The 57671-nt window shown below is 40.0% G+C and carries 55 protein-coding genes and 1 pseudogene (1 of these 56 running past the window's edge); 36 read left to right on the top strand and 20 right to left on the bottom strand.

Annotated features, from left to right (window positions below; all coding sequences use genetic code 11):
* Positions 1–22 precede the first annotated feature (22 nt).
* Positions 23–130, top strand: coding sequence for a hypothetical protein (locus ABYD77_RS02145; RefSeq protein ID WP_372766656.1), 108 nt, complete (start codon positions 23–25; stop codon positions 128–130).
* 128 nt (positions 131–258) lie between these two features.
* Positions 259–1413, top strand: coding sequence for an IS30 family transposase (locus tag ABYD77_RS02150; protein ID WP_372766555.1), 1155 nt, complete (start codon positions 259–261; stop codon positions 1411–1413).
* A gap of 335 nt (positions 1414–1748) precedes the next feature.
* On the opposite strand, the gene ABYD77_RS02155 is transcribed toward ABYD77_RS02150, so the two are convergent.
* From ABYD77_RS02155 to ABYD77_RS02165, 3 genes are all read right to left on the bottom strand, one after another.
* Positions 1749–2009, bottom strand: coding sequence for a hypothetical protein (locus tag ABYD77_RS02155; RefSeq protein ID WP_372766557.1), 261 nt, complete (start codon positions 2007–2009; stop codon positions 1749–1751).
* Positions 2010–2069: 60 nt separating this feature from the next.
* Positions 2070–2828: an ankyrin repeat domain-containing protein gene (locus ABYD77_RS02160; protein ID WP_372766559.1), complete on the bottom strand. Its 759-nt coding sequence runs from the start codon at positions 2826–2828 to the stop codon at positions 2070–2072.
* A gap of 560 nt (positions 2829–3388) precedes the next feature.
* Positions 3389–3643, bottom strand: a complete 255-nt coding sequence (locus ABYD77_RS02165) for a hypothetical protein (protein WP_038638681.1) — start codon at positions 3641–3643, stop codon at positions 3389–3391.
* A 448-nt stretch (positions 3644–4091) separates the two neighbouring features.
* Between ABYD77_RS02165 and mioC the strand changes: the two genes are divergently transcribed.
* The 19 genes from mioC to nadE all read left to right on the top strand — a co-directional run bounded on the left by mioC (position 4092) and on the right by nadE (position 22451).
* On the top strand, positions 4092–4529 hold the full coding sequence (mioC, locus tag ABYD77_RS02170) for an FMN-binding protein MioC (RefSeq protein ID WP_372766561.1): 438 nt from the start codon (positions 4092–4094) through the stop codon (positions 4527–4529).
* A 425-nt stretch (positions 4530–4954) separates the two neighbouring features.
* Positions 4955–6844: a tRNA uridine-5-carboxymethylaminomethyl(34) synthesis enzyme MnmG gene (gene mnmG / locus ABYD77_RS02175; protein ID WP_372766563.1), complete on the top strand. Its 1890-nt coding sequence runs from the start codon at positions 4955–4957 to the stop codon at positions 6842–6844.
* 30 nt (positions 6845–6874) lie between these two features.
* On the top strand, positions 6875–7495 hold the full coding sequence (gene rsmG, locus ABYD77_RS02180) for a 16S rRNA (guanine(527)-N(7))-methyltransferase RsmG (protein ID WP_372766565.1): 621 nt from the start codon (positions 6875–6877) through the stop codon (positions 7493–7495).
* A 16-nt stretch (positions 7496–7511) separates the two neighbouring features.
* Positions 7512–8297: a ParA family protein gene (locus ABYD77_RS02185; RefSeq protein ID WP_372766567.1), complete on the top strand. Its 786-nt coding sequence runs from the start codon at positions 7512–7514 to the stop codon at positions 8295–8297.
* Positions 8298–8313: 16 nt separating this feature from the next.
* Positions 8314–9222 (top strand): ParB/RepB/Spo0J family partition protein, encoded by a 909-nt coding sequence (locus ABYD77_RS02190; RefSeq protein WP_372766569.1) that lies wholly within the window; start codon positions 8314–8316, stop codon positions 9220–9222.
* Between the two features lie 218 nt (positions 9223–9440).
* Positions 9441–9818: an ATP synthase subunit I gene (locus ABYD77_RS02195; protein ID WP_372766571.1), complete on the top strand. Its 378-nt coding sequence runs from the start codon at positions 9441–9443 to the stop codon at positions 9816–9818.
* A gap of 15 nt (positions 9819–9833) precedes the next feature.
* The gene (gene atpB / locus ABYD77_RS02200) at positions 9834–10688 is read left to right on the top strand and encodes a F0F1 ATP synthase subunit A (RefSeq protein WP_100914453.1); all 855 of its coding nucleotides are present in this window, start codon (positions 9834–9836) and stop codon (positions 10686–10688) included.
* 49 nt (positions 10689–10737) lie between these two features.
* Positions 10738–10971 (top strand): F0F1 ATP synthase subunit C, encoded by a 234-nt coding sequence (atpE, locus tag ABYD77_RS02205; RefSeq protein ID WP_004335261.1) that lies wholly within the window; start codon positions 10738–10740, stop codon positions 10969–10971.
* Between the two features lie 44 nt (positions 10972–11015).
* A complete protein-coding gene (gene atpF / locus ABYD77_RS02210) occupies positions 11016–11486 on the top strand; it encodes a F0F1 ATP synthase subunit B (RefSeq protein WP_372766575.1) in 471 nt (156 codons plus the stop codon).
* A 16-nt stretch (positions 11487–11502) separates the two neighbouring features.
* Positions 11503–12036 carry a F0F1 ATP synthase subunit delta gene (gene atpH, locus ABYD77_RS02215; protein ID WP_372766577.1) on the top strand — a complete coding sequence of 178 codons (534 nt, stop codon included), beginning with the start codon at positions 11503–11505 and terminating at the stop codon, positions 12034–12036.
* Positions 12037–12050: 14 nt separating this feature from the next.
* A complete protein-coding gene (gene atpA / locus ABYD77_RS02220; protein ID WP_372766579.1) occupies positions 12051–13592 on the top strand; it encodes a F0F1 ATP synthase subunit alpha in 1542 nt (513 codons plus the stop codon).
* A 44-nt stretch (positions 13593–13636) separates the two neighbouring features.
* Positions 13637–14497: a F0F1 ATP synthase subunit gamma gene (atpG, locus tag ABYD77_RS02225; protein WP_372766581.1), complete on the top strand. Its 861-nt coding sequence runs from the start codon at positions 13637–13639 to the stop codon at positions 14495–14497.
* Between the two features lie 31 nt (positions 14498–14528).
* A complete protein-coding gene (gene atpD, locus ABYD77_RS02230; protein WP_372766583.1) occupies positions 14529–15914 on the top strand; it encodes a F0F1 ATP synthase subunit beta in 1386 nt (461 codons plus the stop codon).
* A 13-nt stretch (positions 15915–15927) separates the two neighbouring features.
* Positions 15928–16347 carry a F0F1 ATP synthase subunit epsilon gene (locus ABYD77_RS02235; RefSeq protein WP_372766585.1) on the top strand — a complete coding sequence of 140 codons (420 nt, stop codon included), beginning with the start codon at positions 15928–15930 and terminating at the stop codon, positions 16345–16347.
* A gap of 341 nt (positions 16348–16688) precedes the next feature.
* Positions 16689–17345 (top strand): ABC transporter ATP-binding protein, encoded by a 657-nt coding sequence (locus tag ABYD77_RS02240; RefSeq protein WP_372766587.1) that lies wholly within the window; start codon positions 16689–16691, stop codon positions 17343–17345.
* A gap of 4 nt (positions 17346–17349) precedes the next feature.
* Positions 17350–19746, top strand: a complete 2397-nt coding sequence (locus ABYD77_RS02245) for an FtsX-like permease family protein (protein ID WP_372766589.1) — start codon at positions 17350–17352, stop codon at positions 19744–19746.
* A 2-nt stretch (positions 19747–19748) separates the two neighbouring features.
* A complete protein-coding gene (locus ABYD77_RS02250; RefSeq protein ID WP_372766590.1) occupies positions 19749–20804 on the top strand; it encodes a lipocalin-like domain-containing protein in 1056 nt (351 codons plus the stop codon).
* Between the two features lie 153 nt (positions 20805–20957).
* Positions 20958–21605: a YceH family protein gene (locus tag ABYD77_RS02255; RefSeq protein WP_372766592.1), complete on the top strand. Its 648-nt coding sequence runs from the start codon at positions 20958–20960 to the stop codon at positions 21603–21605.
* 15 nt (positions 21606–21620) lie between these two features.
* Complete coding sequence (gene nadE, locus ABYD77_RS02260; RefSeq protein WP_372766594.1) at positions 21621–22451, top strand: ammonia-dependent NAD(+) synthetase; 831 nt, start codon at positions 21621–21623, stop codon at positions 22449–22451.
* Between the two features lie 63 nt (positions 22452–22514).
* Here nadE and ABYD77_RS02265 read toward each other — a convergent pair whose 3' ends face one another.
* Both ABYD77_RS02265 and ABYD77_RS02270 read right to left on the bottom strand, forming a co-directional pair.
* Positions 22515–22916, bottom strand: a complete 402-nt coding sequence (locus tag ABYD77_RS02265; RefSeq protein ID WP_372766596.1) for a hypothetical protein — start codon at positions 22914–22916, stop codon at positions 22515–22517.
* A 124-nt stretch (positions 22917–23040) separates the two neighbouring features.
* Positions 23041–25557, bottom strand: a complete 2517-nt coding sequence (locus ABYD77_RS02270; RefSeq protein WP_372766598.1) for a zinc-dependent metalloprotease — start codon at positions 25555–25557, stop codon at positions 23041–23043.
* A gap of 170 nt (positions 25558–25727) precedes the next feature.
* On the opposite strand from ABYD77_RS02270, the gene ABYD77_RS02275 reads away from it, so the two are divergent.
* Together ABYD77_RS02275 and ABYD77_RS02280 are read left to right on the top strand one after the other, a co-directional pair.
* Positions 25728–27803: a S9 family peptidase gene (locus tag ABYD77_RS02275; RefSeq protein ID WP_372766600.1), complete on the top strand. Its 2076-nt coding sequence runs from the start codon at positions 25728–25730 to the stop codon at positions 27801–27803.
* Between the two features lies 1 nt (position 27804).
* A complete protein-coding gene (locus ABYD77_RS02280; RefSeq protein WP_372766602.1) occupies positions 27805–28395 on the top strand; it encodes a DUF938 domain-containing protein in 591 nt (196 codons plus the stop codon).
* On the opposite strand, the gene ABYD77_RS02285 is transcribed toward ABYD77_RS02280, so the two are convergent.
* Positions 28369–29511 (bottom strand): GNAT family N-acetyltransferase, encoded by a 1143-nt coding sequence (locus ABYD77_RS02285; RefSeq protein ID WP_372766604.1) that lies wholly within the window; start codon positions 29509–29511, stop codon positions 28369–28371. The two genes, ABYD77_RS02280 and ABYD77_RS02285, sit on opposite strands and share 27 nt — an antisense overlap.
* A 73-nt stretch (positions 29512–29584) precedes the next feature.
* Between ABYD77_RS02285 and ABYD77_RS02290 the strand changes: the two genes are divergently transcribed.
* Together ABYD77_RS02290 and ABYD77_RS02295 are read left to right on the top strand one after the other, a co-directional pair.
* Positions 29585–30892 carry an alpha/beta hydrolase gene (locus ABYD77_RS02290; protein ID WP_372766606.1) on the top strand — a complete coding sequence of 436 codons (1308 nt, stop codon included), beginning with the start codon at positions 29585–29587 and terminating at the stop codon, positions 30890–30892.
* 127 nt (positions 30893–31019) lie between these two features.
* A complete protein-coding gene (locus ABYD77_RS02295; protein WP_372766608.1) occupies positions 31020–32105 on the top strand; it encodes a GGDEF domain-containing protein in 1086 nt (361 codons plus the stop codon).
* Between the two features lie 25 nt (positions 32106–32130).
* On the opposite strand, the gene ABYD77_RS02300 is transcribed toward ABYD77_RS02295, so the two are convergent.
* From ABYD77_RS02300 to ABYD77_RS02320, 5 genes are all read right to left on the bottom strand, one after another.
* Positions 32131–32625: a YcxB family protein gene (locus ABYD77_RS02300; RefSeq protein WP_372766610.1), complete on the bottom strand. Its 495-nt coding sequence runs from the start codon at positions 32623–32625 to the stop codon at positions 32131–32133.
* Positions 32626–32631: 6 nt separating this feature from the next.
* Positions 32632–33531: a prenyltransferase gene (locus ABYD77_RS02305; protein ID WP_372766612.1), complete on the bottom strand. Its 900-nt coding sequence runs from the start codon at positions 33529–33531 to the stop codon at positions 32632–32634.
* A gap of 148 nt (positions 33532–33679) precedes the next feature.
* Positions 33680–34951: a hypothetical protein gene (locus tag ABYD77_RS02310; RefSeq protein ID WP_372766614.1), complete on the bottom strand. Its 1272-nt coding sequence runs from the start codon at positions 34949–34951 to the stop codon at positions 33680–33682.
* Complete coding sequence (locus ABYD77_RS02315) at positions 34938–35825, bottom strand: ABC transporter ATP-binding protein (RefSeq protein WP_372766616.1); 888 nt, start codon at positions 35823–35825, stop codon at positions 34938–34940. The genes ABYD77_RS02310 and ABYD77_RS02315 overlap by 14 nt, the downstream gene beginning before the upstream one ends.
* A gap of 2 nt (positions 35826–35827) precedes the next feature.
* On the bottom strand, positions 35828–36226 hold the full coding sequence (locus ABYD77_RS02320) for a GntR family transcriptional regulator (RefSeq protein ID WP_372766618.1): 399 nt from the start codon (positions 36224–36226) through the stop codon (positions 35828–35830).
* A gap of 66 nt (positions 36227–36292) precedes the next feature.
* Between ABYD77_RS02320 and ABYD77_RS02325 the strand changes: the two genes are divergently transcribed.
* Positions 36293–36613: a DUF4144 family protein gene (locus ABYD77_RS02325; protein WP_372766620.1), complete on the top strand. Its 321-nt coding sequence runs from the start codon at positions 36293–36295 to the stop codon at positions 36611–36613.
* Here ABYD77_RS02325 and ABYD77_RS02330 read toward each other — a convergent pair.
* Positions 36610–38601, bottom strand: coding sequence for a transcriptional regulator (locus tag ABYD77_RS02330; RefSeq protein WP_372766622.1), 1992 nt, complete (start codon positions 38599–38601; stop codon positions 36610–36612). The two genes, ABYD77_RS02325 and ABYD77_RS02330, sit on opposite strands and share 4 nt — an antisense overlap.
* 163 nt (positions 38602–38764) lie before the next feature.
* On the opposite strand from ABYD77_RS02330, the gene ABYD77_RS02335 reads away from it, so the two are divergent.
* A complete protein-coding gene (locus ABYD77_RS02335) occupies positions 38765–40999 on the top strand; it encodes a DUF5916 domain-containing protein (protein ID WP_372766624.1) in 2235 nt (744 codons plus the stop codon).
* Positions 41000–41040: 41 nt separating this feature from the next.
* Here ABYD77_RS02335 and ABYD77_RS02340 read toward each other — a convergent pair whose 3' ends face one another.
* The 4 genes from ABYD77_RS02340 to ABYD77_RS02355 all read right to left on the bottom strand — a co-directional run bounded on the left by ABYD77_RS02340 (position 41041) and on the right by ABYD77_RS02355 (position 44418).
* Entirely contained in the window at positions 41041–41214 is a 174-nt protein-coding gene (locus ABYD77_RS02340) for a hypothetical protein (protein ID WP_010561356.1), read from the bottom strand.
* Positions 41215–41223: 9 nt separating this feature from the next.
* Positions 41224–41487 carry a hypothetical protein gene (locus tag ABYD77_RS02345; protein ID WP_372766626.1) on the bottom strand — a complete coding sequence of 88 codons (264 nt, stop codon included), beginning with the start codon at positions 41485–41487 and terminating at the stop codon, positions 41224–41226.
* A gap of 94 nt (positions 41488–41581) precedes the next feature.
* Positions 41582–43465, bottom strand: a complete 1884-nt coding sequence (locus ABYD77_RS02350) for an ATP-binding protein (protein WP_372766628.1) — start codon at positions 43463–43465, stop codon at positions 41582–41584.
* The gene (locus tag ABYD77_RS02355) at positions 43462–44418 is read right to left on the bottom strand and encodes an ABC transporter substrate-binding protein (protein WP_372766630.1); all 957 of its coding nucleotides are present in this window, start codon (positions 44416–44418) and stop codon (positions 43462–43464) included. The genes ABYD77_RS02350 and ABYD77_RS02355 overlap by 4 nt, the downstream gene beginning before the upstream one ends.
* 249 nt (positions 44419–44667) lie before the next feature.
* Between ABYD77_RS02355 and ABYD77_RS02360 the strand changes: the two are divergent.
* Positions 44668–45282 (top strand): annotated as a pseudogene (locus ABYD77_RS02360) (helix-turn-helix domain-containing protein); the annotation flags it as partial.
* Between the two features lie 389 nt (positions 45283–45671).
* Here ABYD77_RS02360 and ABYD77_RS02365 read toward each other — a convergent pair.
* On the bottom strand, positions 45672–46091 hold the full coding sequence (locus ABYD77_RS02365; RefSeq protein ID WP_372766632.1) for an MAPEG family protein: 420 nt from the start codon (positions 46089–46091) through the stop codon (positions 45672–45674).
* A 94-nt stretch (positions 46092–46185) separates the two neighbouring features.
* Here ABYD77_RS02365 and ABYD77_RS02370 point away from each other — a divergent pair, with 94 nt between their 5' ends.
* Entirely contained in the window at positions 46186–47178 is a 993-nt protein-coding gene (locus ABYD77_RS02370) for a GlxA family transcriptional regulator (RefSeq protein ID WP_372766634.1), read from the top strand.
* 342 nt (positions 47179–47520) lie between these two features.
* Here the strand turns inward: ABYD77_RS02370 and ABYD77_RS02375 are convergent, their stop codons facing one another.
* Positions 47521–48795 (bottom strand): amidohydrolase family protein, encoded by a 1275-nt coding sequence (locus tag ABYD77_RS02375; protein WP_372766636.1) that lies wholly within the window; start codon positions 48793–48795, stop codon positions 47521–47523.
* Positions 48796–48983: 188 nt separating this feature from the next.
* Between ABYD77_RS02375 and ABYD77_RS02380 the strand changes: the two genes are divergently transcribed.
* The 4 genes from ABYD77_RS02380 (at position 48984) to ABYD77_RS02395 (ending at position 54726) form a co-directional block, all read left to right on the top strand.
* Positions 48984–50132, top strand: a complete 1149-nt coding sequence (locus tag ABYD77_RS02380; RefSeq protein ID WP_372766638.1) for an efflux RND transporter periplasmic adaptor subunit — start codon at positions 48984–48986, stop codon at positions 50130–50132.
* Positions 50133–50141: 9 nt separating this feature from the next.
* Positions 50142–53273, top strand: a complete 3132-nt coding sequence (locus tag ABYD77_RS02385; RefSeq protein ID WP_372766640.1) for an efflux RND transporter permease subunit — start codon at positions 50142–50144, stop codon at positions 53271–53273.
* Positions 53274–53493: 220 nt separating this feature from the next.
* The gene (locus ABYD77_RS02390) at positions 53494–54525 is read left to right on the top strand and encodes a diguanylate cyclase domain-containing protein (protein ID WP_372766642.1); all 1032 of its coding nucleotides are present in this window, start codon (positions 53494–53496) and stop codon (positions 54523–54525) included.
* Positions 54526–54534: 9 nt separating this feature from the next.
* On the top strand, positions 54535–54726 hold the full coding sequence (locus tag ABYD77_RS02395; protein ID WP_372766644.1) for a hypothetical protein: 192 nt from the start codon (positions 54535–54537) through the stop codon (positions 54724–54726).
* Positions 54727–54771: 45 nt separating this feature from the next.
* Here the strand turns inward: ABYD77_RS02395 and ABYD77_RS02400 are convergent, their stop codons facing one another.
* Positions 54772–55662, bottom strand: coding sequence for a sulfite exporter TauE/SafE family protein (locus tag ABYD77_RS02400; protein WP_372766646.1), 891 nt, complete (start codon positions 55660–55662; stop codon positions 54772–54774).
* 320 nt (positions 55663–55982) lie between these two features.
* Between ABYD77_RS02400 and folM the strand changes: the two genes are divergently transcribed.
* Genes folM through folX form a run of 3 tightly spaced genes read left to right on the top strand, consistent with a single transcriptional unit; the run spans position 55983 to position 57619 of the window.
* Entirely contained in the window at positions 55983–56690 is a 708-nt protein-coding gene (gene folM / locus ABYD77_RS02405) for a dihydromonapterin reductase (protein WP_372766648.1), read from the top strand.
* A 9-nt stretch (positions 56691–56699) separates the two neighbouring features.
* Positions 56700–57254 carry a GTP cyclohydrolase I FolE gene (gene folE, locus ABYD77_RS02410; RefSeq protein WP_372766650.1) on the top strand — a complete coding sequence of 185 codons (555 nt, stop codon included), beginning with the start codon at positions 56700–56702 and terminating at the stop codon, positions 57252–57254.
* A gap of 2 nt (positions 57255–57256) precedes the next feature.
* Positions 57257–57619, top strand: coding sequence for a dihydroneopterin triphosphate 2'-epimerase (gene folX, locus ABYD77_RS02415; RefSeq protein WP_274762757.1), 363 nt, complete (start codon positions 57257–57259; stop codon positions 57617–57619).
* Here the strand turns inward: folX and ABYD77_RS02420 are convergent.
* Positions 57616–57671, bottom strand: partial view of a YqaA family protein gene (locus ABYD77_RS02420; RefSeq protein ID WP_372766652.1) — the final stretch only. Its footprint extends 367 nt past the window's final position; only the last 56 of its 423 coding nucleotides appear in the window; its start codon lies beyond the right edge, outside the window — the gene reads right to left on this strand; it ends in the stop codon at positions 57616–57618. The two genes, folX and ABYD77_RS02420, sit on opposite strands and share 4 nt — an antisense overlap.

Here is a 57671-nt window from a genome sequence, read left to right on the forward strand (position 1 = left end):
ACAAATTGAAGATTTAATTGAAATTGTTAAAACTAACCCGAATATCACTCAGCAGCAGCTGATCAGCCAAACTGATTGCACGCTGGTGGAAGCAAGAAAGGCTTTTGATATGGTTGAGTGGGAAGAGTGATCATTCTTAACTCTGCCTCCATGCAAATATCTTACGCCATCCATGGCGCACTCGTTCATTCTTTTTAAACGTGTAGATTCAATTAATCAGTGCAACACTTTATTTATTCATAAAAGTGGAGCCAGTTAATGAGTAATAGTTCAGCTGTTCGTTTTACCGATAAAGAAAAAGATGAAGTTTGGCGAAGATGGAAGTCTGGTGAATCTTTGAGTGCTATCGGCAATATATTGGGACGCAAAGCGCCTTCAATTTACCATGTTTTATCTAAATATGGTGGTGTAAAACGCTTTAAACGAAAACGCTCTAAGAATCATCTGTCTTTAAATGAGCGAGAAGAAATATCACGAGGTATAGCTCAAAATAAGTCTTTTAGGGTAATTGCTAAAGAACTCAAACGAGCGCCTTCGTCTATAAGTAGAGAAGTATCACGTAACGGCGGTATTCATAAATACAGGGCTTGTACCGCTGACGATAAAGCTTGGAAACGTGCTAAAAGACCTAAACTTTGTAAACTAAAATTAAATCAAGAACTCGCATTATTAATAGCTGATAAGTTAAAAAATTTGTGGTCACCTGAACAAATAGCTGGTTGGCTAAAGTTACAATACCCAAATGATAAGAGTTGGCACGTGTCTCACGAAACAATCTATAAAAGCTTATATATCCAAACTAGGGGAGTATTGAAAAAAGAGTTACTTAAATGCCTTCGCTCAAAGCCAAGAATAAGAGGAACTAGAACTAAAGAAAAAAACCAAAGAGGTCATATTCAAGAGCTAGTTTCAATTAGTGAACGCCCTGCTTCGATTGAAGATAGGGCTATACCAGGTCATTGGGAAGGTGACCTTATTGAAGGCAGTCAAAAAAGCTATATAGCAACATTAGTTGAAAGGCAAACTAGGTATGTATGTCTTGTTAAAGTAAAAAATAAAAGCACACATAATGTCATTCCTCAACTAATAAAGCATGCTCAAAAATTACCTAGTAGTTTATATAAATCGTTGACTTGGGATCGAGATACAGAGCTCAAAGGTCATAAAACGTTTTCAGAACAAACAAATATTGATGTGTACTTTTGCGATCCTCAAAGTCCTTGGCAGCGAGGCTCAAATGAGAATACAAATAGATTGTTAAGACAATACTTCCCGAAGGGTACAAATTTATCAATATATTCTCAGGAAGAATTAGATGATGTAGCACAAGCACTTAATAGTCGACCGAGAAAAACTCTTGGATTTTGTACACCGTTAGACAAATTTAGAGAGTGTGTTGCATTGACTGATTGATCACACACGCCAAAAAGAACGAACCAAGAAAAAGCCGCCCCCAACATCAAACTGATCTTCAAACGTTATTTAAATATGAACATAAACGCCATGAAGCGGCATCCATGCCTAAGCATGGCTTACTCGACACGCTACGCTCCCTGTCTCGCATTATTCATTTAAATCCCTTTTTCAGGTTTGATAGAAGGGGTATCTAAAGACCGATGAAACTATACTTCAGAGACTAATAATTCAGATCAGAGTTTCTTTATATTAAGTAACTTTCAAAACCTATGTCTTAAAAGGAATTTGATTAAGTATAAAACTTAAATCAACTCCGCTTGCCAAATTGAAGATTATTGAAAATCAAAGTTAATAATTTTAGAGACCCAAAAACTAGGATCCTTGATGAACTTAGACCAAGAGCATAAAAAATGAACTTCTTCATGCTCATAATCTACAAACGCTAATTTTCGTTCATTTTTAAACCAAACTAAAAAACCTTCTTCCCAATAGTTGTCAACAGAAGAAATTAAATCGATAAAACTATGCCCATTCCAAGAAACTTCTTTGATGTTCGTTATATAGTTAAATTCAATAGAGTTACAATCTGACAAGGGTATATCCAACACTCTAAAATCGCTAGTCAAGAACTCTATCATCGATTCAGGAACGTTTTAGGCTCGAAGTTTAGTTATATAACCCGCTTCGTCATGCCATTCTTGCGGCTCCAAGTTCTTAAAGAATTCTGCCATTTCATAATTTTTGTTCTTCACAGCTATAAGATAAGGTCTGTCACCATATGCATCAGGTAATGTAATGTCAGCTCCTTTAGAAACTAAGGTTTTTACCAAGTCAAAATCATTGTTTGAAGCAGCCACAGAAACAGCTGTAGGATTATATGGCATTACCATATCTGGCGTTCTTATATTAGGATCGATTCCATTATTCAGAAAAAAGTGGATGGCTTCTAATTGCCTCTTATATACAGCTTGTCGAAATGACTTACCTTTATCATTCTCAATCGAGAGTCCATTAACTAGAAAAAAGTTAAGAAGATCATATCGTTCAGAATATAAAGCCGCACTGTAAGCATTTTTCCCAACACTATCAGACAGATCTATTTTGGAATCATGCTTAAGCAGGTTTAGTATAGTGTCTTCACTACAATTTCTTGCAGCAGTAACAATTGCTGGAGAATCAGGATGATTTAATTCACATCCGTTTAGAAGAAAGTAATCTATAACTTTTAATTTGTTTTCAATAAGAGCAAGGTTGATTGGATACTCTTCAACAAACTCACATACTTCAATTTTTTGGTTAAGCTCCCACTCTTTACCTAAAGTCTCTTCAAGTCCCGCAATATTTTCATCCATGATGTATTGAGCAGTCTGAGATAACTTTGTATTCTCTCCAAATAATTTATAAATTTTCACAACAAGTTCCATTTTATTAAAAGCTTCCCTATGTTAACTACATTCTTCTTTTAGTAAATTATTACGTTAACAAAAATCTATGCGTAACTATTCATTGAACCGCTTTAATCAAACTTGAAAATAAAATTGATGAGCAATTACCAGCATGAATGCTGGTGGAAGCATACCTGATATATGGGTGAATAGCGTCTAGAGACGAACGTAGTTCGACTAGCTATGAACGCGAGAAAAGGATTTCGAGCTGGAAAGCGTACAGGGATGTTTGCGCATCGATTGTATGCTGTTTGCGTTCATTTCAATTTTTATTTGAGGATCAGTTTGATTTCGCGGTCGCCTTTCTTTTGGTTACTTTATCTATGGCGAAGCACTAATTTGTCTGCAACAAATTAGAATGCCGTAGGCAGTCTTTAGATGAAAAGAGGGACCTTGTAATAAAGAAAAGTGACATTAAGCCCATGGATGGGCTTTATCACAATACAGGGAAGTAAGAATATAAAGTTTCGAACAATCCTAAAACCTACCCCTCAACATCCAAAATTATGCAATAAAAAGCCAACTTCTTATAAGTTTCTAACCTGAAAACTGCCCTGCCCGAGCTTTTTTAATAGCATTGCAAGGCGATCTAAACGCCATGATCGTAGCTCATCTACCCTAGCTTGGCGGATTGTATAGCCCTTTCCAGTTTGCGTATTTATGGCAAATAAGTGATACTTATTGGGCTCTAAGTTCGATTCTTGAGCAATAAAGTCTGTCATAGACCCTGTTTCTACTAGTCTTACAAACTCACCTTCTTTGATCCGATAAAAATCAATCACAACAATTCACCAAAACAATCATTACATATTGCCATTTTGTCATATTACGATCCAAAAAACAGATCTGATATTGGCTAGCTAAGTGAAAAGATCGCCTATTTTTAGAATATTTGGATCTTAAAAACAACTTATTAGATCTAATAAAAAACCTGATCTTGAAACCAAATGAATAGATCTATCCACAAGCAGATAAACCTCCCTGTAAAAGGCACCTTTTTACAGACTTTTTTCCCTTGTATTTAGATTTCATAAATAGCTTAACAACGTGTTGTGCACAGTTAGATCGCAAATATATTAAAAATATAATTAAATTTAAAACATTAAATAACAAACACTTAAATAAACAACGATGATAAAACAATCAGATTTAAACTATCCACTGTGAATAAGATCTTTAAACTATGTAGTTTATACCTTAAGATCGGCAAAAATACCTGATCAACTCATCATGAAAAACCTAAGTATTATCGTTGGTAGCCAAATGGGCTCGGCAGAATATGTTGCAGAGCAACTACAAGACGCCTTAGCTGAAGAAGGCCTAAGCGTTACAGTACACGAACAACCTGTATTAGCTGATATTACAAATACAGATTGGCTTATTTGTACATCGACACATGGTGCTGGCGAATTACCTGATAACATTCAAGCTTTTGCTGCAGAACTTGCTGAAGGTGAAGCGTTAAATGATATTAACTACGCGGTGATTGGTTTAGGTGACTCTAGTTATGATCAGTTTAATCAAGCAGCTAAGCAGATTGATCATCTTCTGTTGGATAAAGGCGCAAATAAGTTATTAGATCGCCTTGAAATCGACGCGCAGTCAGAAGAATTGCCTGAAGATATAGCTTTAGCTTGGTTACCACAGTTAATTAAAGTACTTTGCTAATTAATTAGCGATAACGATCATATGAAAAGGTTATTCACAATTTTTGTATTTTTTAGATCGGAATGTGGATAACCCTTGATCTAACCTTGTATTTATAGATGATTATGCATTGGATAGAATTTTAGCTTGATCGCATTGTTGATAACTAGGCTAGTTGATCAAAGGTTTTAAAGCTGTTGATCCGATCATATCAACATCAAGTGATCTAACTTAACTTAATGATTTTATTATCGAATTGAGACTTATCAACAGAAATGGGCGTTCTATATAATATAAATAACAAGATCTTTCTAAAGATCATTTAATTTATATTAGATCAACTCTTTAGATCGTGTTCAATATTTAATCGTTTCACTTCTTAGAATTTCTAGGTAGAATACGCATCCTTTCAAAATCTAACTCGGATATTACGCAGGATCCTTTACATGCTATTTCATGAACAATTTGACGTTATTGTTGTTGGTGGTGGACATGCTGGTACAGAAGCAGCATTAGCTTCGTCGCGCATGGGAATGAAAACATTACTGTTGACTCATAATATTGATACTTTAGGTCAAATGTCATGTAACCCTGCGATCGGTGGGATCGGTAAAGGCCACTTAGTAAAAGAAATCGACGCTTTAGGTGGTGCTATGGCACAGGCGATCGATAAAGGTGGTATTCAATTTAGAACACTGAATTCTTCTAAAGGCCCAGCGGTACGAGCTACTCGTGCTCAAGCAGATAGAAAGCTTTACAAAGAAGCAATTCAGCAAATATTGCAAAACCAAGAAAACTTAACGATTTTCCAACAGTCGTGTGATGATCTTATTGTTGATGGCGACATTGTAAAAGGTGTTGTAACGCAAATGGGCTTAAAGTTTGAAGCGCGTACTGTGGTATTAACGGTAGGTACTTTCTTAGGTGGCCAAATCCATATTGGTATGGAAAACTTTAGTGGTGGTCGCGCAGGTGATCCACCGTCAATTGCATTAGCAAAACGTTTGCGTGAACTACCGTTCCGTGTGGATCGCTTAAAAACAGGTACTCCGCCGCGTATTGACGCGCGCACTGTTGATTTTTCAGTAATGCAGGCACAACCTGGCGATACACCAACACCTGTGTTCTCGTTTATGGGTAAGCAAGAAGATCACCCAACGCAGATCCCGTGTTACATCACTTATACTAACGAAAAAACCCACGATGTAATTCGCAATAACCTTGATCGTTCACCTATGTATGCTGGTGTTATTGAAGGTATTGGTCCGCGTTACTGCCCGTCTATTGAAGATAAGATCATGCGTTTTGCTGATAAAGACAAACATCAGATCTTCGTAGAGCCGGAAGGCCTTACAACACATGAACTTTACCCAAATGGTATTTCAACAAGTTTACCGTTTGATGTGCAAATGCAGATCGTAAGATCAATCAAGGGCTTTGAAAATGCCCATATTTGCCGCCCTGGTTATGCTATTGAATATGATTTTTTTGATCCGCGCGATCTAAAACAGTCACTAGAAACTAAATTTATCAATGGTTTATTCTTTGCTGGCCAAATTAATGGTACTACAGGTTATGAAGAAGCGGGTGCACAAGGCTTAATTGCAGGTATGAACGCTGCATTACAAGCACAAGGCAAAGAGGCGTGGACTCCTCGTCGTGACGAAGCCTACACAGGTGTATTAATTGACGATTTAGCAACGCTTGGTACAAAAGAACCGTATCGCATGTTCACTAGCCGTGCTGAATACCGTTTATTACTGCGTGAAGATAATGCAGATCTTCGTTTAACAGCAAAAGGCCGTGAGTTAGGTTTAGTTGATGATGCGCGTTGGCAAGCATTTAACGAAAAGATTGAAGTAATGGAACTTGAATCTCAACGTTTAAAGGATACCTGGATCCATAAAGATCACCCTGCCCTAGAAAATGTGAATGCATTACTAAAAATGCCACTCGCTCGTGAGGCAAGCCTTGCTGATTTGGTAAAACGCCCTGAAGTAAATTATAAAGATCTGGTTGCGATTGATGGCTTAGCGCCTGAAACAAATAATGACCAAGCGCATGAGCAAGTTGAAATTCAAATCAAGTACGCAGGTTACATTGCACGCCAGCAAGATGAAATTGATAAGCAACTGCGTCACGAAAGTGCATTACTCCCTACAGACTTTGATTACAGCAAGGTTTCTGGCTTATCAAACGAAGTTGTTGCTAAGCTAACAGATGTTAGGCCATCAACAATTGGTCAAGCATCGCGAATTTCAGGTATAACACCTGCTGCAATTTCGCTATTATTAGTGTACTTAAAAAAACAAGGTTTATTACGCAAATCAGCTTAGTGCTGATTTGCTGCTTTCTAGGTTCATTACGTGATTCGCAATAAATTAGATGCCTTATTGGCAAAAACATCGATTACCCTATCTGAAACACAAAAACAGCAACTGGTTAGCTATGTTGAGATGCTTGATAAGTGGAACAAAGCTTACAACTTAACATCAGTACGCGATCCACAGGAAATGGTGGTAAAACACATTCTTGATTCGCTTGTTGTATCGCCTCACTTAGAAGGTAATAATTACATTGATGTTGGAACTGGTCCTGGCTTACCAGGTGTTGTGCTTGCGATTGCTCATCCAGATAAACAATTTGTACTATTAGATAGCCTCGGCAAACGTATTCGTTTTTTAAATCAAGTTAAGCTAAATTTAAAACTCAAAAACATTACGCCAGTGCAATCTCGTGTAGAAGAATATCAACCAGAACAACCATTTGATGGTGTTTTAAGTCGTGCCTTTGCATCTTTGCAAGATATGGTAGACTGGTGTCAGCACTTAGTGGATCACTCTGGTCGTTTTATTGCGCTAAAAGGCCAATTTCCTGAACAAGAAATTGACCAATTACCGGCCTCGATTGAATACCAAGATAAAGTTGTATTAACAGTGCCTGAGCTGGATGCCGAAAGGCATTTAATAATTCTAAAAAAGAACTAATTTGTTAGGGGACACCGTGGCTAGAATCATTGCAATTGCAAACCAAAAAGGTGGTGTTGGTAAAACAACCACTGCGGTAAACTTGGCAGCATCGATGGCTGCAACCAAGCGTAAAGTGTTGTTAATCGATCTAGACCCTCAAGGCAATGCCACTATGGGCAGCGGTATCGATAAATACGACGAAATTGCCACTACTTACGATTTATTGGTTGAAGAAAAACCTTTTAATGACGTTGTAATTACTGAAACCTCGGGTGAATATCATTTAATCGCTGCAAATGGTGATGTTACTGCTGCTGAAGTGAAACTGATGGAAATGTATGCCCGTGAAGTTCGCTTACGTAACGCACTTGAAAAAATTTCTGACCAATACGAGTTTATTTTTATCGACTGTCCACCATCGTTAAACATGCTAACGGTAAATGCGATGGCAGCTGCAGACTCTGTTCTTGTGCCTATGCAATGTGAATACTTTGCACTTGAAGGCTTAACAGCTTTAATGGATACCATTACGCAGCTTGGAAAATTAGTTAATCCAAAATTAGAAATTGAAGGCATCTTACGAACCATGTACGATCCGCGTAATCGTCTGGCAAATGACGTGTCTGACCAATTAAAACAACATTTTGGCGAAAAAGTATACCGCACTGTAATTCCTCGCAATGTACGTTTAGCAGAAGCGCCTAGTTTTGGTGCACCGGCAATGTACTACGATCGCGCTTCTACTGGTGCAAAAGCCTATTTAGCATTAGCCGGTGAAATGTTGCGACGTAAAGAGAAAAAAAGTCAGGCCGTTGCTTAATTTTTGAGGAAAGTGAATGTCTGCTAAAAAACGTGGTTTAGGGCGCGGCTTGGATGCCCTGTTAACATCTGCAAAACCAAAAGTGCAGGATGTTGAAGAGCAATCTAATGCACAAAATGACGGTGTAAAAGATTCAACAACAGTTGCATCGTCAAGTGAGTTACAAAAATTACCTATCGAGTTTTTACACCCAGGAAAATATCAGCCACGTAAAGACATGTCAGAAGAGGCGCTTGAAGAACTTGCCTCGTCAATTCGTGCTCAAGGGGTTATTCAGCCTATCGTTGTGCGTCCTATTGCTCATAACAGCTACGAAATTATTGCTGGTGAGCGTCGCTGGCGTGCTGCACAAATTGCAAAGTTAGATATCGTTCCTTGTTTAATTAAAGAAGTGCCTGATGAAGCGGCTGTTGCTATTGCATTAATTGAAAATATTCAACGTGAAGATTTAAATGCAATGGAAGAAGCTGTCGCTCTTGAGCGTTTATTGAGCGAATTTGAACTTACACATCAACAAGTTGCTGATGCTGTAGGTAAATCACGTACCACTGTGACTAATTTATTGCGTTTAAATAATCTCAATGAAGATGTTAAGCGTTTGCTTGAACATGGCGACATTGAAATGGGCCATGCACGCTGTTTATTAGCGCTTGATGGTGAAGACCAATCTGCAACAGCACGTATTGTTGTAGCAAAAGCCCTAACGGTGCGTGAAACAGAAAAACTGGTACGTTCAGTATTAGAACCTAAGCCTGAAGTTGCGCCAAAAGAGAAAGATCCTGATGTTGTTCAGCTTGAACAACAACTTGCACAAAATTTAGGTGCAAAAGTAGAAATTAGTTATAACCAAAAAGGGAAAGGTAAATTGGTTATTTCTTATACTTCTTTAGACGAGCTTGATGGCATTTTAGAGAAAATTAATTAACGGTATATTAATTTTCGATATACATTTCATTAATATTACCTAATAGTCTAAAAATACCTTAAATTTTGCATAAAAATCACGGTTTAAAGCCTGTTTATGCACCTTCCAAAAGCCTATAAATAAACGGCTTTCAAGTTGCAAATCTGGCAAAAATAAGTATAATTTTGCCAGTTTTTTGTACCCTGTTCTATTGTGCATCGTCAAGGTTGATTATTTTTGTGGCAAATTCATTAGCAAAACCTTTACGAAGCAAAGCACTGAAGTTTATTTATTTACAGGGCGTAGTAGCACTTGCAAGTGCGTTAGTTGTTTGGCTTGGTTGGGGAGTTTTAGCGGGCAAATCTGCATTAATTGGTGGATTTGTGGCGTTGCTTCCCAATTTAGTATTTACCCTTTATGCGTTTCGTTTTGCAGGGGCCAGACAAGTACAGCAAGTTTACTCCTCGATAAAACGAGGGGCAGGATTAAAGTATTTATTAACCATTGTGCTGTTTGCACTGGTGTTTAAGTCGTCCGTGGTAATGTTATTACCATTTTTCTCGGCTTATGTACTGGTAATGATAGTAAGTTGGTTTGCACCGATTTTTTTTCATTAACTTTTGGGATAAAACATGGCTGAAGAAGTAACTCTATCGAGTCACATTCAGCACCACTTAACAAATGCTAAGATGTGTTCGACCGATGCCGGTCTTGCCTTCAATAAAGCATGTGCTGACAGTGGTTTCTGGACGTGGCATATCGATACCCTTGCTTGGTCTATCGGATTAGGGATCTTATTTTTATGGATCTTCCGAAGCGCAGCAAACAAAGCAACTACCGGTGTACCGGGTAAGTTTCAATGTTTCATTGAGATGATTGTGGAGTTTGTTGGTGACAACGTACGTGATACTTACCATGGTAAGAGCGCGTTAATTGCACCACTTGCACTGACCATCTTTGTTTGGGTTTTCTTAATGAACCTAATGGACTTAATTCCTGTTGACTTCTTACCTGCGTTTGCTGGCTTTGTTGGCGAATCAGCGTTTGGTATGGATTCGCACGATGTCTACATGAAGATAGTACCAACCACAGATATCAACCTAACTGCTGCATTAGCGCTAGGTGTATTCTTACTGATGATTGGTTACTCAGTAAAAATTAAAGGCATCAAAGGTTTCCTTGCTGAACTTACGCTTCACCCATTCAGCACGAAGAACAAAATCGGTATGTTGTTCTTAATCCCGTGTAACCTTTTGTTAGAAACAATCGCGTTAGTTGCTAAGCCGTTTTCACTAGCACTACGTTTATTCGGTAACCTGTATGCAGGTGAGCTTATCTTCATCCTAATCGGTGCAGTTGGCTTAATGCAGTTACCATTACACTTTATTTGGGCAGTTTTCCATATCTTAGTTATCGTTCTGCAAGCATTCGTATTTATGATGCTGACGATTGTTTACCTAAGTATGGCAAGCTCAGACAACCACTAATTTATACACTTTTTTAATTTAACTTTTAATTTACATTTTGGAGATAAAAATGGAACTAGTATTAGGTCTTAAATACATCGCTGTTGCTTTACTTATCGGTTTCGGTGCTATCGGTACTGCTATCGGTTTCGGTAACATGGGTGGTAAATTCCTAGAAGCGTGTGCACGTCAACCTGAGCTTGCGCCTTCACTACAAGTTAAAATGTTCATCCTAGCTGGTCTTATCGATGCGGTAGCAATGATCGGTGTAGGTATCGCAATGGTATTGTTGTTCGTACTTTAATTTTATTAATCGTTGAACAGCAAACTATTTAAGGAGGAGCGGTCGTGAACTTAACTGCCACTCTAATTGGTGAATTAATTGCGTTTACGGTTTTCGTACTTTTCTGTATGAAATTTGTATGGCCACCGCTAAACGGCGCAATTGAAGCTCGCCAGAAAAAAATCGAAGAAGGTTTAGCTGCTACAGACAGAGCTGAAAAAGACTTAGAGCTTGCTCAGCAGAAAGCAGCTGACCAGCTTAAAGAAGCGAAAGCGCAAGCAGCTGAAATTATTGAACAAGCTAAAAAGCGTGCGACGCAAATCGTTGACGAAGAGACATCTCGTGGTCAAGAAGAACGTCAAGCTATCATTGCTCAAGGTCACTCTGAAGTAGAAGCTGAGCGCAACCGTGCGAAAGAAGAACTACGCCTTCAAGTTGCTAAATTAGCAGTTGTTGGTGCAGAGAAAATCTTAGAGCGCGAGATCAATGAAGCAGCACATAGCGACATCGTTGAAAAACTTGTTGCTGAGCTATAGATAGGAGGGTATGAGCATGTCTGAATTGACTACCATCGCTCGCCCATACGCGAAAGCGGCTTTTGATTTAGCCGTTGAGAAAGGTACTGTTGAAAGTTGGAATGAAATGTTGTTCTTCGCTGGCGCATTAGCGAGCGATGCACAAGTTAAAGCCCTACTTTCAGGCATTCCTTCTGCAAACGAACAAGCAGATGTAATCATCAAGCTTGGCGCAGAGCAGATCAACGAACAAGGTCAAAATCTTATCAAGCTAATGGCCGAAAATGAGCGTTTAGCCGCTATTCCTGCTGTTGCTGCGTTATATGCTGAGTTTAAATCAGACTATGACAAAGAAATTGACGTTGACGTTGTTTCTGCAACTGAGCTTTCTGCACAGCAGCAAGCTACTCTTAGCGCAGCACTGGAAAAACGCTTCGCACGCAAAGTTAAGCTGAATTGTAGTGTTGATGCTAACACTATGGGCGGTATGGTGATTAAAGCTGGCGATACTGTGATTGATGGATCAGTACGCGGCAAGCTAAATCGTCTTGCAACCACACTACAATCGTAATTGGGAAGAAGAGCATGCAACTTAATTCCACTGAAATTTCAGAACTAATCAAGAAACGTATTGAGCAGTTCGAAGTTGTTAGTGAAGCACGTAACGAAGGTACTATCGTATCTGTTACTGACGGTATCATCCGCGTACACGGTCTAGCTGACTGTATGCAAGGAGAGATGATCGAGCTTCCTGGCAGCCGTTATGCTATCGCATTAAACCTTGAGCGCGACTCAGTAGGTGCAGTAGTAATGGGTCCATACGCAGACCTTAAAGAAGGCGTAAAAGTTAAAGCAACAGGTCGTATCCTTGAAGTACCAGTTGGCCGTAAACTACTTGGTCGTGTTGTAAACACACTAGGTGAGCCAATTGATGGTAAAGGTGCTATCGAAGCAGATGGTTTCGAGCCTGTAGAAAAGATTGCACCAGGTGTAATCGAGCGTCAATCAGTAGACGAGCCAGTACAAACTGGTTATAAGTCTATCGATGCGATGATCCCAGTAGGTCGTGGTCAGCGTGAGCTAGTAATCGGTGACCGTCAGACTGGTAAAACTGCTTTAGCAATCGATGCTATCATCAACCAAAAAGGCACAGGCGTTAAGTGTGTGTACGTTGCGGTTGGTCAAAAAGCATCTACTATCGCTAACGTAGTACGTAAGTTAGAAGAGCACGGTGCACTTGAAAACACAATCGTTGTTGTTGCATCTGCTTCAGAATCAGCTGCGCTACAATTCCTAGCGCCATTCGCTGGTTGTACTATGGGTGAATTCTTCCGTGACCGCGGTGAAGACGCACTAATCGTATATGATGATCTTTCTAAGCAAGCTGTTGCTTACCGTCAGATTTCACTACTTTTACGTCGTCCGCCAGGCCGTGAAGCATACCCAGGTGACGTTTTCTACCTTCACTCACGTCTTCTAGAGCGTGCATCACGTGTTAACGCTGATTACGTTGAGAAGTTCACTAACGGTGAAGTGAAAGGTAAAACTGGTTCACTAACTGCACTTCCAATCATTGAGACTCAAGGTGGTGACGTTTCTGCGTTCGTACCTACAAACGTAATCTCAATCACGGATGGTCAGATCTTCCTAGAAACTGACTTATTCAACTCAGGTATTCGTCCAGCAGTTAACGCTGGTATCTCGGTATCTCGTGTAGGTGGTGCAGCACAAACTAAGATCGTTAAGAAACTAGGTGGTGGTATCCGTCTAGCGCTAGCACAGTATCGTGAGCTAGCAGCGTTCTCACAGTTTGCGTCTGACCTTGACGATGCAACTCGTGCTCAACTAGAGCATGGTGAGCGTGTTACTGAGCTGATGAAGCAAAAGCAGTACGCGCCAATGTCTGTTGCTGAAATGTCTCTGTCACTATTCGCTGCTGAAAAAGGTTATCTAAAAGACATCGAAATTAACAAGATCCTTGATTTCGAAGCTGCGTTAATCTCTTTCGCTAACAGTGAATATTCAGCGCTTATGACTGAAATCAACGAAACTGGTAACTACAACGCCGAGATCGAAGCTCAACTTAAAGAGCTTTTAGAGAAGTGTAAATCTACACAAACTTGGTAAGTTATTAATGGTGACTTCGGTCACCACTGATTCGGAGATAAGTCATGGCCGGCGGAAAAGAGATAAAATCACAGATCGGGAGTATTAAAAATACTCAGAAGATCACCAGCGCAATGGAAATGGTTGCCGCTTCAAAAATGAAGAGAGCGCAAGAGCGCGTGGCAGCGAGTCGTCCTTACGCTGAAAATATACGCAAAGTGATCGGTCGTGTTGCTCAGGCTAACTTAGATTTCAAACATCCGTTCCTTGAAGAACGTGAAGCGAAGCGAGTTGGTTATATTATTGTTTCTACTGACCGCGGTCTGTGTGGCGGCTTAAACTCAAACGAGTTTAAGAAAGTTGCACTAGACGTAAAAGCGTGGAAAGAAAAAGGCGTAGATGTTGAATTTGCTGCATTAGGTAGCAAAGCAGCAGGCTTTTTCCAGCGCTTTGGCGGTGAGTTATTGGCAAGCAAAACAGGGCTTGGTGATGCACCTTCTGTACAAGACGTTATTGGTCCTGTAAAAGTAATGCTAGATGCATACTCAGAAGGCAAAATTGACCGTTTGTTTGTTGTTTACAATAACTTTGTAAACACCATGAAACAAGAGCCAGTGATCGATCAGTTATTACCTTTGCCTAAAGCTGAAAAAGAAGTTTCTAGCCACTCTTGGGATTACTTATATGAGCCAAACCCAGAGGCTATTTTAGAAACTCTTATCAAACGCTTTATTGAGTCTCAGGTATATCAAAGTGTTGTTGAAAACGCTGCATCTGAACAAGCTGCACGTATGGTTGCGATGAAAGCCGCAACAGACAACGCAGGTGACTTAATTAATGAGTTACAACTGGTATACAACAAAGCAAGACAAGCTGCAATCACACAGGAAATCAGTGAGATTGTTGCAGGTTCAGCAGCCGTTTAACGGTTAGGCAAAGTTAACGAGAGGAATAGACATGAGTTTAGGTAAGGTCGTCCAAATTATCGGCGCCGTTGTGGACATTGAGTTTCCACAAGACAACGTGCCAGCCGTATATGACGCGCTAAAAGTAACAAACGGCGAGCTAGCTGGCTTAACTTTAGAAGTTCAGCAGCAGCTTGGCGGTGGTGTGGTACGTGGTATCGCACTAGGTACTACAGACGGTTTACGTCGTGGTACAGAAGTAGAAGGTACTGGTGAGCCAATTAAGGTACCAGTAGGTACAGCGACACTTGGTCGTATCATGAACGTACTTGGTGACCCAATTGATGAAGCGGGTCCAATCGGTGAAGAAGAGCGTTACTCTATCCACCGCGAAGCACCAAGCTACGAAGATCAGAGCAGCTCAGTTGAACTTTTAGAGACTGGTATCAAGGTTATCGACCTTGTATGTCCATTCGCTAAGGGTGGTAAAGTTGGTCTGTTCGGTGGTGCGGGTGTAGGTAAAACTGTAAACATGATGGAACTTATCCGTAACATCGCAATCGAGCACAGCGGTTACTCAGTATTCGCAGGTGTTGGTGAGCGTACACGTGAGGGTAACGACTTCTACCATGAAATGAACGAATCAAACGTACTTGATAAAGTATCGCTTGTTTACGGTCAGATGAACGAGCCACCGGGTAACCGTTTACGTGTTGCTCTTACAGGTCTTACAATGGCAGAGAAGTTCCGTGACGAAGGTCGTGACGTACTTTTCTTCGTTGATAACATCTACCGTTACACACTAGCGGGTACAGAAGTATCAGCACTTCTAGGTCGTATGCCATCAGCGGTAGGTTACCAGCCTACACTAGCTGAAGAAATGGGTGTACTTCAGGAGCGTATCGCATCAACTAAGACTGGTTCAATCACGTCTATCCAAGCAGTATATGTACCTGCGGATGACTTAACTGACCCATCACCAGCAACGACGTTTGCTCACTTAGATGCGACAGTTGTACTATCTCGTGATATCGCAGCACTAGGTATCTACCCTGCTGTTGACCCACTAGATTCAACATCTCGTCAGCTTGACCCATTAGTAATTGGTCAAGAGCACTACGACACTGCACGTGGCGTTCAAACAGTTCTTCAGCGTTATAAAGAGCTAAAAGACATCATTGCAATCCTAGGTATGGACGAGCTATCTGATGAAGATAAGCAAGTTGTATCTCGTGCTCGTAAAATCCAGCGTTTCCTATCTCAGCCGTTCTTCGTAGCTGAGGTATTTACAGGTGCATCTGGTAAATACGTATCACTTAAAGACACTATCTCTGGCTTCAAAGGCATCTTAAACGGTGACTACGATGATATGCCAGAGCAGGCGTTCTACATGGTTGGTTCAATCGACGAAGCGATCGAAAAAGCCAAAGACATGTAATTAGGGGGCTGTTATGGCAATGACAATACATCTTGACGTAGTAAGCGCAGAAGACACTATCTTCTCTGGTCGCGTTGAATCGCTTCAAGTTACTGGTAGTGAAGGTGAACTAGGTATTTTACATGGTCACGCGCCACTGCTAACACCCCTAAAGCCAGGTATGGTTAACTTTGTTAAACAACATGGCGAAGAAGAGATGATTTACATTGCAGGCGGTACGTTAGAAGTACAACCTGGCACTGTAACTGTTCTAGCTGACGTTGCAACACGTGCAGAAGACTTAGATGAAGCAACTGCATTAGAAGCTAAACGCCAAGCTGAAGAGCACATGGCGAACGCATCAGCAGCAGACTTTGACTATGCTGAAGCGGCAATTGAGCTTTCTAAAGCGATTGCGCAAATCAAAGTACTTCAGTCACTTCGAAAGAAGTAACCAAACCTTACATGGTTTATTAAAAAACCCGCCATTCGGCGGGTTTTTTGTTTTTTAAAAAGCTAAACGAATAGCAATGGAACACTCAAAACCATTGATTGGTGCATGGAAACCCCAGAAAAGCGTCATCCACAAAATTCGCTATTGGTCTATAGCTAGGCCATATTCTAGCTGAAGGCGAACAGATATTTATGATAGCGTGTAACTGAGTTTAATCAGGTTTAAAAATCATCTTATCGTTTTGATATTGAATCGGTGACACATCTTGTTGCAAGTTTTGCTTTATTTTAGCAGTGTGCATTTTGTAAACTTGGTAAAACCACTGAGAACAAGGAATTACAGTGATAAGCGTAAGAGAGTTATGCTTTTCTCGAGCTGATGGCGACCAAGTACAAACTCTATTCGACAACTTTGGTTTTGCAGTTGCAGCCCAAGAGCAAGTTGCTTTATTGGGCGACAGTGGTTCTGGGAAAACCACCCTTTTGCATCTTCTCGCTGGGTTACTCAAGCCCGATAGTGGCCAAATAAATATTGATGGTGAGGTTATATCAGCGTATAACGATAAGCAACTTGCCCATTACCGTCGAAAAATAGGCCTTATATTTCAACATTACCAATTGCTTGATTGCCTAACTGTTAAGCAAAATATTTTATTTCAGCACCAGCTAAACTTTCCAAATCAAGATGCTAAAGAATTTAACCTTTTAAGTGAACAACTTGGTCTAAGTGGCAAGCTTCATAAATTACCGAGCCAATTGTCTGGCGGCGAACAACAACGGGTTGGAATAGCTAGAGCATTATTAAATCAACCTAAGCTTATTCTCGCTGATGAACCTACCGGAAATTTAGATCAGGCCCGTTCCAACCAAGTTGTTGAAATGCTAACAAGCTTATGTAAAGAAAGACAAATCAATTTAATTATGGTCACTCACTCGCAGCAGCTGACACAGTATTTTGATACGGTGAAAGTGCTTGCTAACGGGCAATTCAACGAGTAAATCCATGGCCGAAATTAAACTGATATTGACGACCCATATTGCCTATTTCAGACGTCACCCTTGGCTATTATTACTGTTTATTATCGGGCTAAGTTTAGGTAGTGCGCTACTCACAGCTATTGCCGGACTTAACCAAGAAGCTAAAAATCGCCACAATAAATCATCTGCACTCTTAGATTCCGCAGTCAGTCACATAGTTAAGCCGCCAGTAGGGCAAGATTATCTCGATGGCAAGCTATGGTTGAAGTTACGCGAAAGTGGCTTTATCAACGCACAACCTGTATTACAGGGGAGGCTGACTCTCGCATCAGGTAAAACCCTCTATGTTCAGGGCATAAATAGTTTGCTCTGGATGACTAAGCCGATTCCCGCATTATCTACACAGTCTCAGCAACCAACAAACCAAAACACAGGCTTATCATTTGATGCCATTATGATTGATAGCAATCGGGCAGAAAAATATCAGCTAAACGCTAACGATAAGACACTTACACTTCAAAAAAGCCCGCATAAGCCAAAATTTGTTTTAGTTGATGACATAGGCGTTTGGTCTCTGACCGATATTGCTTATGCTGATATGCTACTCAACGCACAAGGTAAGCTCAGTTTTATCGAATTCACGGGGCTAACAACAGAGCAAGTTTCGCAGGTTGAAGACATTTTGGGCCATGAAGCAAGATTAATTGCCTCACAAGAGCAAGACTTTGATGCGCTTTCTGAAGCTTTCTTTTTTAACCTTGCTGCACTGGCTCTGCTTGGTTATATTGTTGCTGCATTTTTAAGTTTTAATGCTATTAAGCTTTCAATAGCAGGACGAAAAAAGCTGCTCACCCAATTTAACCTTTTAGGTTGTTCAAAACAGGCCATCACTACGGCTGTTATCATTGAATTTACCCTTATGAGCTTTGTCACCGCGTTATTTGGCAGTCTTGTCGGTTATTTAATCGCCAATGCGCTGGTACTCGATATAAACCGCACTTTAATGGGGTTATATCAGTTAGATAAAGCACTTACTATCAGCTGGCAATGGCAAACTCTGGCGCTTGGATTTATCGTCAATTTATCGACATTGGCACTTATGGTTATCACTCAAAAGAAGACGTTGAAAAACCAAGGCAACACGCTTTTCTTCCTATCGCTGCTCGGTATCCTTGCCGCATTGAGTTATTTATATTTAAACGCTAACTCTGAATTTGAAGCACTATTATTGTGCTTCTTTATCTTAGCGTTGTTTGTGCTGCTAACACCAACCAGCTTACAAGGATTACTGAGTTTCAAAAACCCATTTAGGCAACCTCTTTGGCAATGGCTTTATGCCGACAGTAAATCTCAATTAACTGAATTACGCATTGCAATTGTGGCTATTTTAGTCGCCCTTGGCAGTGCAATAGGTATGCAAATTATGGTGAAGAGTTTCAGTAACACCTTAAATGCACACCTTGAGAAACAGCTCAGCGCAGACATGTATATTCATGTTGATAAATACCAACCAGAATTAAGAGCTCAGCTAAACAATGACCCTGATATTCAGCAGATTGGCATTTACATGGCATCAAACGGTTACATCGACAGTATGCCAGCAATGCTTGCCAGCTTTGGTAACAGCTCGGATGCTTTCTCACATATCAACTTAACAACAGGCAAGCCAGTCAGTGCTGCGCACTTTGCTGACAACGGCTGCATAGCCAATGAACAAGCACTTATAAAGCATGGCACTAAGCTTGGCGATCATGTGTTATTTAAACAAAACCAGCACAGCTTCTTATGTCGTATTTCAGCGTTTGCTTATGACTATGGCAACACTGCATTGGGCCTAATTACTCTTGAAGACAACATCACGCAAAGCCCATTACATTGGCAGGTGTATGGCTTATCACTGACCTTAAACGATCAAGTATTATCATCTCAAATTATTGAGAAGCTTATTAATGACTATGACATAGATAGCGTCGCTATTTCCGAAAATAAGCGCTTTAAAGAAATTGCGAACAAACTTTTTAACGACACCTTTAAGGTCACTAAAGTATTAAATGGTTTTATTCTCGCCATTGCGCTGATCAGTTTATGTATTAGCTTATTAAGCCTCAGTGCTCAGCACGCGAAACAACTCGCTGTTCTCAATAGCTTGGGTGTCGATCCAACTCATTTACATAAGCTAAAACTCATACAAACTTCAGCTTTAGTAGGCTTTACATGCCTGTTTGCCATTCCGCTAGGGTTAGCTTTGGGTTTAGCGCTGCTGAAATATGTTATGCCCGTAGCCTTTGGCTGGACCATACATTTCTATCTAGATATGCCAGCTCTGATCAGCACTTGTTTATTCTTACTTTTATCTGCTGTGATATGTGCCTATCTGCCAGTGAAAAAACTCACTGTCAGCTTACACCGTAAGGAACACTAATTGTGAAATCCGTTTATGTCTTGTTATTTACTTTGTTTATGCTATCGGGTTGTGAAAAAGCGCAACAGCCGCAAGAAAAACAGCTTTTACATACCATGCGCGGTGAGCCTGTAGATGCAAAACGTGGCTTGAAGTTTCCTGAAGATCATGGTGCACATTTAGCGCAAGGCATTGAGTGGTGGTATATCACAGCTACTCTGAAAGCAGACACCGGCGAAACTTTTGGTGCACAATGGACGCTATTTAGAACTCAAGTGCCGCTGCCATTCGAATCAACATGGTGGGATGATCAGCTCTACTTTGCGCATTTCGCAATGCAACATCAGCAAAAGCACGTGGCGTTTGAACGCTACGCCCGCGCTGGCCAAGCGCAAATCACGGCAATGCCATTTGCTGCTAGTTTAGATGATTGGTCACTAAAGAGTACACAGCAAAGCTTTTTGCCTCTACAAATGAAAGCCAAGCAAGGCAGCTATGCCATTGATATGTTGCTAACTAATAGCCCGCTGACACTACACGGCGATAATGGCTATAGCCAAAAAACACAAAGTGGCCATGCCTCTTACTATTTTAGTTACCCGTTTCTTGAAACTGTGGGCACTCTCACTTTTGAAGGTAAAGAATATAAAGTGACGGGCAATGCCTGGTACGATAGAGAATGGTCGGCCAGCTTAATCGATAAAAATCAAATGGGTTGGGATTGGTTTAGCCTAGTAAGTGACAGGGATGAGACACCAAAAACAGGCTTGATGCTATTTTGTATTCGTGATGCTTTGCAAAACTATGATTACTGCAGCGGCACGCATATCGATGAAAAAGGCCAAACAAAGCAAATTTATAAACAAGATATACAGTTAGAAAAGCTCGAACACATTAGCATTGATAACAAACGCTTCCCGAGTAAGTGGCGTGTTACTTTGCCGAATATCGAGCCAATTGTGATTGAAACCATCACCAAAGATTCAGTCAATAAGCTCTCAATTCAATATTGGGAAGGCCGAGTGGAAGCCATTGGCGGGTTTAAAGGAATTGGGTATGCTGAGTTATTTGGATATTAAAATAGCGCAATTTTTAACCTTAACACGGCTCAAACATTGATAAATAGCAAGACCATGAGTAGTTTGAATACCAATTACTATGCTAATTCTTGCTTTTAATATAAGTTGAAATGAATTTAAAAAGACAGTTAAAACAATATGAATAGGATGACTATGGTACTTAATTTTTCTGTTGTTGAGCAACGGATCATAGGCTGCTTACTTGAAAAACAACAAACAACCCCAGACCAATACCCTCTTTCGCTTAATAGCTTAACCAACGCCTGCAATCAAAAATCCAATCGTGAGCCGGTTTTAGATTTATCTGAATCAGAAGTACAAGATGGTTTAGATTCACTTGCTGCAAAACGCTTAGTGACAGTTGATGAAGGCTTATCTGGGCGCGTTAATAAATATGCGCACCGTTTTTGTAATACTGAATTTGGCTCAATAAAGTTAACCGATCAGCAAAAAGCGATTATCTGCTTAATGCTGGTGCGTGGTGCACAAACTCCGGGTGAACTAAGAACGCGTTCTAATCGATTAGCAGACTTTAGTAATGTGACTGAAGTGGAAAGCGCACTAAATGCCTTAGTAGAGCAAGAATATGTTGTGAAGTTAGAGCGAGAGCCAGGCAAGCGTGAATCGCGTTTTATGCATTTATTTGGCGATACGGATATTTCTGAACTCAAGGCGATGAATTCGAATGCGCAATCAACGGTTGTGGCTAGCCATCAAAGTGATGAAGTGGCACAATTACGATTAGAAGTTGCTGAATTACGCAGCGAACTTGCAGAAATTAAATCACATCTAGGTTTATAACACAGGAGAAAACCAGTGCGCGCTGAAATCATGGCTGAAATGAAGGTACTGCCTTCAATCGATCCTCAAGCAGAAATTACCCGTCGAGTGGCATTTATTAAAGGTAAGCTGGTGGAATCAGGTACGCGCAGCTTAGTGCTAGGTATCTCTGGCGGTGTTGATTCGTCAACGTGTGGTAAGCTTTGCCAGCTAGCCATTGATGAGTTAAATCAAGAACACGCTACTGATAAATACCAGTTTATCGCCATGCGTTTACCTTATGGGGTGCAAGCAGATGAAGATGAAGCGCAAGTTGCTGTTGATTTTATTCAGCCATCAAAGCGCGTGACTGTAAATATTAAGCCAGCAACTGATGGTATGCACTCAGAGGCGCTAGCAGCGCTTGAGGCTGCGGGTATTGAGCCACCAGCACAAAGTGCTATTGATTTTACCAAAGGCAATGTAAAGGCGCGTCAGCGCATGATAGCGCAATATGAGATTGCAGGCTTAACGCAAGGCTTAGTTGTTGGTACAGATCACAGTGCTGAAAATATTACAGGCTTCTATACCAAGTTTGGTGATGGTGCCTGTGATTTAGCACCACTATTTGGTCTTTCAAAACGCCAAGTTCGATTGCTCGCAAAAACCTTAGGTGCGCCAGAACTACTAGTAACTAAAACACCAACTGCTGACTTAGAATGTGACCGCCCTGGCCTTGCTGATGAAGATGCACTTGGTGTGAGCTACGATCAGATTGATGACTTCTTAGAAGGTAAAGAAGTATCGAGTGAAGTTGAAGAAAAGCTGATTGCGATTTATAAGCGCACAGAGCATAAGCGCCAGCCAATCCCAACAGTTTATGATTAATATTTACATAGTTATGGCATAAAAAACCGAGATTTATCCTCGGTTTTTTATTTTGTATGACTTTTATTTATTGCGAGTAATTCCCACAGCTAATTTCATTACCACTTCAACAGGCACTCGGTTCGTATTTTGGTCACTTGGTAGATATGATATTTTTGACATATCTGTTAGCTGCTGCTGCGTAATCCAATTATTTGGTGTAGTTGAAATCAGCTCTTTTGTAACTTCGTTGCCGTTTGAATCTATGATTAGCTTATATGTCATCATTCCAGGTTGTTCTGGTAACCAAGAAGGGCGTTCGCCGCGAAATTTTTTTGTTTTTTGCGGTTGAAATACCCAATATTCTTTCACTTCACTTTGCTCTACTTTTATAGGAGCTTGTGTAAAGTAAGGCTCGCTTGGTTCTTCTGTTGAATTACATGCACTAAGTAAAAAAAAGAGTGTTATAAATATAGTTTTCTTCATAAAAATCATATCCTTTGATATTTAAAATGAAGCGCTAGGTTACAATAAAAAAGCCGAACAATAAATGTTCAGCTTTTGGTTTGTACGTTTTAAAGCACAGGAATAAATATTAACTTAATGCCTTTTAAGCTTTTAATGCCTTTTCAATTAGCATATCAATATAAGCTTTTTGTGCTTTTGCTGCATCTGATGCAAACAACGATAGGCTTGCGCCTTGAATATCTTGTAGTTGTTTAAATGCTGCGGCTTTTGACATATTGTCGTGCTTAGATGGCTTTTTAACACCAGTTACAGCGATAAGGTTTGTCACATATTCTGTTTGCAGATTGTGGCTTACCGATGTTGCCGATTTAGCATCAACAAAAATGGCTGCAGTTAAATCGTTTAAGAAGCTATTTACATCGTACTCATTGCCGTATTTGGTACTATCAGAAATACGTGTCATTACATTTGGATGTAACAACTGAGCTAATACGTTCTTTTGCATACCTAACACCATAGCATGGTACTTAGGATCTTCGTTTTTACCGTAATGACTAAAGCCACGGCGTTGGTGCTGCATTTTATTCAGTAGCGGCTCCATTGCTGATAGTGCATCTGGTGCAAATACGAAGTTTGTTAGTACGTTCATAGCTTCTTTTTGCTTAGCAAGTGGAACTGGTGAGTAAGGTTGTGTATTGCTACCTACATTGTCGCGCTCTACATAAACACCACCAATGTAACGCGATACAACGCCCGCTTGAGCATGGTATTGACCAAATAGCATATTCGCTTTTACGAGTAGCTCTTGATACGAATCACCGTCTTTAAGCGCAGTTTGCTCAAGTTTGCCAAATGTTTGATTAACCAGTTCCATACGATCTTTCGCATAGGCAACCGCATTTGACGACATATCGCCAATCATCACACGTGGGTCGATGTGACGACCTGGTGCGCGCATATCGTCGGCATCATTACCGAATGCTAAACCATGTTCACTAGAGCGTTTTAAAATAGATTCTAAACGCGCCGCTTCCGCTGCTGCATCAGTTAAACCTTGAGAGTAACCATACTCAATTGCCCAATCATCGTAAGGGCCTGGCTTATCTTGGAAGTAGTCACCTTGCTCCATGCCCACTGGGGCAATATTCGCAGGTGTGTAGTCCATTACTGAACCAGTTAAAATACCTTGTGTTTTAGCTTTATCGTGAACTTCTTTTTCATCCCACAAGATAGACGCTTTCATATTGTGGTTTAAGCCAAGTGTGTGCCCTACTTCGTGAAGGATAAGCATCTTAAGGCCTTGATCAAGGATCTCTTTCTTCGCGATATCGGTAGTTGCAAGCGAATTAGCTAGCATCATACCCTGCTGTAATTCATGCCCTTGGCTGCAATGTAAGCCTTGTTGGCTTGCAATATCATGACTGTGAGCGATTGAAGAAGCCGCTTGACTGTATAGGCTATCCATCATCCAACGGTTTTTCATAAACACGTATTCAAGCATGATATCAGAGCCTAAAATTTGGCCTGTTAGAGGGTTTGCAAGTGATGGACCGTAACCACCAAATGGAGGACGTGGTGAAGATGTCCAACGTAATACGTTATAGTTAATGTCACCTGCATCCCACTCGGCATCATCTGGCTGTACTTTTACTTCAATGGCATTTTTGAAACCTGCTTTTTCAAACGCTAAGTTCCATGCGAGTACACCCTCTTTTACTGTTTCGCGCCACTCCACAGGTGTGGTATTTTCAATCCACCATGTAATTGGTTCAACTGGTTCTGAAATTGCGGCATTAGGGTCTTTTTTAACAAGGTTCCAACGATTAATGTAATCTTGATAAGGTGCCCAGTCGCTAGTTGTCATATCGTCAAACTGCTGACCAAAGTAACCAATACGCGAATCATCTTTACGTGGCTGGTAGTCATTTTGTGGCAGTTCAATAAATGAATGCTGAACTTTTACTGATACTGTACGCGGATCGGTTACTGATTGTGTGCCACGAACTGTAGGATTAGCATTATTAAATACATAATCTACAACGATATCTAAGTTATTGGTGTAATTGCGGTTACTAAGAATGCGTGATTTTTGGTCATCTAGTTTGCCTGGGTTAAAACGTTTACTGGCATTTTTGTCACCGGCGCGCTTCCAAGGAGATACTTTATGAAGCGCCTCGCTTTTAAAGAGTTTATCTACTTTAAGTGCAAACTTGCCCTCTTCTTCTTTTTCGATTTTTAAGCTTGCTAACACCGCTTCACTTATATTTGCATCGCTTGCTTTCGCAATTGCATTGTTTGGATCAAACTTATAGCGCGGCGTTTTACTAATAATATCAATACGATCAAAGTGGCGACGGAATTCAATTAACTTTGTTTCACGGTACGAACCACGTACATGTCCCGCATCAATTACACCATCAACAGTGTGCGCAAAGTAAACGTAAGGCTTATTTAAGTTTGCCTCACTGATCACCATCATGGTTTCACCGGTTTTTGTATCTTGATAAAGGTTAAAAAGACCTTCTGAAACTGTTTTTTTCTCAAGCATTTCAGCCAGAGTTTTATCTTTTTTATCGTCTTTCTTCTTATCATCTTTTGCTAGTGCTGCACTGCTTGCAAAGCTAAGTGCTACGGCAAGTGAAAGTAGCTTTAATTTCATTGTGTTTCCCTTGGAACTTGCAAAGTTAATCTTTGTTTTATCAAAAAATGAGTCTACCCAATGCAAAAACAGATTCAAAACGTAAAAAGTAACTTAATGTTAACGATGCATTATTTTGCTAAACTGCGGCCATTACTAATGCTATTCATTTTGGGTTTATAGCTAACTTCATGACAACTCTACGTTTAGACCGTACCGCAATTGCCCCAATTGCGACTAAAAAAGCAAAAATTCTTAGTTCACACAATGTGGAGCGCACCGATAATTATTATTGGATGCGCGATGATGATCGAAGTGCACCAGCTGTACTTGAACATCTCGCAGCTGAAAATGCGTATTGTGATGCGGTTCTTAAACCAACAGAAGAGTTGCAGCATCAGCTTTTTGCAGAGCTGAAAGGTCGTATTCAAAAAGACGACAGCACAGTACCGGTAAAGGATGGTGATTATTGGTATCACAGTGAAGTAACAGGTGATGATGAATATGCACGTCACTATCGCACCACCAGCTTTGCTGGCGACAATAAGTTGCTGTTATTAGATGTGAACGCACTTGCTAGCGAACATGAATTTTACGATCTAGGTGAAATTGGCATTAGCCCCAATGATGAGTTATTAGCTTACTCAGAAGACACCGAAAGTCGCCGCATTTACACCGTGCGCTTTAAGCACATTGCGTCCAATACCTTCTTAGATGATGTACTAGAAAATACCGAAGGCCAAGTGATTTGGGCTAATGATAATAAAACAGTATTTTATGTAAGGAAGGACTTACAAACTTTATTGGGCTACCAAGTATATCGCCATATTCTTGGAACCCCTCAAAGTGAGGACGTGTTGGTTTATGAAGAAGACGATCACAGCTTCTATATGGGGCTTGGTAAAAGCCGTGATGATAGTTTGTTGATGATTGATCTTGCCGCGACTGAAACTACCGATTGCTTAGTGCTTGATGCAAATAATCCAATGGGCGAATTTAAACGCTTAATTCCCCGTGAAGAAAATCATATTTATGATATTGATAAACTTGGCGATGAGTATGTTATTTACTCTAATTGGCAGGCAAAAAACTTCAGAGTTTTAACTGCAAATGCTCAAACCATTAGCCAAAAATCACAGTGGCAAGAGTTTGTTGCCCATCGTACCAATGTATTGATTGAGGGCATTGAGTTATTTAATCAGTTTAAAGTAGTGACAGAACGTGAACTAGGGCAAATTCGCTTTATTATTTATCCAAAAAATGGCGACAGTTTTGCGCTTGTGTTTGATGACCCATGCTTCTTTGCAGGAATTGGCGATAACCCTGAGCCAAATACCGATAAAGCGCGCATTTTTTATTCGAGCTTAACCACACCGAGTAGCTTATTTGAGTTTGATTTAAACACCGGTGAAAAGCGCGTTCTGAAACAGCAAAAAGTGTTAGGCGAATTTGATGCAACACATTATCAGGCTGAGCGCTTGATGATCACTAGCCGTGATGGGGTGGATATTCCAGTATCCTTGGTTTATCGCAAAGACTTATTTAAACAAGATGGCAGCAACCCGATTTATCAATATGGTTATGGTGCTTACGGTATTACGATCGATCCTAATTTTTCTGCGCATAACCTAAGCTTGCTCGACAGAGGGTTTGTTTATGCCATTGCCCATGTACGCGGCTCTGAAATGCTTGGTCGTGAATGGTACGAGCAAGGCAAAATGCAGCATAAGCAAAATAGCTTTAATGACTTTATTGATGTAACTAAGGCCTTAGTTGAAAAAGGGTATGGCGCAAAAGACAAAGTATTTGCATCGGGCGGCAGTGCTGGTGGCTTACTTATGGGTGCGGTGGTAAACCAAGCGCCAGAATTATACCTCGGCATTGATTGCACTGTTCCTTTCTTAGATGTACTAACAACCATGTTAGATGAAAGTATTCCACTTACTACCAATGAGTATGATGAGTGGGGTAACCCAAATGAGCGTGATGCTTATGATTGGATTAAAGCATATTCACCATACGATAATATTTGCGCACAAGACTACCCAAATATTTTAGTCACAACCGGATTTCATGATTCCCAAGTGCAGTATTGGGAACCAATGAAATGGGTAGCTAAGTTGCGTGAGTACAAAACTGATAATAACTTACTGTTATTTAAAACCGATATGGATAGTGGCCACGGTGGCGCATCTGGGCGCTTTAAAAGCTTAAAAGAACGTGCGTTAGTGTTGGCGTTCTTCTTGTCATTACTTGCAGAGAAATAACATGCAGCCCTACTCTAAAGCTTGTGAAAAAAACAAAGAACCGATTTTAGCTATTTTAAAATTGGCCTTTGCAGATGTAGCTCGCGTTTTAGAAATAGGCTCTGGCAGTGGACAGCATGCTGTTCACTTTGCCCCTGCACTACCGCACTTAATTTGGCAAACTAGTGATGTACCGGTTAATCATTCGGGTATGCAGTACTGGTTAGATGCGTTTCCTGCACCAAACCTGCTACCGCCCTTGTCGCTTGATATTTCAGAGTCTTGGCAAATTACTCAATACGAAGGCATGTTTACTGCCAATACCTTGCATATTGTTAACCCTCAACTGGTCGAAGCGTTTTTCGAAAAAGTGAAGCGCTTTTTAGCGCCAAATGGCACCCTCTGTATTTATGGGCCATTTAACTACAATGGCCAGTTCACATCAGACTCTAACGCTGAATTTGACCAATGGTTAAAAGTAAAAAACAGCACGCGTGGTATTCGTGATTTTGAATGGATTTGTCAGCTTGCAGCAGAAGCTGACCTTGAATTGATTACCGATCATGAAATGCCTGCGAATAACCGTTTATTGGAGTTTATTAAACGGAAGTAAGGCGTCACATTGCGCTTTATAGTCTGCTATTTGTTGCCACTCTTGTTTTAGGTAGTTTGCAATAGCAGGCCGAAACATCTTGTCGCGAATGTGGTGGCATGAATAGGTATATTCAGGTTCAAAGCCACGCAAAATCTTATGCTCACCTTGAGCACCCGCATTAAAGTTATCGAGATGATGCTCAATACAATACTCTATGCCTTGATAGTAGCAAAGTTCGAAATGCAGGCTATCAAATTCTTCTAAGGCACCCCAATAGCGGCCAAACAGTGACTTTTGCCCTTTTACAAATAAACTCGCCGCGACCATTTCTTGATCTTTAAACGCAGCGATTAGCACAAGGTTATCGCACATTTTATCGTGTAAACGCTTAAAAAGATTAAGATTTAAGTAACCATGATGGCCAGAACGTTTTAAGTAGGTAGCGCAATAAAACTGATAAAACTGAGTAATATTTTGTTCTGTAATTTGGTTATTCTGTAAAACGTCTATGCTGTCGATTTGCGACTTGGCTTTGTTACGCTCTTTTTTGATACTTTTTCGCTTTCTCGCGGTGAGCTTATCTAAATATTGCGAAAAGCTTTGATATTGTTGGTTATGCCAACTAAATTGCACCCCTCTTCGTGCATTCACCTGTTCGCACTCTAGCTGGAGTAATTCATCTTTTAGGCAAAAGTTTATATGCCATCCTGACCAAGCGTTTTCTTCGGCTAACGTATTTAAAAGTGATTTTATAAACGGATAAATTGCATTATCTGTTGTGTTTTTAAGCCCGATTCTGGTTTCAGGTACTGGTGTAAAGGGGACGGCGCATATCCATTTGGGGTAGTAATCTAATTGATACCTTTCATACGCTTCAGCCCACGCCCAATCAAACACATACTCACCATAGCTGTGACTTTTAACATAGCCCGGCAGTAGTGCAACCAGTTTGTCTTTTTGAAAAATAGCAATATGGTAAGGTTGCCACCCTGTGTGTGCACTCACGCTACCTGATAACTCTAAACTCGATAAAAAGTGGTAATTGGTAAAGCAACTTGTACTAAAACAATCGCGCCACTGTATCTCGCTAATTTCATTTATATTTGTATAAATTTTGTAGTGAAAATTAGACATGCTCTTAGGTTATTTTGGTATAGTTCAGTTGGGTTGTGTGGAATTGATATTAATACAAAAAGGGTAAAGGGTAATGACTTATTTTACGAAAGTGCTTGGCTTAGTGTTAGCTGGTTTTAGTTTCAGCGTTTCGGCAGATTGTTTATCCCAAAGTAACGATATCAATTTTATATTAGACGCAAAAACGCAAGGCCAATTTCGCTATTTACCGCAATCTCAGCAAGCCAAGGTAATTGATTTAAAAGGCTTAAGCTTTACTGATTATTTACGTGAAAGTGAGCAACATATCGCGTCTTTTAACCCGCGAGCAGCCACCCCTTGCCCGATTGATAACTATGTTATCAATCAACAAAATATTGCATCACCAACCATTTTAGACCTAGTAAAACCGTATCAATTAACACAACCAAATAGCCAAAAGGTGGTGGTGCTATTGCATGGTTTAACCGATTCACCTTATAGCTTTCATGATTTATCTGCGTTTTATCATCAACAAGGTTTTAATGTGCGCACAGTGTTATTACCTGGTCACGGCACAGCTGCTGAACACTTACGTTATGTTGATTACAAAGACTGGCAAGCGATTGCAGCGTTTGCTATTGAGCAATCACTTAATGATTTTGAGCAGGTTTATTTAGGCGGTTTTTCAACTGGTGCGGGCCTTATTTTAGATTATATGTTGACGCGCAAGTCACTCGATAAAAAACTTGCTGGTGTGATGCTGTTTGCGCCTGCAACAAAAGCGAAAAATTCAATGTCATGGCTTGCGCAGTACATTGACTATATTCCTTTTTTAAATTGGCTCGATAAAGACGCCGATGTTGATTTTGCCAAGTATGAGTCGTTTCCTATTAATGCAGGTGCCCAGGTGCATTTACTCATGAATGAAGTGTATCCATTTAAGACACAGCACAAAACGCACAGTGTGCCGATGTTTGTTGCTGTGCCTGAGCATGATATGACGATTGAAACTAGCGCAACTCTTGATTTGTTAGCACAGTGGCAGCAAAGAACGCCTTCACCTCTTACTTTAGTGTATTACGGTGAACGCGCTAATTTAAGTATGTTCAAGGGGGCTGATAAAGTAAAGCTAGTGACACCACAATGCCAAACAGAGTGTGACACGCAAATTCAAATGGCACACACAGCTATTCCAAATACTGCAGAGAATGTGCATTATGGTGAAAAGGCAGGCTATCGAAATTGTGGGCATTACCTAGATGATTTAGCAAAATACAATGAGTGTAAAGTGGTGGAGGATATTCATGAATCTGAAATTACATTCTCAGCGAAAGAGCAATATAACAGCTTTAAGCGTTTAACCTATAACCCGTATTACGCGCAGCTAACCGAAGAACTTGCTATATTTTTAAATAACTAAGCAAGTTGGGTATTAAGTTAACGCTTTTTATACCCTTTTTCGAGCCATAGATTAGACTTAAAGCTAACAGTCAAAAGCAAACGCTTGGTTTACTTTACGCAACTTTTTAAAGATAAAAATAATAAAAATGCAGCAAAACAACTCACATAGAACAGATTGGTGGCGCAACTTTATAGAAGTTGACGGTTTGCACAGTGCTGAATTAAAGCGCCGAGTCTTCTCATTTTTAGCAATGTCAGGCATTGCCTTGGTGGTGTTTTCAGGTTTATTACTTGTAAACTTTCAAACTTATCCTTGGCTGTTAAGCATAACCTTACTGGGTGCATTAATTGCCGTTTTTATTAACGTAGTGATTTATTTTAGTACCCGCCAACTTAAGTATTGCAGTATTGGCATTGCACTTACGGTGTTGCTGTTAAGTATTTTATTGGTTTATACCGGAGGCAAAGAAAACACCGCACTTTATTGGCTTATGTTTTACCCTGTGGTGGTCTTTACTATGCTGGGAGTGCGCTCTGGGCTCTTATTAACGGCGCTTGCTGTAAGTACTATTGTTTTTCAATTATATGGTCCTGATTTCGGCCAAGCAAATTATGGTCAAACTGAAAAAACCCGCTTTCTCTCTGGCTTTTCGTTAGTGGTATTATTTGCCTTTATTAGTGAGTACTTTCGTGACAAAAGCCACCAAGCGATTACTAGTATTACCTACAACCAGAAACAAAAAGCCAACACCGATGCACTTACTGGTTTACCAAACCGCCGCTTTATTGATGCTATATTTCTAACAAAAATGGAAAGAGCGACATCCGAATTTTTACCCATGGCAGTTATTATGTGTGATATTGATCGCTTCAAAGCGGTGAATGACAACTATGGCCATGATATAGGTGATAAAGCGTTGATGCATATTGCTAAGTTGATGCAAAATCAGCTGCGTTACTCGGATGTGGTGGCGCGTTATGGCGGCGAGGAATTCATTATTTGTTTGCCGCATGCATCAATGCGTCAAGCGGTACAAATAGCCGAAAAACTAAGAAAGAATATTGAAGTCCACCCGGTTAATCTGGATAACGGCGAAGAACTTTCACTTACAGCGAGTTTTGGTGTGGCAGAAGTACATTCAGTAGTCGCGTTTTATAATGCGGTAAAACAAGCCGATGAGGCGTTATACAGTGCAAAACGCAATGGACGAAACCGCGTTGCGACACTATAAAAAAGCGAGCTAATAGCTCGCTTTTTTAATGAACAATATCTACTTGATAAACCGCAAGGTGCTCTTCAATAAAGCGTTCTGTTTCTGCGGGCATAAAGGCTTTAGAAAGATAAGTTTGTTGGCCTTTGTAATTAACAAATATCATGCCTTTTGGCGTGTGAATGATTTGTTTTATCTGATCCCATTCAAGCAGCGATTCTGTATACGGGTTTTTACTTTCAATGCCATCATCATTCATGGTGATGGTAACGGTTGAATTAGACGCCCTGCTCCACATTTGGCGCGCCAACCACCATGGGCGGCGGTAGTAAAAACTAATAAACTCTAAAACACCTAAACCAACCATAATATAAGGTGCTACGCCACCCATATCAGTAAAGATTATTAATCCCATGCCAATACCGATAAAACTACCAGCAAACCCGTATTTAGGTGATTGATGTGGGCTGTGTGGTAGCGATTCATCAAAACATTCTTCAAGATAATTTTTGTCGAGTGTGAATTGGTAACTAATGGTCATTGGTATTTAACTTTTACTCATAAATAAAGCGAGAGATAACATCAACGGAGTTAAGTTTGCCGCTGCGGCAACTAAGCCCATGGCGGGCAAATGCTGCGCAATATTATCGCCTAAACGGTACAAGTATACCAAGGAAATCAAGCAAAGTCCGAGCGGCAGCAATGTAATCAATGCAAGTGTAGGCAATAAATTACTAGCAACGAAATAGAGTAAACAACCGATAGCAACGAATAAAGAAAATGCAAACACCTGTCTGGCAAATGTAACCCCATAATGAATCGCAAGGTGGTTTCTACCAACGTTTTTATCTTCTGAAATATCGGGAAACTGATTCATTAGTAATAAATTGTTGGTAATTAAAAATGGCACTAAGGTGATAGCCAACAAAGAAAAATGCAACTCACCAGTTTGCGCCACAAATACCCCTACTGGCATTAAAACAGCAAAACCAAGGCCAGGCGCAATAAAGCAGAGCCATGGGTGCTTATTTAAGAAACTGGTATACGTGATAACAATAAGCAAACCTAAAACACCTATCGGAATAAGCGACACACCGACAGTTACAATAAAAAATGCGCCAATTGCTAATACTATTGAAATGGCAACAATCGCTAGTTTCTTAACATAGGTGGCTAAATGTGGATGCTGTTTTAATAACCCACTGCCGCCACTAAAAGGCGTGCGATTAGTGTTTAAGTCTAAGCCACTTTGAAAATCTTGATACTCATTGATGGTGTTAACTGCAATTGCAGCAAATGTTGCACCTAAAATTGACAGTGCCGCAAACAGAAAATTAATGTGAAATCCAAGATAATTACAATAGGCTAAGCCAACAAGGCAAGATAAAGGTGCTAAGGTGAGAAATGGCGGCCTTATCGCTGGTAGCGCAGCAATGTAGTTGTTCATAAGACACTTCCTAATGTCGTTTATACACTTCCTTAAGTGCTAAAGGCATTGAACTTCATAATTCAGAAGGCTTTTTTCTACTCTAGCTTATTGAATTAATAAGAACAATGCATTTAATTTAACTAATTTTGTTCTAGCGCTAGGGTTCTTAATTTATTATTCGCTCAAGCGATTGTCGTGTAATAAACTGCTGAGTGAAATAACGCATCAGCCCAGCTGTAATTAATACCGCAATACAAATCAAATAAATACTAAGTTGTTCGCTAACGTAATGCACTAAGCCAAAAATAGCTATTTCAAAGCCACAAATTATTGTGAACAGTAAAATGTTTTTCGCATTAATACAGCCATTAAAGAAAACCAGTAACAATGGTGCAAAGGCTAAAAATGTTGCTGTTGCAAAGAGCGTTAAAAACGCTATTTTGATTGCGCCATCAAAATCTTGTTTAAAGAGTGTTATTGCAAAAATTGTCGCGAAAATCAGTAAAGTGTTTCTTATTACCACTTTATCGAAACTATAAATAATGCCTTTAATCATGCTTTGCTTATCAGCAAAACAGTGTGCAATTGATTTTAGTTGGTGCTTGAGCTGCGAAAATTCCTGATAGACCGGAAACTGACAACCTACAACCAAGGATAACAATAAAAAACTCACTAATATTTCGTTATCGCTAGTTGCTAATAAAAAGGCAAAAATTGCAGCAAAGTAGCCGCCCATATAGCCCATTTTTGTTTGTGGGTAACACACTGCCCAAGCGATATCTTTGTTGAATGATTTTTTAAATTTAGCGGCAAAGGCTGCTAGCTTACCATTCCACCAAATCACGGACTGGCGATCTGTTAGCATCAAAGACTTACTGTTCACAGAAGCACGTTTTGATGTATTGAACTCAGCGTAGGTGGTATAGCAGCAAGTTGCGATAATGATTAATGTCGCAATTTCATGAATCGTTTGAAACATCATGGCTATCAATAATCCTGAACAAAATAAATTGCGCAGAATATTGTTTTTTAATGAAGATGAGCCATTCACAAATAATCCAATAATTGCAAAACTGATAGGTAATAAAAGGTAGTGCAAGGCTATTTCGCTGTTAAGTGTAATAAACAAACTCATAAACAGCGCACCAAGCACAGTTAATACTAAACCCGTTTTTATAATCGAATGGCGGTACAGCTCACTTGTCACCCAAAGATAGTGTGCTTTCAGTTTTTGTAAGCCTATACCCAGCATAAAACCAAAAAATAATGACGGTAAACAGGTCATCAATAAATAGGTTTTGATGTAACGAAAGTTCAAAGGATCAAGGTTTTTTTGTTGCCATAACACACTAAACACAACGGATAGAATCAGTAAAAAAGGCAAAGTAATTGTGCCACTACGCATTAAAATCAATGCATTTGATTTAAACAAATTCATTAGCCACCTCTAAATACCAATCTTCAAGGTTCATCGGTTGAATGGTGGCGTCTAATCCATAAAAAGCGCACCACTCTTCAATGGGTTTTTTCAGTGGTGCAATAATGCTGGTAGTTGTGGTTTCGCCAAATTGTTGAATCTTGCTGATGCTGGCATCTTTTTCTAAAAGGTTGGTTTTACTGCTATTGGCAAAACTAAGCTTAGCGATACTTGCTTTTAACTCGTCTAGCTCGTAGTAATGACGGATCACACCAAATTGCAGTACAGCGACACGATTTGCAACACGCTCTAAATCCGACACTATATGAGTTGAGAAAATCACTGTGGTGCCATGCTCGCAGCAGAGATCTATCACTTCTTTTAAAAAGGCGCGGCGCATATTAGGGTCTAAGTGTGCAACAGGTTCGTCTAAAATAAGCAGCTCTGGCCGTACTGATAATGCTTGAACAACATCGAGCATTTGCTTTTGGCCGCCAGAGAGCTTACTGATCACTTGGTCATCACTTATCCGCCAGCGTTTTAGTAGGGTTTCGCAATAGGCTTTATCCCAACTTGGAAAAAATTGGCAAATATAATCAAGGTATTGCGACACCTTCATCCAATCAAATGCTGAACTGGTTTGCGCAACATAACCTATTTTTTGTTTTTGGCTTTGTGGTAACTCATGCCATGAGTAGCCCCACAATTTTATTTCGCCTAACTCTAATTCGCGCAAACCCATAATAGACTCTAGCAGAGTACTTTTACCGGCGGCATTTTTACCTAATAAACCTACAATATCGCCTTCGTTTACTTGCCAATTCAGTTTATCGAGTACACGGTGGCTGTTATAAGATTTTATGGCTTTTTCTATAGTGATTATGGGCTGTGTCATGGTTACGTCCTGTTGCTAAGAGCCGAAAGCGCATCTTGAATTAGTGTTATTATTGCGTCGTCAGAAAGCTGATTTTGCTTTGCCAATTGAATAAACTCGTCGCGTTTAGCAAGTAGCGACTCACTGTAATTACTAATATTGTGTTGCTCTGCCACCAGCATGCCTATGCCTTTTCGCCTTTCTAAAACACCTTGTTGCTCCAGCTGCGAAAATGCTTTTGAAATGGTCATAGGGTTTACTTGTAAGCATGAGGCCATCACTCGCACCGATGGCAATTGTTGCCCCGGCAATAATAAACCCGCACGAATGCCCTGCTTGGTTTGCTCCATCACTTGGCGATAAAGCGCACTCGCTGCCTGCGTGTTTATAGTGTAAATTGCATGAATTAATTCTATGCTCATAGTGTATTAGTAATTTAAAGGTGTATTAATACACTAATACAGTTTAAAAATAAGTCAATATTTAATATGAAATTGATAGAAACTCTTAGCTATCCCGTTGTGATTCATTATTGCGGCGATGATGAATTGGAATATGTTGAAAGCATGCAACAACTCCAGAGCCTATTGGGAAGTTTTGTTTGTGATGATGCACTGATTGATAGCCAAGGTTTTCGCTACCTCTGCTTGCATAATGGCGAGTTTAGTAAACCGGATGCATTTGAATTAGCTGAGTTTGAATTGGTGCTGCAAAAACACGCCTTTGCATTAGCTAATTGTTGTATTACTAAAATGCGTTTTACCAGCTTTGTTGAAGGAATCGCATTTGTAAAAGCAAGCCTCGGTTAAAGCGCTTGTTTTGGCTCTGGCGATAAACGCTTAATATCACCCTCTATTGCTTCCATGCGGGCAATTGTTAATTGCTCATATGGGTCAATATCAAAATGCCAAATTAAATTACCCTGCTTCACTAATTTAATATCGCTTGGGTTTGCCAAATCAAGGCGCCAAATTTTATCTTGTTTTGACCAAGAAGACTGCCAATACAGTGCATTGTTTTTGATGCGAATATTATGCAGCAAATTGGTTTGCTCATTACTTAGTTCAGCAAGTTTTTCACCCTCAAGTGATAAATCTGTTTTGCTGAAAAGTTGATGCTCTTGCAATATTAGCCAACGGTTGTTGTGGCTATCGTAATAGGCAAATTGGGCATTTAACTCGATGTTTTCTAGCATACGGCCTTGTAAGTCATACAGTTGCACTTGTGAGCCGTCAAAGGCATACACGGTTTGCATATCATACCAGCCGGTATTTTTTATCGTGCTATTAAGCTCAGTGGTAAACTGCAAAATTTGGCTCTTACGATCATATAACGCCAAATCCATATCACGATTTGATAACAGCATGCTTAAATCAGGACGCCACTCCAAAAACTTAACGTATTCATAGCCTTTGTGATTTGATAAGCGAGTTACTTTGTTGTCGGCATGTAAATACACTTCACACACGCCACTGCGGCGTGACATAAACGCGGTTTCGCCCAGGCTGTTACTCACAGGTAAGTAATCAATGCTTGAGGTTGAGAAAATCGGTAAATTGTCTTTATCGCGAATATTAACCTGCCAACTCTCAATCGCAGTGTAAATATCGCCATATTTATCGATAGATGCACTAGTAAATAGGCCTTGAGCGGTGTTGTAAATAGGGTAACTTTGGCCATCGCGATGGGTCGCAATTAAATTATGACGTTGGCTTTCATCGTTACTAATAATTGCGCCATTTTTTGGGTTGTACGCAACAAGCCAAACTGGAAATGACCAGCTTAGGGCTTCTTTGCCATTAAGCGATACTAGCTTGCTGGTGTGATCAATGTAATTAAATAAGAAGTAAACACGGTTATCCCAAGCTGAAATTGCGCCTTTATATTCAGCTTGCGCAGGTCGCTCAAGCGGCATAGGGATCAGCTCTTCGGTGCCAATGCGGTATAAATAGGGCACTAACGTACCTTGCTGTAACACGCTTAAAATCAACTCGTCATTAGATTTCCATACGGGAGGCTTTGCGGATTCACAAGCGATACCTTGGGCTGTATGGCTAGTTGCACCTTGTGGTGAAATAATTGAAAGCTCGCATCTATCTTCAATAAAATGCCAATAGGCCAATAATTTGCCTTGATGCTGCCAAGCTGGAAAACCGACGCGGTGGGCAAAACTGCGATTAAATAGCATAGCGCCTTGTTTATCTGTGATGGTGAGGGTTTTGATGTCTTTAATGTAAGCCATTAAATCGTGTTCACGATGCACATTTACATCAAACTCCAAGCCAAGCTCATAACTCACATCATGTAATTGATAGTGGGGGATTTCGAACTCGGTTTCTTTGCTGTTTAAAAAAGCCCATACGCTAAAGCAAACAATTAATATAGGTAAAGTCGCGACAAGAGGATGAATTTTACGACTTCGCGGCAGGGTTTTAACAGCAGGGGTAGCGTTAGAAATTAACTCAACCTCTGCAATAAAACAGTAGCCTTTTTTGGGCACGGTTTTAATAAACTTAGGATTGCGCGAACTGTCGTTGAGTAATTTACGTAGTTTTGTTAACAGCTGATAAAGGCTGTTTTGTTCAACAATGGTATTCGGCCATAAAGCACTTTGAATCTGCTCTTTTGAAATTACTTGCTGTGCATTATTAATCAACATAGCAAGCAATTGTGATACTTGTGGTTCAAGTTTTTCTATCTGATCTGTTTGCCATAGACATAGCTCATCTTTAGCTACATTGAATTCAAACTCTGCAAATCTAAATGTACCTTGTTGTGGCTTTTGAGCGTTTTCCATAGCGGTTGAACATGCCTTTTGTTGATTTAACAACAAAAATACGGTTTTGCAGATTAAAGTCAATAAATATAAGACTTCTAGCAGCTTTATTAAGAAAAAATTCAGCTTTTTTATCACCTTTTTCTGCTCATATGTAATGCAAATCAACCGCAAATGAGCTGATATGAAAACACCGTTAATTTACTCTTTTACGCTTGTAAGTTTTGCAACAATGGCTGAGCAATCAGCGATTATATTAGATGGCAAACTTTCAGAGCCAGCTTGGCAAAAAGCCATGCAATACAGCACCTTTTATCAAGTTGTGCCTGCCACCTTATCTGTACACAAAAATAAAGTGGAAGGGCGTGTTTATAGCGATGAAAAAGGCATGTACATCGGCATGATCAACTATCAACCGGCAAATCAAAGGCAAAAGCAATACAACCTACAAGATGGCTTTATGCAAGCTGACTTTAACCGCTTTGTGGTTGATTACTCTGGCGATGGCAGTGGTGCGTATTTATTTGCTGTAACCTTGGGCGGTGGTATTCAAGATGCGGTACTCACGCCACAATTAGCAACCGACTATGATTGGGATGGGGCATGGCAATCTGCGTTTTATGAAAGCGAAGATTTTTGGTCAATTGAAACCTTTATTCCATGGCACGCTGTATCGTTTCGTCATAAGCAAGATGAAAATGGTTATTCACAAGTAGGCGTGTCGCTACAGCTGTATGATTTAGCTAAAAACTATATTTATGGTTCGCAGAAGCAAACCACAGGTAACAGCGACTTCTATATTGAAATGCCTAAGGTGCAGGTAAAAATTCCGCAAAGCCAACAGAGGGCGTTTGTACCTTATGCAAGCTACTCAAATAATTTTGCGGCGAATGATGGTGAAGCAAATTTAGGCTTTGATTTCGTGTACAAGCCGAATCACCACCAAAAATTAAGTGTGGCAGTGAACCCTGATTTTGGTCAGGTCGACAGTGATGAAGTGGTGCTTAACTATTCGGCTGTTGAAACCCTGCGCACTGATAAGCGTCCATTCTTTACCCAAGATATTAGTGTATTCAGTATTCCGTCTGAGCGTAATACCAAATTAATTCATACGCGTCGTATTGGTGCGGGCAGTGATGATCAAAGTAAACTTATTACACCAATTGATGTGGCTGCACGGTTTGTGCATCAAGGTGAAAACTTGCAGCTGGCAGGTTTTGCAGTAGCGGAAGATAATTTAGCCTCAAACGCGGGCAAAGATTTTTATGCAGGGCGTATTAATTACACCGAACAAACAGCGCAGCAAAACTGGCAAACTGGTGTGTTGGCAACTAAAACCAAGCGCCCATGGTTAGATAGGGATGCCTTCAGTTATGCTTGGGATAGTCAGTATCAAAGTGATACTTGGTCAGGGCAAATAGCATTGATGTACACCGATGTAACTGAAGAAAACAACAGCGAGCAGGGCAGTGGCGTATCGTTCAATGCCAAGTATGAGTTTTCAATTAATACTTCGCTTTCAGCAAACTATTTTAGGCTAGATGAGCGCTTTGATAATAACGATTTAGGTTACAGTGAACGCAATAATTGGCGCGCCAGTGAGATTAAAATAAGTCATGCAATTAATACTAAAAATGATTGGTTTAATCGCGTTTTACAGCAAGCGAGTTTTAACTATCACACTGATGATAACGGCCTAAAACTAACTAATAACCCGCATTATTTAGTGAATTTAAACTTAGAAAATGGCGGCCAATTTGAAACCGTTATTAATTATTACGCTGGTGCATGGCACGACAACTTAGGTTATGGCACGGATGCGGTCTATCTTGATGATAATTGGACAACGCGTTTTATGTATATTAGCCCGTATACAGGCATGTTTAGTTGGGCGGCAAGTTATCAAAACGATCAAGAAGGGTTACATGGTCGTGCTGATCAGTACGCGATTGATTTAACCTTAATGCCGCATTCAAATTGGCGTGTTGTATTTAATAATTATTTTCGTACCGGTGATGGTTGGTTGGTTGCTAATCAGCAAAATATGATCACTGAATATGACAGAGACTATTACGCCAATTACATCAAAATCTCTGGTTTGATAATGAATAACTTAGAGTTTAGCTCGACTTTCCAGTGGGCGAGCTTAAAAGCGAAAAGTAAGGATGTTTACCGCGTTTTTGAAGGGGATTTAATTTCGCAAAATAGTGATACTAGTTTTGATGATTCGCGCTTTAATTTGCAACTAAAACTGCGCTACAAAATGGGGGCGTATTCTGATATGTTTTTGGTTTATGGCCGAGGCGGTAACGAATTTATTGAACGCGATTTAACGCAAAACCGCTTTGCAACCTTAGAAAACAGTTGGCAACAGCCTGACCAGGAATTTGTAACCTTTAAAGTACGCTATCTGTTTTAACTTGTACCTTTAGTTAACACCAAAGCAAAAATCTAACTGCCCTAGGTTTTTGCTTTTTTCTTGCCTTTGACAAGCTTTATCCAAAACGCCAGTTCAAACAACACACCTAATATAATTACCAAAAAAGTACCGCTTTGAAATGAAACTGTATAAAAGAAAATGGCAGTGATAAGTAGTGCCGCTAAAATTAGGTAGTGAGTAACAGTTGAAAACATATCGATTCCTTAAGCGTTGGCTTTAAATAGCAATTGATTTTGGCCAGCCGACTTTAAATAAAAGCGAATTTCTTGGCCTAATCGTGTTGTTACCTGACAAATAATAAAATCCCCTAGTTTTTCAAGTTTAGCCAAATAGTTAGTACGATTTTTAAATGACTGCTTAATTAAGATTTGCTTTTGTCCGTTGATATAAAGCTTTGCATCCTGCTGATCATTCTTTGTTAAGCGTATTTGCTGTCCAGCTAACACTAGCTTGTATGTTTTTAGCATAATGCCCCCTTAATTCAATAAGCTTAGATTAAGAGATTAATAGCTGTAAAAAAGATTAAAAGTGCTTAAAGGCGATATTCGGTGATAACTGGAATTAATTGTTGAGTTGAGACCACATATTTATTTTATTTAGTAACTCTTTTTCCACCAAAGGTTTAGATAAAAAGTCATCCATACCAGCAGCTAAGCACTTTTCCTTAGTTTCGTTTTGATTACTGGCTGTTAGCGCGACGATTGGCGTTTTGATACCCAATTGACGGATTTGTTTGGTAGCGTCAAAACCGTCAAGCTCAGGCATTAAGCAATCCATCAAAATAATATCAAATGTACTTTCTTGTGCTTTGGTAACGGCTTCCACACCATTGTTGGCTGTTGTTACGGTGTGGCCTGCGAGCATTGCTTTAGCAATTTGTTGATTTAATGGTACATCATCAACAAGTAGAATCTTCGCACTTTTTACCTTAGCTATATCGTTCACAGCTTCAGTGTTTAGCGTTGGTTTTTCTGTTTCCTCGCAAGGTAACTTCACCACAAAGCGTGAACCTTCGCCTAATTTACTGACGACACTTATGGTGCCTCCCATTTGAGTTATTAGAGCGTGACAAATAGCTAATCCTAAACCCGTACCACCGTATTTTCGTGTTGTACTGGCATCTGCTTGCACAAATTTAGTGAACAAAGAGTCTATTTGTGATTCGCTTAAACCAATGCCTGTATCGACAATGGTGATAGTAAGAATATGCTTAGCTGGCGCTGTATTTTTTAAATTGACCGATATCGATATGGTGCCTTGTTCGGTAAATTTAACCGCATTGCTTATAAGATTAATTAGTACTTGTTTAATTCGGATATCATCAAGCGCAATGTAAATTGTATCCTCAGTGTAATTAGCAATGATATTTAAGTCTTTTTCAATCACGGTGGCGTTAAACATATCTACAACGCTTTTAAGCATCTGATTAATTTCACACGGCACAGGGTGAAGCAATAATTTACCAGCTTCAATTTTTGAAATATCTAAAATGTCATTGATGGTAGCTAATAATTGTTGTCCTGAGCTGGTGATCACATCGAGGTGTTGCTGTTGCTCTTCTGTCATAGGTGTTTTGCTTAACAAGGTTGCAGTGCCTAAAACGCCATTTAGTGGTGTGCGAATTTCGTGACTCATAACGGCAAGAAAATCAGCTTTGGCTTGCACCGCTTGTTGGCTTTTTACCGTTTGTTTTTTTAAGGCAGATTGCTTTTTTAACAAATTTTCTATCAAGGCATTATAAGCATTAACGAGTTCGCCAATTTCGTCACTGCGCTTTAAATCCACTTTTTTGGGTTTATGAGATTTGATACCTGCGCGGATCGTATTGAGTAGTTGATAAAGCGGCACAATCGCTTGAGAACGAATAACGTAAATGCTTAGCGCCATGGTAATTGAAAAGCCAAATAATGCCGCGAAGAAAATATATTGATTCGATAAAGAAATATAATCACCAAGCTGTTTTTTATTGATTACTAAAATAGCGGCCATATCTTCAACCGCACGACGATCTTCAGAGACAGCTTCGAAACTCGATAAATAGATAAGTTGTTGATCAAAATAGTAGAGGTCTATTGATTTTTTGAAGTTGAGGTTCTTAAATAAGTGACTGAATTTAAAATGTGACGAAATGAGCGATTCGCCAACGAGTTCTCCGTGGTTGCTCGCTATAATAACACCTGAGCTGGCGCGGGCAATTAACACGTGATCAACTACATCATTAGCACCTATGGCACTGGTTATACGCTTAAAGTTTGCTAAACTTATGCGGTTGCCAGTAGCAACTACCAGACTTTCCGCTATCAGCTCGGCTTCATGCTTCATCATCACTTTAGAGAGTTGGATTGCATTTTGCCGATTAAAAATAACTAACCCAGTTAAAACAACAATATAAACTATGCCGAGAAACAAAGTAATTCGATTGCCCAGCTTTAACCCTTCAGTCACTTAATAGTACCTATTTTTAAATAGCGCGAGAGCGTATCGCAATTAAACTCGATGCTATTTGTTAAATTAAGTACCGAACAAACTTGTTGCATATTTTGTTCAAGACCCTGTTTGGTAAGTAATGCTTTTTGCTCAACAGCAGGTAAAATTGTTAAATCATTGAGTGCAGCTGCAAATTCATCCGGGCTTATACCTTCGCGTTTTGCCATTATATTATGTGATTCAATCGGGTGTTTTTGAGCATAGTCTAGTGCTGCTTGCCAAGCAGAATGAAAACGGTGAATCCATGAAGGATCTTGCTCCAACAACTCAGTAGAGACCGTAACCACGTCTAAAATCGTTTTTGGAATACTGCTGGAGTTAAATACCATGTCTAAATTATGCTCTTTTTGCAAAAAAAAGGCATAAGGTGGATAAGTAACATAGGCATCGATAAGATCTTTTTTGAAAGCATCTGATGCATCAATTTGCTCTATATTAAACATATCTATGTCTTGTAAGGTCAAATTATGTTTTGCTAGTGCTTGATATAAAAAGAAAGTACCTAATGAGCCCAGTTCGACACCAACGCGTTTATTTACAATCTGACTAAAGTCGGAAATATTTGGTTTAGCTAAAATTATATCCCCACCATTTGAATAATCAGCTACCAGTACAATGGTTATTTGCTTTTGATATTTGGCTGCGAGAGAGACAGCTTCAATCATAGTGCTGGTCATGGCGTTAACCTTACCCTGTCGGAATAAGCGTTTTACTTCAGCAAGGGAAGGCGCTTCAATAAGATCTACATTCAATCCTGCTTTTTTAAACAGTTCTTTCTCTTTTGCTAGGTATAGAAACTCATAACCAGGCCAAGGGTTTATTGCGAGTTTGATTGTAGGATTTTGCGGTTTTGAGCAAGCAGTTAAAAGCAAGCACAATAAGCTTATTAAAATAGTGTTAATCCGAGCCATTTTTAGTCTTCGTCTTTTGCTTTTTTATTTAGTATAGAAAACTTGTTTATAAGTGGTATAAATCCAAATAAAAATATGAAATTCTTCAATATTCTAAATTATTCAACTGTTTATTTTTCAAGGACTAGACAAGAATAAGCACGTTCGCAGGCCAGCAACAACCGTTATTTACGTGCTTAACGTATTAAGGAATATAAAATGACACTAGGTGGAAAGTTAAAACAGTTAAGGCAATAGAAGGGGCTTAGTCAGCCTGAATTAGCCGCAGAAGCAGGTATTGAACAATCATATTTATCAAAATTGGAAAATGATAAATCGCTGCCATCCAATGATATCTTACGCAAAATTCTCGCGGCGTTTCAGGTGTCGCTAGCTGATTTAATATCTGACGAATTAGTCCAAAAAGGCATACAGCGCTTAAAACAAATCCCTGATGTTGAGCAATATTTGGCGCAGCAGTCACAAAATCAATTTATAAAACGCCGTAATCTATTATTAGCAGCCAGTATTTGCATGGTAATTGCTGTTACGCTTTTCTATGCCGGAAAAAGTAAATTACTGTTTAATGAGCCCGTATATCAATATGAGTCTTTGGGTGTGATTTATGACAATGAACCAGACTCAATGTTTACAAGATGGTCTATAGATTATTTCCCTCACAGCTATAACGACAACGCGAGTGAGCAAATAAAACAAGAGTATCAAAAGTTAAAGCTAGAAATTGCAAGACGGTATAATAAAGAATATCAACTTACTTCCAATTACTTAGGTGAGCAATACAGGCAGCAAGTTGATGGTGGGCGCAGAGTTTATAAATACACTGACACGGTTGATTTCGTCCAAGCAAGATCGATCAATGGCTGACTACAAATTTTGGGAGTTTTGTTATTTACGTCAGGCATTATGGGCTTTGTAATTGAAAGGCGGTTGTTTAAATAGCGCCATAGAAAACCCCGAAAGCTATACCAATCCGCATAAATAATTGGTCATTCAGCGAGAATTAAAAGCGTCTCAGGCAAGGCATTGACTGCAAATAATGGCTCCCTTGTTAAAGTCAATAACGCAGTATGAAACGCTTTTAAACTCGCCTTCTAGGAGCGCTCCAAAGGCGCGATGATTGCGCAAAATTTTATTGATTTAGACCCACTAGACCTTCACAAATTTAGCTTACCCTCACGTCTTTGGATAGCTCTGAATAGGCTAATTGCTTATGCGGATTGGTATTAATAGACATTAAGTGCTTTTGATAACAGTTAGAATAAACGACTTATCAAAAAAGTAAGCCACATAAAAAGCAGTAATAAAGCGCTTAAGCCAAAAGCAATGGTGCGTCTTTTTATGTTACGAGCGCTAAGGTGCTCGATCGAGTGCCAAAGACGCAATGCTACATAAAGCCATGCAGCAAAAATCCATGCTGTATCCTGAATGGCGTTAGATGCTATAAATCCCAGTAAAACAATAAATAAAATGGGTTGCTGAAATTGATTATCATAACTGCGTCCCGCTAATAAAATATCCTCTGGCATCGCACGGTAATCCAAATTTTGAACTACTTTGTAATCTAGCTGATTATCGCGAACCGCTTTTATGCGCTTAGTAGCGGCATAAATCAGTAGTGTGAAGGTGTGAAGCACAATGGCTAAGATCGGTCCATAAATCCAAATGGTGTGCATAAAAACTCTCCTATTTAACGTTTGCAGCCTAGTTTAATAGGTAAAAGCTTGCTATAAAGTGTCTTAACTGACTAAAAAAGGTTAAATAAAGACAATGCACAAAATAGGTATATTGATTAATCAAGGCGTGATGGCAACAGCAGTAACGGGCGTGATTGATGTGCTCAATGTCGCAAATAGCATATACAAAAAACGTACTGGCGCAAATGCAGATGCGTTTAATTGGCAGCTAATTGGGGTAGACAAAAAATACGTCGAGTCGAGCCAAGGTCTAGTATTTAAAGCTGATATATGGCTTGAAGAAAGCAGCGAATTTGATGTTGTTATTTGGCCTGGTAGTCAGTACCGCAGTGACCAAGAGTTATGGCAATTGTGTAAAAGTTTAACCCCGTTTCATCCGCATATTAAAAAGCTTGCCGAGAGCGCCGAGCTGGTGATGTCAGGTTGTACAGCGGTACCGATGTTAGCGCATACTGGCTTGCTAAAAGAGAAAAAAATCACAGCTAGCTGGTGGCTAGATAGCTTTTTTCAACGTCATATTAAAGGCTGTAAACTCGATACCAGTGAAATGCTGAGACTAGACGGCAAGTTTCTTACTTGTGGTGCAACATCGAGCTTTTTGCTACTAACTTGGTATTTAGTGCGCCATTATTTAGGCAAAGATATAGCCGATACTGTTGCGCGTTATTTACTGATCGATACTGAGCAAGTAAAACAAAGTGCGTTTTTTGCTTTGAATGATTTACCTGAACATCACGATAGCGAGATGCGACAACTTGAGATATGGATAAGTGATCATTTAGAAACCAGCATTGATGTTTCAACCATGGCCTATAAGTTGAACATTAGTGAGCGTACATTAACGCGTAGATTTAAAAAATTATTGGGCGTTGCGCCAATGCAATATGTGCAAATAGCCCGTATAGAGCGCGCCTGTGGTTTATTAAAAACAACAAATAAAACGGCGCAGCAAATAGCACTTAGTTTGGGTTATCAAGATGATGCAGCTTTTCGTAAGCTATTTATCAAGCATAAAGGCATCGGCATGGGTGAATACCGCCGCAATCGCGAGTTTTTTGAATCATAAAAAAGGGGCATCTGCCCCTTTTTTATTAGGGTCTGTTGACCTTTCAAGTTCGTTTTTGCAGCAGTTTGATGGGTTTTATACAAGGCAGAGGCTGCGTGGCATAGTTATTCTATGTGAGTCAGCCGATAACACAGTAGAAAACCCATCAAGCGCTGCCGAATGGTTCTTTTGAGCGCACTTTTCTCATTGTTGCCTGCATGGATGCAGGTAAGGGGCGTTAGCAGGAAGCGGAAGCTTTACTCGATATTCGCTTAGACTGCTAGGCCACGCATCGAGCGCCGCGATAAAATCACGCTCAAAAAGAACAAAAATAGAACAGCAAAGATCAACAGACCCTAACCGTTATTTAATTAAATCGATTTCGACCTTGCCATCTTTAATCACTAAGTCGACTTGCTCTAACGTGCTTATATTTTCGAGAGGATTGCCTTTAACAGCAATCACATCTGCAAATTTACCTACATCGAGCGAGCCTAATGAATCTTGTTTTTTAAGCATGGTTGCTGCATTGATGGTGGCAGCTTGTAATGCTTGCAGTTCGGTCATGCCAAACTTTACCATGCGACTAAATTGGTGACCGTTATCGCCGTGAGGATACACTCCCGCATCTGATGCAAATACCATATTTACACCTGCTTTAACGGCTTTAGTAAAACTAGCGCGTTGACGCGAGCCTACTTTACGTTCTTTATTTAAGCTTTCTTCTAAAATACCGGCTTTTTTACCTTCACTAAGAATGTATTCGGTGTTGTAAATATCCATCGAAAAGTAAGTGCCTTTTTCAAGCGCTAAATCAATCGCTTCATCGTCAACAAAGCTCACGTGTTCAACAGAATTTACACCAGCTTTAATCGCCGACTTTATACCCTCGGTGCCATGTGCATGCGCTGCAACTGTTAAACCACGTAAATGTGCTTCTGAAACAATGGCGTTCATTTCTTCTTGTGAATACTGTTGAGCACCCACTTTAGTGCCTTTTGAAAGCACTCCACCAGTTGCACAGAACTTAATTACATCAGCACCGTACTTAATATTTTCACGCACTTTTGCACGTACCGCCCAAGGGCCGTCAGCCACACCTTGGCTGGTGACAGCATGTTCATGAGTAAGTAAGTTATTATCACAATGACCGCCTGTTACACCTAAGCTTGGACCCGCAGCAAAAATACGTGGGCCTGGCACATCGCCATCACGAATCGCATCTTTAAGTGCAATATCGGCATAACCTGGCGCACCTAAATTGCGTACTGAAGTAAAGCCAGCCTCTAGGGTACGTTTTGCGTTTCTCACACCGGTAATTGCCGAGCGTTGAGTTGTACGCTGAAGGCGCTTATAACCATGCACATGCGCATCACTTGTTAGGTGCACATGCATATCAAAAAGGCCTGGTAGCAAGGTGTAGCCCTTTAAATTCATTACTCTGGCATCATTGGCATAGCCTTTGCGCTTGGTTTTCCCAACACTGACAATTTTATTATCTTCAATGACTACGGTTGCTGGTGTGATTAATTTACCCGTAGTGACATCAAGTGCGGCATCGGCATTAAGCACAAGTTGGGCTGCGCTTGCTGAAAAGATACAAAATGTCGCAAGTGCAATAAGTGAGCGTTTAAACATTTCTTAAAACTCCTGTTGATTTTTAAGTGTTATCCCATAGCAATTAGAAATAGTGAAGAAAAACGCGGTAATTAACACATTAAAAAATCTTTTTGCGAAATATAAACGTAACATCAAGAATGTAGCGCTAAAATTATGAATAATTTTGCGTTATATTTAGCGTGCATAAAATCAACAGGAAGTCATTAATGAAAGCGTTACTAGTCAAAATTTTCATACCCATAGGTATTATTATTTTAGGAATAGTTGGGTTTAGTCTGATAAAGGCGAGTGCAGCGGATGAAGGTGACAAGAAACCAGTTGATACCCGCCCAACAGTGAGTGTTAAAGCGCTCAAAGCAGTTGAGCACCAAGTGGTTATCACAAGCTTTGGTGAAGTAAAGCCGCTCGAAACCACGCGTTTGGCTGCGCAAGTATCAGGTGAAGTAATCAGCTGGCATAAAAATTTTGTTGCCGGTGGTTTAGTTAAGCGTGGCGAAGTCTTGTTTTCTATTGAAAAAGATAACTATCAAGCAGCACTGTTGCAAGCTGAAGCAACATTAACCAGTGCTCAAGCTGCGCTCATTGAAGAGCAAGCAAAAGCACAAGTTGCCGAAGATGAAGCAAAGCGTTTTCCAAGCAAGTCTCACACCGATTTATTTTTAAGAAAGCCACAGGTGCTGAGCGCTCAAGCACAAGTTAAATCAGCGCAAGCAGCATTACTTCGCGCACAGCGTGATCTGGAAGATTGCGATGTTAAAGCACCTTATGATGCGCTGATTATCTCGCGTGATATTGGAGTAGGCCAATTCGTAAATAAAGGCACGCAAGTGGCACAACTTAACAATATAGAAACGGCTGAAATTATTGTACCGATAGCGGGTTTTGATAGCTTATTTTTACCAACACCATTGGCTGAAACACCGGTTAGTATTTCTTACAAAGGGATTAATCGTTTTGTTCGCCAAGGTAAAATTTCCCGTGATTTAGGCGTGATTGATAGCGCCACACGGATGAGCCATATCGTGGTGCAAGTTAATGACCCTTACAACCTTAAAAGCAGCGGAAGTGACTTAAAGTTTGGCAAATATGTGGAAGTATCGTTTGCTGGCAAACAACTATCTGAAGTGTTCAAATTGCCACAAGAACTCGTTAATAATCGAACGGTGTGGGTCGTTGATAATGAGCAAAAATTACAGGCAAAAGAAGTGAATGTACTGCGCAGTGAAGGTGCTTATTTCTTAATTGATAAAGGGTTAGCAAACGATGAGCAATTGGTTCTGACGCTACCTGAATACCCGCAAGTAGGAATGGCAGTGAAATTAGCCGCTAGCAATTCGCGCGATGCACTAAAGTAAGGACTGGTTATGAAGGATAAACAACAATCAGGGTTAATAGCCTACTTTGCCAATAACTCAGTTGCTGCCAACTTAATGATGTTTTTCATTATATTAATGGGTGTTGTAAGTTATTTTACTATCCAACGCCAAATGTTTCCAAGCATCGAGATCAACTACATCACGGTAAATGCGAATTATCCAGGTGCCTCGCCACAAGAAATTGAAGAAGGAATTTTGATCAAAATTGAAGAAGCGATTAAAGATATAACTGAAATAGAAAAGGCTATTTCACGTGCCTTTCGAAACGGTGGTAGACTGACTCTCGAAATCGACCCAGATAAAAATTTGGCCGAAGTGCTCGATAAGGTAAAACTGCGCGTAGACGGTATCGCAACCTTCCCAGCTGGTATGGAGCCTGTCACAGTATCGCAAATTGAATTTCAACAAGATGTAATTAATATGGCATTGGTAGGCGATTTACCTCTTACGCAACTAAAGCCAATTGCCCGTCAAATAGAAACCGAATTACTGCAACTAAATAATGTGTCATTAGTTAATCTGAGCACACCGGATGATGAAATTGCGGTTGAGATCCAGCCAGATCAATTACGCAAATATAACCTCACATTAAATCAAGTAAGTGATGCCATTCGCCGTTTTTCTGCCAATATTTCAGCAGGTCAGTTGAAAACGGATTCTGGTGTTATTTCAGTTCGTGTAGAAAACCAATTTTACAAAGGCGATGAATTCCGCCAAATTCCTGTCAAAGTTGGTAATAACGGCGCTAAGGTATTACTCGGCGATATAGCAGAAATAAAAGATCAATTTGTTGAAGGCGAACGCTATTTTAAAATGTCAGGCGCTAATGCAATTTCGCTCTCGGTAAAAGCAACCAAAGACCAAAATATGATTCCAGTGGCGGAATCAGTAAAAGCCTTTATTGCTGAACGTAATAAAACGCTACCGCCAGGGGTAAAACTCGAAACCATCGTTGATATGACTTACTACTTAAATGCCCGCCTCGATATGATGCTGAAAAACTTGTTTCAAGGTGCGGTACTCGTTGCCTTAATGCTGAGTTTATTTTTACGATTTAAGTTAGCGTTGTGGGTGATGGTAGGTTTACCTGTGTGCTTCTTAGGCGCGATGATGGTGATGCCTATGGTTGGCGTTAGTATTAACATTGTGTCGTTATTCGCTTTTATTATGGTGTTAGGTATCGTGGTGGATGATGCCATTGTAATTGGTGAAAGTGCGGCCAGTGAGATAGAACGCTCTGGCCCGGGAGTCAACAGTGTAGTGCGTGGTGCACAGCGAGTCGCAACGCCAGCAACTTTTGGCGTATTAACTACGATTGCGGTTTTTGCGCCGTTTACCTTATCCAGTGGGCCTGAAAGCGCGTTTTTTGTCAGTATCGCAGCTGTTTCGATTTTATGTTTAATCTTTAGTTTAATTGAATCAAAACTGATTTTACCTGCGCATTTAGCACACACTCATTTTAGTGACGTAAAACCAGATGGTTTTAGAGCGAAATTTAATGACCGCTTTTTTGGCTTTGTCAACGGGCCTTATCAGCGCTTTATTCTACAATGTGTTGAATGGCGTTACGCGGTGTTTGCCGTATTCTTTGCGTTATTAATGATTAGTGTTGGCTTGCTCGCAGGTAATTATGTGCGTGTGGTGCCAACGCCAAAAGTACCCCATGACTTCCCGACTATCCGTATTGAAATGAATGATAATGTTTCTGATACACAGACTATCTCAGCATTACAATCGATAGAGTCTGTGATCATGCAAATAGATAAACAAACACAAGCTGAGAGCGGGCAAACGATGATCCGCGATATGTTAGTGTTCAACCAAGGACGTACCGAAGGGCAGTTAGTGGTGCCTTTGGTCGATGAAGAGTTAAGACCTTACAACACGTTTGAGCTTTCACGTCGCTGGCGTGAAGCGCTACCAGTAATTCCGGGACTTAAATCAATTAACATTCAAGATGATGTGAATGGTGGTGGTAATGATGGTGAATTTGGTTACTTACTGTTTGGCCCGGATATCGATACCTTAAATGCTGCGGGGCGCCAGTTTATCGCTATGCTGCAACAAGAAAAAGGCTTGTTTGATATTAGTTCGACTATCGATCCTGCTAGCAAAGAAGTGCAATTAAGCTTAAAACCCGTTGCTTATGACTTAGGACTTAATCTTACTAATATTGCAAATCAAGTAGGTGCAAGCTTTTATGGCGGAGAAGCGCAACGCGTTATTCGTAATGGTGAAGAAGTACGTGTGATGGTGCGTTATCCGAAATTAACACGTCAAGCTTATTCATCACTTAAGTACACAGTAATTACTACACCAAGTGGCAAAGAGGTTATGCTTGGTGATGTGGTTGATCTCGTTGAAAAGCCGGGGATCAGTTATATTCGTCGTGAAGGTGGTTATCGCAGTGTCTATATTTGGGGGGCAATCGACGAGGAAGTTGTCGAGCCAGATGCTGTGGTTAAGTCAGTGAAAGAAGAGCTATTACCCAAGTTGAAAGAACAGTTTCCAACCGTTAAATCTGAACTCGGTGGCTCAATTGAAGAGCAGCAAGCACAAGCAAACGAACAAAAGCTGTTCTTTATCGCTGGTATGTTTATTGTGTACATATTGCTTGCGGTACCATTGAAGAGCTATTTTCAACCACTGATTATTATGTCGGTTATCCCATTTAGTATGGTCGGTGCGATATGGGGCCATTTCTCATTTGGTTTAGATATTTCATTAATGTCCACCTTTGGTTTAATTGCTGCGGCGGGAGTTGTGATCAATGACTCCTTGGTAATGACCGACTTTGTTAATCAGATGCGTACGCAAGGTGCTTCAATCAAAGAGGCTGTTATTAAAGCCGGTTGCGCTCGTTTTCGTGCAATCACATTGACTTCAATCACCACCTTTGTAGGTGTATTACCGATTATGTTTGAAACTAGTTTGCAGGCGCGCTTTGTTATTCCTATGGCTGTTGCGTTAGGCTTCTCGGTGCTTTTTGCAACCTTGGTCACTTTGGTCCTTGTTCCTTGTATGTACTTAATTTTACAAGATATAGGCAATGTACTAGTTGTCATAAATAATAAGTTTCGAGGCAAGCGAAAGGTTAATATTAGTTCGCTAAGTTCATAAAGTATGCTAACAATTCTTAGGGTTTGTTGCTCTTTTAAGTTCTATTTTCGAATTTAAAGATCAACAGACTCTATTTATTGATGTTTCGTTCCTCATGAAAATATTTAATAATCACCACAGTTGCTAGCAAATCAATTTTCCTCGACTACACTTTTTTCTAGAACACCTTGATTGTGACTCATCAGTGCGCAAAGGCTAAGAACCGCATAAGGAATGCAAAGTGGAGTTTAGTTTGAAAAATACCATGTCTCACTCAGCAGAGTGTTTGCGAAAGGCTGTACCTTTAATGGTTAAATATGGCATTGCGGTAACACCTGCTAATTATGCTCTATGGTACAGTTATGTTTCAGGAAAGCACCCTAAATTAAACCAAAAGTTAGATTCGGCATTAAAAACCTATGGCACATGTCCTCCTGCATTATCTCGAGACTTATTTGAAGAGTTTCTTTCAGATAAAGATCTTGAGTTATTTGATTCGGTCGTTGAAGAAATTAGCTCAGTCGTTGAATCTGTTGAAAGTAATGTAGGACAAACGCTGGACTCAGCGATTGATTTCAGTGAAGTACTCAGTTCTTGTAATCAAGAGCTTGACGGCTTTTCGAAAGAAGATGCCGCAGGAAAAGATATTCTTGCAGTCGTTACCAAGCTTTCTGAAGAATCTAAAAGCATGCAGCAAACTGCAGAACGATTCCAGCAGCAACTACGCGCGGCTTATCAAGAAATTTCTAACTTGCGCAGCGAATTGAAAGAGTCTAAAAAGGCTGCTTCAAAGGATGCGTTAACAGGACTCAATAACCGAAAATCATTCGATGAGGATATTGAGTTACTTTGTAGTGGTCACCACAGCATTTTAAAATTGTATTTAACATTTGTTGATATTGATAATTTTAAAAAATTTAATGATGACTTTGGTCATCAAAAAGGTGATATGGTACTAAAAGTCGTTGCTGATAGATTGAGGAAACATGCTGACCAGCTCAATGCTGCATATCGTTTTGGTGGTGAGGAGTTTTGTATTTTGAGCCAATTTCAAGACAAGAAAACGGCTTTAAATTACCTAGAGAAAATTCGCGTTGATATTGAAAAGCTGGTGTTAAAAGATAACAAATCAGGCAAATCGCTACGTGGTATTTCTGCTAGTTTTGGCTTGGCTGAATATGATGGTGAATCTTGTGAAATGTTTATAGAGAGAGCGGATCAAGCATTGTATAGGGCGAAAGAAGCCGGTAGGAACTGTATTATTGTTGTTTAAGGTAAGGTGATGACCACATTAATTGAAATGCTCGCAATGCAAAAAGCGCAAAGTGAAGGTCGCTTTAAGGTGTCTGCGGATGACATTATGTGGGCACAAGCTAACATTGATTGCTTTGAAGCTTTGCGTGGCTATATGGGGCTTGATGTGGCAGATAATGATGTACTGTTTGATGATCAATTAAATAGCTATGAAGACTAAAAAATGCCGTTGAATACGGCATTTTTTATTTATAGCTGTTGTGGCTTAGACGCTGGCGACTTCAAACAGCGTAAAACCAATTTCAAGCCCGATCAGCGTAAGTAAAAAACTCAACAAAACTGACTTAGGTACTTTCGCGCAGCAATACGCCCCAAGCGGTGCGCCAACTACAACCACAGGAATCGCCGCGAGTACAAACTCTGATATTTCAGGTGTAATAGTCTCTAAATAAAAATAATTAATTAAGCTCGCAAACACAGAGGTGGTAGCCATGATTAGAACTGAGCTTGCCGTCGCAATTTTCAGATCTGCTTTAAAATAGAGCATGAGTAATGCAAATATGGCGATATCGGCACCGGAGCCTATTAATCCACTCACTATGCCACCTAGGAAAGCGACCAAAACTACGAAAAAATTTTGTCGCTTGTAGGTAAGATCAATTGTTAAACGCTCTTTGCCGTGCCAATGAGCACGCAGCAACGTAACCGCAAAAATCAGCAAAAATACACTAAACAAGGATTTGGTAACAAGCCGTGGTACTAAATCGGCAATAAATAATAGGCTGATTGCAACTCCAGGTAGCGCCCCCATCAGTGCTAGCAGCACTACCGAGCGATAGTATTTTATGCCGCCAAAAATGATGGTTATGCTAGCTGCTGTCATACCAAAGCTTTGAATTGCGAGTGAAAACACTTTCGCGGTAGCGGGCTCAATACTAAGCACTTTAGTCATCACCGGAAAAGCAACTGCACCCCCACCAAGCGCTGTGCCACCTGCGACAAATGAGCCAAACACCATAGTGATTGCAATACTGATTTGCGACATAAAGTTAGCAAATGCAGAGTGAACTCCTTGAAGTGAAAGCCAGCAAATATACACGCATGCGATGCACAAAAGAGGAATGTATTGACGATAGTTTTGCTTTTTATAATTCATGAACAGCGTTGTCATTCTGACGAGGTGACAAAAATAGCAAAAAGTGTGAAAGAATGACAATTGAATAAATTTGCACTTAAGATAATACAAACTTTTATAAGCAAGGCTAGTAGTGCTATCTTCGCTGCAAATACATATCAACAAACAATATTTGCCGAAAAGTGCCTGAAACGTAAAGTTTTGCGATCTAAAACACTTTAATCCCAGTATAAAACTTAGGTTAACCCGTTTAATTTACTTAACTACTTAATAAATCAAGATGTTAGGTTTATAGTTAAAGATATAACCGAATAAACCCCAAAATACATTATCAAAATTATATGGCAACAATATTAATTACAGGTGCGGCTCAGCGCATTGGTTTAGATGTAGCAAAACATTTTCTTGGTAAAGGTTACCAGTTGATAGTTACCTACCGTACCAAACATGCTTCAGTGGCTGAACTTGAGCAACTAGGTGCGATATGTTTATTGTGCGACTTTGAACAACCTAATGCGGTAACTGTGCTGGTAGAGCAAGTTAAATCATATACCACAGAGCTTAGTGCCATTATTCACAATGCATCAAGTTGGGATTGTGAAAGCAAAAACCCTGACTTTAATGGCTTATTTGATAGCATGATGAATATTCACGCAAAGGTGCCATATTTGCTTAATTTGGCGCTAACCCCGCTGTTACAAAATACCAGCGAAGAGCATAGCGATATTATTCATATCACGGATTACGTAGTCGAAAAGGGCAGCCCTAAACATATTGCTTATGCGGCAAGTAAAGCTGCGCTTGATAATCTCACCCGTTCTTTTGCTGCAAAGCTTGCACCTAAAGTAAAAGTAAATTCAATCGCGCCGTCATTGATTATATTTAACGATCATGATGATGATGCTTATCGTGCAAAAACCCTGAAAAAGTCAATTATGGCGTTAGAGCCAGGTACTGCAGAAGTAATTAATGGTATCGAGATGATACTTAACAGCAATTATATGACGGGACGCACACTACAACTCGATGGTGGTCGCCACCTCAAATAGGACAGAATTATGGAAAAGAAACTAGCTGAAAATTATTTGAATATTATTGAAGCGGTTGGTGAAAACCCTAATCGTGAAGGTTTGCTTGATACGCCAAAAAGAGCGGCAAAAGCCATGGAATATTTGACTAAGGGGTATCGACAAACACTGGAAGAAATTACCAATAATGCGGTATTTAGTTCAGATGCAGATGACATGGTACTGGTGCAGGATATTGAACTGTATTCAATGTGTGAACACCATCTACTACCGTTTGTAGGGCGCTGCCATATTGCCTATATTCCTAACGGTAAAGTGTTGGGTTTATCTAAATTTGCGCGTATCGTTGATATGTTTGCACGCCGTTTTCAAATTCAAGAGCAACTTACTCATCAAATAGCTGAAGCTGTGCAAGAAGTTACAGGTGCAAAAGGTGTTGGCGTGATTGTTGAAGCGAAACACATGTGTATGATGATGCGCGGAGTGGAAAAACAAAATTCCAAAATGCGTACGTCTGTAATGTTAGGTAATTTCCGTGAAGATCCAAAAACCCGCAATGAATTTTTGCAGTTAGTTAAGGGGTAACTATGCTAAATGCGATTATAAACATTACTAATTTACGCCTGCGCACATATATCGGGTTTAATCCTGAAGAGCGTGAGAAAAAGCAAGATGTGATCATCAATATTGAGGTGCATTACCCTGCAGATATGGCTTGTGTTACCGATCAAGTTGACCAAGCGGTCAACTATAAAGTGATTACCAAAGCGGTGATTGAATTAGTTGAAAACGGTCACTTTTTACTACTTGAAAAGCTGGTGGCAGATGTACTTGAAGAGTGTCATCGTCACCCGAGTGTGACCTTTGCAAAGGTTTCCGTTGATAAACCCCATGCATTACGATTTGCAGACTCTGTTTCTCTCACGCTTGCTTGGCAAAAACAACACTAAAAAAACTGTAGCGCCATAGCGATGACTATGGCGTAACGCAGCGCTTTCCCAA

It is taken from the genome of Pseudoalteromonas sp. (assembly GCF_041629635.1).
GTDB lineage: Bacteria > Pseudomonadota > Gammaproteobacteria > Enterobacterales > Alteromonadaceae > Pseudoalteromonas.

What these genes read in the sequence shown, in the direction of transcription:
- ABYD77_RS02150 (WP_372766555.1), top strand. Translation starts at nt 259, where the DNA reads ATGAGTAATAGTTCAGCTGTTCGTTTTACCGATAAAGAAAAAGATGAA.
- mioC (WP_372766561.1), top strand. Translation starts at nt 4,092, where the DNA reads ATGAAAAACCTAAGTATTATCGTTGGTAGCCAAATGGGCTCGGCAGAA.
- mnmG (WP_372766563.1), top strand. Translation starts at nt 4,955, where the DNA reads ATGCTATTTCATGAACAATTTGACGTTATTGTTGTTGGTGGTGGACAT.
- ABYD77_RS02190 (WP_372766569.1), top strand. Translation starts at nt 8,314, where the DNA reads ATGTCTGCTAAAAAACGTGGTTTAGGGCGCGGCTTGGATGCCCTGTTA.
- atpB (WP_100914453.1), top strand. Translation starts at nt 9,834, where the DNA reads ATGGCTGAAGAAGTAACTCTATCGAGTCACATTCAGCACCACTTAACA.
- atpE (WP_004335261.1), top strand. Translation starts at nt 10,738, where the DNA reads ATGGAACTAGTATTAGGTCTTAAATACATCGCTGTTGCTTTACTTATC.
- atpH (WP_372766577.1), top strand. Translation starts at nt 11,503, where the DNA reads ATGTCTGAATTGACTACCATCGCTCGCCCATACGCGAAAGCGGCTTTT.
- atpA (WP_372766579.1), top strand. Translation starts at nt 12,051, where the DNA reads ATGCAACTTAATTCCACTGAAATTTCAGAACTAATCAAGAAACGTATT.
- atpG (WP_372766581.1), top strand. Translation starts at nt 13,637, where the DNA reads ATGGCCGGCGGAAAAGAGATAAAATCACAGATCGGGAGTATTAAAAAT.
- atpD (WP_372766583.1), top strand. Translation starts at nt 14,529, where the DNA reads ATGAGTTTAGGTAAGGTCGTCCAAATTATCGGCGCCGTTGTGGACATT.
- ABYD77_RS02235 (WP_372766585.1), top strand. Translation starts at nt 15,928, where the DNA reads ATGGCAATGACAATACATCTTGACGTAGTAAGCGCAGAAGACACTATC.
- ABYD77_RS02245 (WP_372766589.1), top strand. Translation starts at nt 17,350, where the DNA reads ATGGCCGAAATTAAACTGATATTGACGACCCATATTGCCTATTTCAGA.
- ABYD77_RS02255 (WP_372766592.1), top strand. Translation starts at nt 20,958, where the DNA reads ATGGTACTTAATTTTTCTGTTGTTGAGCAACGGATCATAGGCTGCTTA.
- ABYD77_RS02265 (WP_372766596.1), bottom strand. Translation starts at nt 22,916, where the DNA reads ATGAAGAAAACTATATTTATAACACTCTTTTTTTTACTTAGTGCATGT.
- ABYD77_RS02270 (WP_372766598.1), bottom strand. Translation starts at nt 25,557, where the DNA reads ATGAAATTAAAGCTACTTTCACTTGCCGTAGCACTTAGCTTTGCAAGC.
- ABYD77_RS02275 (WP_372766600.1), top strand. Translation starts at nt 25,728, where the DNA reads ATGACAACTCTACGTTTAGACCGTACCGCAATTGCCCCAATTGCGACT.
- ABYD77_RS02280 (WP_372766602.1), top strand. Translation starts at nt 27,805, where the DNA reads ATGCAGCCCTACTCTAAAGCTTGTGAAAAAAACAAAGAACCGATTTTA.
- ABYD77_RS02285 (WP_372766604.1), bottom strand. Translation starts at nt 29,511, where the DNA reads ATGTCTAATTTTCACTACAAAATTTATACAAATATAAATGAAATTAGC.
- ABYD77_RS02290 (WP_372766606.1), top strand. Translation starts at nt 29,585, where the DNA reads ATGACTTATTTTACGAAAGTGCTTGGCTTAGTGTTAGCTGGTTTTAGT.
- ABYD77_RS02295 (WP_372766608.1), top strand. Translation starts at nt 31,020, where the DNA reads ATGCAGCAAAACAACTCACATAGAACAGATTGGTGGCGCAACTTTATA.
- ABYD77_RS02300 (WP_372766610.1), bottom strand. Translation starts at nt 32,625, where the DNA reads ATGACCATTAGTTACCAATTCACACTCGACAAAAATTATCTTGAAGAA.
- ABYD77_RS02305 (WP_372766612.1), bottom strand. Translation starts at nt 33,531, where the DNA reads ATGAACAACTACATTGCTGCGCTACCAGCGATAAGGCCGCCATTTCTC.
- ABYD77_RS02310 (WP_372766614.1), bottom strand. Translation starts at nt 34,951, where the DNA reads ATGAATTTGTTTAAATCAAATGCATTGATTTTAATGCGTAGTGGCACA.
- ABYD77_RS02315 (WP_372766616.1), bottom strand. Translation starts at nt 35,825, where the DNA reads ATGACACAGCCCATAATCACTATAGAAAAAGCCATAAAATCTTATAAC.
- ABYD77_RS02320 (WP_372766618.1), bottom strand. Translation starts at nt 36,226, where the DNA reads ATGAGCATAGAATTAATTCATGCAATTTACACTATAAACACGCAGGCA.
- ABYD77_RS02325 (WP_372766620.1), top strand. Translation starts at nt 36,293, where the DNA reads ATGAAATTGATAGAAACTCTTAGCTATCCCGTTGTGATTCATTATTGC.
- ABYD77_RS02330 (WP_372766622.1), bottom strand. Translation starts at nt 38,601, where the DNA reads ATGGAAAACGCTCAAAAGCCACAACAAGGTACATTTAGATTTGCAGAG.
- ABYD77_RS02335 (WP_372766624.1), top strand. Translation starts at nt 38,765, where the DNA reads ATGAAAACACCGTTAATTTACTCTTTTACGCTTGTAAGTTTTGCAACA.
- ABYD77_RS02340 (WP_010561356.1), bottom strand. Translation starts at nt 41,214, where the DNA reads ATGTTTTCAACTGTTACTCACTACCTAATTTTAGCGGCACTACTTATC.
- ABYD77_RS02345 (WP_372766626.1), bottom strand. Translation starts at nt 41,487, where the DNA reads ATGCTAAAAACATACAAGCTAGTGTTAGCTGGACAGCAAATACGCTTA.
- ABYD77_RS02355 (WP_372766630.1), bottom strand. Translation starts at nt 44,418, where the DNA reads ATGGCTCGGATTAACACTATTTTAATAAGCTTATTGTGCTTGCTTTTA.
- ABYD77_RS02365 (WP_372766632.1), bottom strand. Translation starts at nt 46,091, where the DNA reads ATGCACACCATTTGGATTTATGGACCGATCTTAGCCATTGTGCTTCAC.
- ABYD77_RS02370 (WP_372766634.1), top strand. Translation starts at nt 46,186, where the DNA reads ATGCACAAAATAGGTATATTGATTAATCAAGGCGTGATGGCAACAGCA.
- ABYD77_RS02375 (WP_372766636.1), bottom strand. Translation starts at nt 48,795, where the DNA reads ATGTTTAAACGCTCACTTATTGCACTTGCGACATTTTGTATCTTTTCA.
- ABYD77_RS02380 (WP_372766638.1), top strand. Translation starts at nt 48,984, where the DNA reads ATGAAAGCGTTACTAGTCAAAATTTTCATACCCATAGGTATTATTATT.
- ABYD77_RS02385 (WP_372766640.1), top strand. Translation starts at nt 50,142, where the DNA reads ATGAAGGATAAACAACAATCAGGGTTAATAGCCTACTTTGCCAATAAC.
- ABYD77_RS02395 (WP_372766644.1), top strand. Translation starts at nt 54,535, where the DNA reads ATGACCACATTAATTGAAATGCTCGCAATGCAAAAAGCGCAAAGTGAA.
- ABYD77_RS02400 (WP_372766646.1), bottom strand. Translation starts at nt 55,662, where the DNA reads ATGAATTATAAAAAGCAAAACTATCGTCAATACATTCCTCTTTTGTGC.
- folM (WP_372766648.1), top strand. Translation starts at nt 55,983, where the DNA reads ATGGCAACAATATTAATTACAGGTGCGGCTCAGCGCATTGGTTTAGAT.
- folE (WP_372766650.1), top strand. Translation starts at nt 56,700, where the DNA reads ATGGAAAAGAAACTAGCTGAAAATTATTTGAATATTATTGAAGCGGTT.
- folX (WP_274762757.1), top strand. Translation starts at nt 57,257, where the DNA reads ATGCTAAATGCGATTATAAACATTACTAATTTACGCCTGCGCACATAT.